Raw genomic sequence first — 55,546 nt, forward strand, 5'->3', positions numbered from 1 at the left:
GCCGGCTTCCCAAGACTCTCAGCGGCCGTCGTCGTGGCCGGGACGTTGCCTGGGCGTTGGCGTGTGTTGCCGGCGCCGGGACGGCAATCCGACGGCAACCGCCGCACGTGGGGGCCGGGATTCCGAGTCGTCCAGGGCAAATCCAGTTCATGGGTTAGCGGAAAACGCTCCGGAGAGTCCATTGATGGAACGTCTGTGCAACAGACCGGACTTTTGTTCCGTTCCCCTCTTGTTCGCGCGAACAAATCATGTACAGTTGGGTTATTGCCCTGTCGGAATGGCGGGGTGGCTCACGGATTGATCTGGCGGTTTGGACGGCGCGCGGGCGCATGCCATAAGGGGACGCACGGTGACTCAGGTCTCTCTCAAACTGGTCGAAGGCTCGTCGATGGACAAAACCAAGGCGCTGGACGCCGCGCTCACCCAGATCGAGCGGGCCTTCGGCAAGGGCTCGATCATGCGCCTCGGCAAGGGCACCGCCGCGCTGGAGGTCGAGACCGTCTCCACCGGTTCGCTCGGGCTCGACATTGCGCTCGGCATCGGCGGCCTGCCGCGCGGCCGCGTCGTTGAGATTTTCGGCCCCGAATCGTCGGGCAAGACCACGCTGGCGCTGCACACCATCGCCGAAGCCCAGAAGAAGGGCGGGGTGTGCGCCTTCATCGATGCCGAGCACGCGCTCGATCCGATCTATGCCCGGAAGCTCGGGGTCAATCTCGACGATCTGCTGATCTCCCAGCCCGATGCCGGCGAGCAGGCGCTGGAGATCGCCGACACGCTGGTGCGCTCGGGCGCCATCGACGTGCTGGTGGTCGATTCGGTGGCCGCCCTGGTGCCGCGCGCGGAGCTGGAAGGCGAGATGGGCGACAGCCAGCCGGGCATGCAGGCGCGGCTGATGAGCCAGGCGCTGCGCAAGCTCACCGCCTCGATCTCGCGGTCGAACTGCATGGTGATCTTCATCAACCAGATCCGCATGAAGATCGGCGTGATGTACGGCTCGCCCGAGACCACCACCGGCGGCAACGCGCTGAAGTTCTACGCCTCGATCCGCCTCGACATCCGCCGCATCGGCTCGATCAAGGAGCGCGACGAGGTGGTGGGCAACCAGACGCGGGTCAAGGTGGTCAAGAACAAGCTCGCCCCGCCGTTCAAGCAGGTCGAGTTCGACATCATGTATGGCGAGGGCATCTCCAAGGCCGGCGAGCTGATCGACCTCGGCGTCAAGGCCGGCGTGGTCGAGAAGTCGGGCTCCTGGTTCTCCTATGACAGCCAGCGCATCGGCCAGGGCCGCGAGAACGTCAAGGGCTTCCTCAAGACGCATCCGGACATTGCCGGGCGCATCGAGGCCGCCATCCGCCAGAATGCCGGCTTGATCGCCGAGCAGATCCTCGGTTCGCCCGAAAGCGGCGAGGACGGCGAGGACGCCGCCGAGGGGTGAAGACCGTAGGGCTGGGCAGTGCGCGCGGTCGGCGTTGTCCGGTCCTGCCGTTGTCCAGCGGCTGCAGGGCCTTGCAGATCCTGGTCTTTTTCTTCGGCGCGGCTCCGGGGCCGGCCTGCGGGGCGGTGCTGCGCGGGAGATCGGCGCGGGTCCGCGGTAACGGTCGGGCTTGGCGTTTCTGGACAGGGGCGGGGGGCGCCGCTAGATGTGCAGAGAAGCCAACGGCCGCCTGGGGCGCGCCGCGCCGGAGATGAGTTGCCAGATGAGCGGCGTCAACGAGATCAGGTCCACCTTTCTTGAGTTCTTCGCAAAGAACGGCCACGCCGTGGTGCCGTCCTCGCCGCTGGTGCCGCGCAACGACCCGACCTTGATGTTCACCAATGCCGGGATGGTGCAGTTCAAGAACGTCTTCACCGGCGTCGAGAAGCGGCCCTACCAGCGCGCGGTGACCGCCCAGAAGTGCGTGCGGGCCGGCGGCAAGCACAACGACCTCGACAATGTCGGCTACACCGCGCGGCATCACACCTTCTTCGAGATGCTGGGCAATTTCTCCTTCGGCGACTATTTCAAGGACCGGGCGATCGAGCTGGCGTGGAACCTGATCACCAAGGTCTACGAGGTTCCCGAGAAGCGCCTGCTGGTCACTGTCTATTCCGAGGACGACGAGGCGTTCGGCCTGTGGAAGAAGATCGCCGGCCTGCCCGACAGCCGCATCATCCGCATCCCGACCTCCGACAATTTCTGGGCGATGGGCGACACCGGCCCGTGCGGCCCGTGCTCGGAGATCTTCTACGACCATGGCGACCATATTCCGGGCGGCCCGCCCGGCTCGGCCGATCAGGACGGCGACCGGTTCATCGAGATCTGGAACCTCGTCTTCATGCAGTACGAGCAGCTTCCGGGCGAGCGCATCGCGCTGCCGAAGCCCTCGATCGACACCGGCATGGGGCTGGAGCGGATCTCGGCGGTGCTGCAGGGCACCCACGACAATTACGACATCGACCTGTTCCGCGCCCTGATTCGCGCCAGTGCCGAGGCGACCGGCGTCGAGCCGGACGGCGCCCACAAGGCGAGCCACCGCGTCATCGCCGACCATCTGCGCGCCTCGGCCTTCCTGGTCGCCGACGGCGTGCTGCCCTCCAATGAGGGCCGCGGCTACGTGCTGCGCCGCATCATGCGCCGTGCCATGCGCCACGCCCAGCTTCTCGGCGCCAGGGATCCGCTGATGTGGCGGCTGGTGCCGGTGCTGGTGCGCGAGATGGGGCAGGCCTATCCCGAGCTTCAGCGCGCCGAGGCGCTGATCACCGAGACGCTGAAGCTGGAGGAAACCCGCTTCCGCAAGACGCTGGTGCGCGGCCTCGCCATCCTCGACGAGGAGACTGCGCGCCTCGGACCGGGCGAGACGCTCAAGGGCGATGTCGCCTTCACGCTCTACGACACCTATGGCTTCCCGCTCGATCTGACCCAGGATGCGCTGAAGGCGCGCGGCATCGGCGTCGATACCGAGGGCTTCCAGGCGGCGATGGAGCGCCAGCGCGAGACCGCGCGCGCCGCGTGGGCCGGCTCGGGGGAGGCCGCGACCGAGACGGTGTGGTTCGCGGTGCGCGAAAAGGTGGGCGCCACCGAGTTCCTGGGCTACGAGACCGAGACCGCCGAGGGCGTGGTCAAGGCGCTGGTCAAGGACGGCCAGGAGGTCGCGGCGCTGGAGGCCGGCGAGAGCGGCTTCGTGGTGCTGAACCAGACGCCATTCTATGGCGAGTCGGGCGGGCAGGTCGGCGACACCGGCGTGATGAGCGCCGCCGAGGCGCGCGCCCGCGTCACCGACACCCAGAAGAAGCTCGGCGACCTGTTCGTGCATGCGGTCACCGTCGAGCACGGCCGGCTGAAGGCGGACCTGCCGGTGGAACTCGCGGTCGATCACGACCGCCGCGGCGCCATCCGCGCCAACCATTCGGCCACCCATCTGCTGCATGAGGCGCTACGTCAGGTGCTTGGCGACCATGTCGCCCAGAAGGGCTCGCTGGTGTCGCCCGACCGGCTGCGCTTCGACATCTCCCATCCCAAGCCGATCTCGGCGGAGGAGTTGGAGAAGGTCGAGGACATCGCCAACGACATCATCCTGCAGAACGCGCCGGTGGTGACGCGGCTGATGGCGGTGGACGAAGCCATCGAATCCGGCGCGCGGGCGCTGTTCGGCGAGAAGTACGGCGACGAGGTGCGGGTGGTGTCGATGGGGATCGCGCCGGGCAGCAATGCCGCGCCCTATTCGGTGGAGCTGTGCGGCGGCACCCATGTGGCGCGCACCGGCGACATCGGCCTCGTCACGCTGCTCGGCGACAGTGCGGTGGCGGCCGGGGTGCGGCGCATCGAGGCGATGACCGGGCGGTCGGCGCGCAAGCACACCAATATCCTGGCGGGCACCGCCAAGGCGGCGGCGGCCGAGCTGCGGGCGCCGCTTGACGAGCTGGTGCCGCGCATCTCCGGCCTGATGGACGAGCGCCGCCGGCTTGAGCGCGATCTCGCCGAGGCGAAGAAGCGGCTCGCGATGGGCGGCGGGGGCGGGGGCGCGGACGGCATCCAGACCGTCGGCTCGACCAAGCTGCTGGCGAAGACCGTGCATGGCATCGAGCTGCGCGACCTCAAAAGCCTCGCCGACGAGGGCAAGAAGCAGATCGGCTCGGGCGTCGTGGCGATTGTCGGCGTGGCGGAGGACGGCAAGGCCGGCCTCGTGGTCGGCGTCACGGCCGACCTGACCGGCCAGTTCAACGCCGTCGATCTGGTGAAGAAGGGTGCGGAAGCCTTGGGCGGCAAGGGCGGCGGCGGGCGGCCGGACATGGCCCAGGCCGGCGGTCCCGATGGGGCGAAATCGGACGCCGCGCTGAAGGCGATCGGCGAGGCGCTGGCCGCCGGCTGACGGCGCCGGTGCGGCGTCATACGGTTTCTGGCTGATCAGGTCGGACAACCGCTGGCCGGGAGCCGCGTTCTTTCCCTCTCCCCTTGTGGGAGAGGGTGCCGAGCGATCGAAGATCGCGAGGCGGGTGAGGGGTGAATCTTCCAGCGTTCGCCCGTATGCACCCCTCACCCGGCTCGACCTCGCTTCGCTCGATCTCGCCACCCTCTCCCGCAAGGGGAGAGGGAAGGAAGAAGCCGAACCAATCAACCGGAAACCGCATCACTCCGCCGGGCGGCCGGCGCGCAGCGGCGCCTTGAGCAGTTCGCGCTTGGCGCGGATGGCGGCGTGCACCTCGTCGCGCGAGCCGCCGAGCGTCTGCAGGGCGGCGCTGGCGAGGTCGAGGCTGGCCTCCAGCGCCTCGGGCACCACATCGGTGGCGCCGAGCCGGAACAGCCGCACCGCATGGGCGGCGTCGCGCGCCCGCGCCACCACCGGCACGTCGGCGCGCTCGGCCCTCACCGCGGCGACCACGTGCTCGGCGGCGACCGGATCGTCCATGGTGATCACCACCGCCGGGGCGTCGGTGAGCCCGCATTTGCGCAGGAACTCGCGCCGCGTGGCATCGCCATAGACCACCGGCTGGCCGGCCTTGCGGCCGCTGGCGACGATGTCGGCGTTGCGGTCGGTGGCAATGAAGGCGCGGCCTTCGCCTTCGAGAAGCTCGCTGACCAGCCGGCCGACGCGGCCGTAGCCGACGACGATGGTGCGGCCGACCGCGGCCGGCTCCGGCTCGCCGTGGCCGTCGGCCATGGCGGCGGCGCGGCGGGCCTGCCGGCCGGCCTGCCGGCCGAGCCGGGCGAGGAAGGGCGTCAGCATCATGGTGCCGGAGGCCACCAGCAGCATGAACTGCTCGATATTGGCGGGCAGCAGGCCGCCGCTGCCGGCCATCCCCAGCACCAGGAAGGCGAACTCGCCGCCGCCGGCGAGCAGCAGGCTCGCCTCCACCGCCACCGGCCAGGAGAGCCCGAACAGGCGCGCCAAGGCGGCGATCACCACCACTTTGAGGCTGGCCATGCCGAGCACCGACAGGGCGAGCAGCAATGGGTCATGCGCCACGCCGAGCGGATCGATCCGCATGCCGACCGAGATGAAGAACAGGCCGAGCAGCATGCCCTTGAACGGCTCGATATCGACCTCGACCTCGCGGCGGAACTCGGTCTCCGACAGCAGCAGGCCGGCGAGGAAGGCGCCCAGCGCCATCGACAGGCCGGCGAAATGGGTGATGAGCGAGGTGCCGACCACCACGAACAGAATCGCGGCCATGAACAGCTCGCGATTGTGGGTGCGCGCGACCAGCCGGAAGAACGGCCGCAGGATGGCGCGGCCGAAGCCGATGATGATGGTGACCGCCGCCGCCCCCTGCAGCAGCGCCAGCCCCAGCCCCAGCAGCACCGACTGGCCGGCGATGGCGGTCACCGCGCCGTCCGGCGCCGTCTTGCTGAACACCACGACCAGGAACAGGATCGGCACCACCGCCAGATCCTGGGCCAGCAGCACCGCGAAGATGACGCGGCCGGCGACCGAGGCCAGCCTGCGCTGCTCGGCCAGGAGTTGCAGCACGATGGCGGTGGACGAAAGGGCGAGGCAGGCGCCGATCACCAGCGAGGCATCGAACGGGTTGCCGAACGCCCAGGCGGTGACGCCGATCGCCGCCGTGGTCAGCGCCACCTGCAGCATGCCGAAGCCGAACACCATGCGCCGCATGGTCCACAATCGGTCGAACGACAGTTCGAGGCCGATGGTGAACAGCAGGAACACCACGCCGAGCTCGGCGAGCTGGTCGACGGTCTCGTGCGAGGTGATGGCGATGTAGCCCAGCCAGGGCACGCTTTCGGCGAGCCGCCCCAGGCTGTGGGGCCCGAGCACCAGGCCGGCAACGAGGAAGCCCAGCACAGGGGAGACCCGCATGCGGGCCATCAGTGGAATCACCACGCCCGCTGTGCCGAGAAACACCAGCGCTTCACGATAAAATCCGGTTTCCAGCGGGGAGGGCATCGCCACGCAAACTTCGCTTGTCAGGCAAACTTCGATTGTCGGATTGTCGGTCGGGTCCGTCGTCCTGCATGTCGGAAGCGGTTGCCCGACAGCAACGGAACCCTGCCGCTTCATCCCATAGCCGGATGAATCATTCCGCAACAGGTGTTTTCGAAACTCCCGGCCAGGAGTCTTGCGCCCGGGAGTCTTGCGCCCGGGAGTCTTGCGGCCGGCGCGATATCTGCCCGGTCCGCATCCGACGTTTCGCGCTCTATCGTCGCGGGACCCGGATGCGAAAGACATGCGACAGGCGGCGGCCCGCTGCGCGTGGCCGACAGGCGGCGGATGGGGTATAGCGGCGACCGCGGCGGGTTGGTTCGAGGGAGAACGAGAATGGCTCAGAGTAAATTGCGGCGGTGGATTCTGGGGGGTGTGCTGACGGTGCTCGCCGCCGGGGCGATCATCGTCGGCCCGGCGGCGCTGGAGATTGCCACCATGCCGAAGAACCTGCCGTCGATCGACCGGGCGCAACTGGAACAGGCGCTGGCCGCCAACGCCATCGATCTGATCGACATCCGCGAGCCGGACGAGTTCGCCGCGGGCCATGTTGCCGGCGCCCGCAATCTGCCGATGTCGAAGCTCGACCCCAAGTCCCTGGCGCAGCCGCACGACAAGCCGATCGTACTGATGTGCCGCTCCGGCCGGCGCACGGCGGCGACGCTGTCCGCGGCGCTGGAGGCCGGCGCCACCAATATCGTTCACTATCCCGGCGCCATGTTGGATTGGGCCGGCGCCGGCAAGCCGGTGGTGAAGGGGCCGTGAACCTCGCCGGATGCGTCATTTGACGTCGCAGCGGCCGCTGCCTCGCCCGGTTCCGGCGAGGCAGGAACACTGCCAGAGCATTTTCCGCAAAAGTGGATTCCGATTTTGCGAAAGAAAATGCGATAAACCAGGGGCTTAGAGCGTCCGATACGGTCGGATCGGATAACGCTCAAGGTGGCTGAAACGTCTGGAACGAGCCTTGGGATTGCCACCTGATGCCGCAGGTCGACTTGTATTTCATTAGATCGCAGGAAATGGATAAACTAAACTGAAGCAGCGCAAACAGCAAAGATATAAAACTCCCAAATATCATAATATTTCGTAAAAATTTACTTTGATATGGCTTTGAAATGTTTTGGAAAGTGGCGATTGTTGAATATTTTGATGAAATCAAATCGCTGATTGCGATAATTGCAAATGCAGACATTGCCGAAATAAGGCTGTCTACGACAAACTTGTAATCAGATTCTGGAGGGTGATACTTCATTATTCCTAGCATAAATGTTCCTTCTATATTGTATGATATATACAAAATGATATAGAGTGCCGCGGCAAAGCCGAATATGAATTTTGCTGATGACGGAATGTTCGTCGGCATTTCGACCCCCGACCGCGTCGCGGCGCATGTCAAGCATAGCTTCGCAATTTTAACGGGAGATTGCGCTTTGTCAGGTCGCCGCCCGAGGGCGAGGATGTGCCGGCGGTCTCGACGCGGCGGGCCGCGTGGTGCATGACGGCGCCGCATCCCGCGACAGCCCAACACGAAGGCCCAATGTCCGGCACCGACCAATCCCGCCCCTGGCTCGCCATTCCCGCCCCCGCCATCGTGCTGGTCGAGCCCCAGATGGGCGAGAACATCGGCACCACGGCGCGGGCGATGGCCAATTTCGGCCTGGCCGACCTGCGGCTCGTGAACCCGCGCGACGGCTGGCCCAATCCGCGCGCCAAGGCGGCGGCCTCGGGCGCCGACCCGATCCTGGAGAGCGCGCGGCTCTATCCCGATCTGCGCGCCGCCATCGCCGATCTCGGCTTCGTGGTGGCGGCGACCGCGCGCTGCCACACCCAGGCCAAGCCCGTTCTGGGGCCGGAGGCGGCGGCGAAAGCCATCACCGAGAAGATCGCGGGCGGCGCCAAGGCCGGCGTGGTGTTCGGCCGCGAGCGCAACGGCCTGGAGAGCGACGAGGTCGGTCTGGCCGATGCCATCGTCACCTATCCGGTCAACCCGGCGTTCGCCTCGCTCAACCTCGCCCAGGCCGTGCTGCTGATGGCCTATGAGGTCTCCAAGCTCGCGACCGGTTCCGCGCTGCCGTTCGACATGCCGCAATTGTCGGAGCCCGCGCCGCGGGAGCAGCTTCACGCCTTCTTCGACCGGCTGGAATATGAGCTGGAGCGCGTCGAGTTCTACCGCCCGCCGGAGAAGCGGCCGGTGATGAGCGTGAACCTGCGCAACATCTTCCTGCGCCTGTCGCCGACCCGGCAGGACGTGCAGACGCTGGCCGGGGTGATCGACGCGCTGGTGTCCGGCCGCAAGGGGCCGGCCGCGGGCGGCGTGCTCAATGCCGGGGAGACGGTGTCGCTCCGAAGCCTCGTCGCCGCCGAGGCGACGGTGGGCGTCACCGCGCCGGTGCGCGGGCTCGCCCGGCTCGTGCGCCGCAACCCGACCGAGGCCGAGCGGGTGGTGTGGGCGAGCCTCGTCACCGATCGCCGGCTCGCCGGCAGAGGCTACAAGCGGCGGGTGCCGATCGGCCCGCACATCGTCGACTTCGTGTCGTTCCCGGAAAAGACCGTGCTGGAGCTCGACGACGGCTCGGAAGAGCCGGCCGGCGCCGCCCGCCGCCGGGCGTGGCTCACCGAGCGCGGCTATCGCGTGGTGGTGCTGCCGGTGGCTGGGGCTTCGGCGGAGGGCGTAGCCGATAGGCTGGTCGAGCTGTTGGCGCCGATCGAATCCTCATCAAATCCTTAACCACCCCGCCGCCACAATCGGCGCCCAGAGGGTGGATCCATGCCGATCGAACTGTCGTCCGGCGAGGTGCGCAGTCTCGGGCGTGCGCCGTCGCCCCTTGCCCCCACCATCGCGCCGCTGCCGCCGGTCGCCATTTCGCTGCGCGACCCGCTGATTCTGGTGTTCGATTCGGGCCTCGGCGGCCTCACCGTGCTGGCCGAGGTGACGAAGGCGCGGCCCGATGCGCGCATCGTCTATGTCGCCGACGATGCCGGCTTTCCCTACGGTCCGATGGCGGAATCGGCGCTGATCGCCCGCGTCGCGCAGGTGCTGGGCCAGGCGATTCGGCTTCATGGGCCTGACGTGGTGGTGGTGGCCTGCAACACCGCCTCGACATTGGTGCTGCCGCATCTGCGCGCGGCCCACCCGGCGGTGCGATTCGTCGGCACCGTGCCGGCGATCAAGCCGGCCTGCGAGGGCTCCAAGAGCGGGCGGGTCAGCGTGCTGGCGACGCCCGGCACGGTGCGGCGCGACTATACCCGCGACCTGATCCGCCGGTTCGCCGGGTCCTGCCAGGTGACGCTGGTCGGCTCGGCGCTGCTCGCCGGTTTCGCCGAGGCGTTCCTGCGCGGCCATCCGATTGACGACGAGGCGATCGCCGCCGAGATCGCGCCCTGCTTCGTCGATGGGCCGGAGGGGGCGCGCACCGATACGGTGGTGCTGGCCTGCACCCATTATCCGCTGCTGGTCGAGGCGTTCCGCGATCTCGCGCCCTGGCCGGTGCGCTGGGTCGATCCGGCGCCGGCGATCGCCCGGCGGGTGGTGCAGCTCATCGGCCCGGCGACGGCGGGCGTGGTGGCGCCGCCGGGGCGGGTGGCGTTCACCGGCGGGCGGATGCGCGAGCCGGGCCTCGCCGGGGCGCTGCGCCGGTTCCGGCTGGAAGAGGCCTGAACATGAGACAAGCGTTTGACAGGGCCGCGGCCGGCCCCTAAAAGCGCCGCTTCCGGACCCCTTCCGCGGTTCCGGATATTCCGCGACCCGCGGCTTAAAGGGAAGCTGACACCCTTGGCCTGTCGGCCGGCAGCGTCGGAAGATGCTGCGGCAGAGGAGGGCGCGGTCCTGCAATCGAACCTTAGGACCTGCGACAGATGAGCAAGCGTCACGACGCCAAGTATAAAATCGACCGCCGGATGGGCGAGAACATCTGGGGCCGCCCCAAGAGCCCGGTCAACCGGCGCGAATACGGCCCCGGCCAGCACGGCCAGCGCCGCAAGGGCAAGGTCTCGGACTTCGGCGCCCAGCTCAAGGCCAAGCAGAAGCTGAAGGGCTATTACGGCTCGATCTCCGAGAAGCAGTTCCGCGGCATCTATCAGGAAGCCGCCCGCATGAAGGGCGACACCGGCGCCAATCTGATCGGCCTGCTGGAGCGCCGCCTCGATGCCGTGGTCTACCGCGCCAAGTTCGTGCCGACGGTGTGGGCCGCCCGCCAGTTCGTCAATCACGGCCACGTCAAGGTCAATGGCCGCCGCGTCACCATTCCGAGCTTCCGCGTGAAGGTCGGCGACCATATCGAGGTCAAGGACGCCTCCAAGCAGCTCGCCATCGTGCTGGAAGCGACCCAGCTCGCCGAGCGCGACGTGCCGGACTACGTCGAGGTCGACCACCACAAGATGACCGCCAAGCTCAACCGCGTGCCGGAACTCAACGAGGTTCCCTACGCCGTGGTGATGGAGCCCAATCTGGTGGTGGAATTCTATTCGCGCTGATCTTAAGATCGCGCCGAAAGTTCGTGGGCCGGTCCCGAATCAGGGACCGTTGGGGACCAGGAAGGCCGCTCCATCGAGCGGCCTTCCGCGTGTCTGGGGATGGGCGGTGCGACGTGGTGCTGTCGTCGCGGTGCCGTCGTCGCGGTGCCGTCGTCGCGGTGCTGTCATCCCGGACGGCGCAAAGCGCCGAGCCGGGATCGTTTTCAGGAAACACACATTTCGGAAAACGGTCCCGGGTCTCATGGCTTCGCCATTCGCCCGGGACGACAGCCGACTTTTCTCGTCATCCCGGCCGAGCGAAGCGAGAGCCGGGATCGTTCCCAGTCTCGGTAGGGCGGAATAGCGTAGCGTATTCCGCCACTTCAGCCGGGATGCAGGAACGGCGGAATACGCTACGCTATTCCGCCCTACAGCTGGATGCAGTTTCTCCTCAGGCTGGCTCGCGCATGGCGACGCCCTTGTCCTTCAGCAGCGCCTGCAGCTCGCCGGCCTGGAACATCTCGCGGACGATATCGCAGCCGCCGATGAACTCGCCCTTGATGTAGAGCTGCGGGATGGTCGGCCAGTTGGAATAGTCCTTGATGCCCTGGCGGACCTCGTCGGATTCCAGCACGTTGATGCCCTTGTAGGGCACGCCGAGATAGTCGAGAACCTGGACCACCTGCCCGGAGAAGCCGCACATCGGCATGTCGGGCGAGCCCTTCATGAACAGGACAACGTCATTGCCCTTCACCTCGGCGTCGATGGTGTCGTGGATGCTCATGGCGGCAATCCCTTTCTGCGCCTCGCGCGCGTCTCTCTCGGAACGGAAAGGTGGGAGGCCCGCTGCCGAAGGCAAGGGGCGGGCGCTCGGGTTGGGTGCTTGGGGCCGGGCGCTTGGGGCCGGGCGCTTGGGGCCGGCGGTCAGTGCACCGGCGCGGTGTCCGGCGTCGCGGTGTGCAGCGCCAGCGCGTGCAGCTCGCCGCCCAGGCTGCCCTTGAGCGCGGCATAGACGAGCTGGTGCTGCTGAACCCGGGATTTGCCGCGGAACGCCTCCGAAATCACCAGCGCCGAATAATGGTCGCCGTCACCGGCCAGATCCTTGATCATCACCACCGCGTCGGGCAGCGACGCCTTGATCAGCCGTTCGATTTCGTCAGCCTTCATCGCCATGCGGCGGGTCTCCTTCACAAATCCAAGGCTCACTCGCCGAAAATCCTCTTCGAGGCAGGATTTTCGGCGACCGGAATGCGGAACTCCGGCCGGCGACCGGATTCCGCATCACGCCGGCCCCGCCATGTAGGCCGGCAGCCAGGATTCGTGAGCCGTCTTCAGATCGCCAATCAATATTGGGCGCTCGCCCGGCAGGGTCAATCGATCGCCGCCCGTGGTGCCGAGTCGCAGCGCCGGCACGCCGGCCGCCGCTGCCCGGCTGGCGAACGCCGCAGCGTCGGCAGCGGTAACCGTGACGAGGTAACGGGCCTGATCCTCGCCGAACAGCGCGGCATGGGCAGGGCCGTCCGGCAGGGTGTCGATGGCGGCGCCGATGCCCGAGGCCATCGCCATCTCGGCCAGCGCGATGGCCAAGCCGCCGTCCGACAGGTCGTGCACCGCGCTCGCCATGCCCTCGGTGATCAGCGCCCGCACGAAATCGCCGTTGCGGCGTTCGGCGGCGAGGTCGACCGGCGGCGGCGCCCCGGCCTCGCGGCCGACGATGTCGCGCAGGTAGGCCGACTGGCCGAGCCAGCCCGCGGTCTCGCCGACCAGGAAGATCGCTTCGCCTTCGGCGCTGAAGGCGATGGTGGCGGTCCTGGCGTAATCGTCGATCACGCCGACGCCGCCGATGGTTGGCGTGGGCAGGATGCCGCGGCCGTTGGTCTCGTTGTAGAGGCTGACATTGCCCGACACGATCGGGAAATCGAGCGCGCGGCAGGCCTCGGCGATGCCCTTCAGGCAGAACACGAACTGGCCCATGATCTCGGGCCGCTCGGGATTGCCGAAATTGAGGTTGTCGGTGACCGCCAGCGGCTTGGCCCCGGTTGCGGTGAGGTTGCGCCACGCTTCCGCCACCGCCTGCTTGCCGCCCTCGAACGGGTCGGCCTCGCAATAGCGCGGGGTGACATCGGTGGTCATCGCCAACGCTTTCGTCTGGTCGGGCGCGATGCGCACCACGCCGGCATCGCCGCCGGGGCGCTGCACGGTGTTGCCGAGGATCATGTAGTCGTACTGCTCCCACACCCAGCGCTTGGAGCACAGATCGGGGGTGGCCAGCAGCTTGAGCAGCGCGTCGGCATTCGACATTGGTGCCGGGATGGCCGAGGCCTCCAGCACCGGCCACGGCGCCGGCTTGATCCACGGCCGGTCATAGACCGGCGCTTCGTCGCCGAGTTCCTTGATCGGCAGATCGGCCATCACCTTGCCGTGACGCTTGACCACGAAGCGCAGCGTGTCGGTGGTGTGGCCGACCACGGCGAAATCGAGCCCCCATTTGCGGAAGATCGCCTCGGCCTCTTCTTCCTTCTCGGGCTTGAGCACCATGAGCATGCGCTCCTGGCTTTCGGAGAGCATCATCTCGTAGGCGGTCATGCCGGTCTCGCGGCAGGGCACCTTGTCGAGGTCGAGCTCGACGCCGAGATTGCCCTTGGCGCCCATCTCGACCGCCGAGCAGGTGAGGCCGGCCGCGCCCATGTCCTGGATGGCGACGACGCAATCCTTGGCCATGATCTCCAGGCAGGCTTCGAGCAGCAGCTTCTCGGCAAACGGGTCGCCGACCTGCACGGTCGGGCGCTTCTCCTCCGAGCCCTCGCCGAACTCGGCGGAGGCCATGGTGGCGCCGCCCATGCCGTCGCGCCCGGTCTTGGAGCCGAGATAGACGATGGGCAGGCCGACGCCGGCCGCGGCGGCGTAGAAGATGCCGTCGGTCTTGGCGAGTCCCACCGCCATGGCGTTGATCAGGCAGTTGCCGTCATAGCGGGTGTGGAAGCCGACGCCGCCGGCAATGGTCGGCACGCCGAACGAATTGCCATAGCCGCCGATGCCGGCGACCGAGCCGGCGAGCACGGGCCGGGTCTTGGGGTGGTCGGGGTGGCCGTAGCGCAGGAAGTTGAGCGCCGCGATCGGCCGCGCGCCCATGGTGAACACGTCGCGCAGGATGCCGCCGACCCCGGTGGTCGCGCCCTGATAGGGCTCGATATAGGAGGGGTGGTTGTGGCTCTCCATCTTGAACACCACCGCGTCGCCATCGCCGATGTCGATGACGCCGGCGTTCTCGCCCGGGCCCTGGATCACCCAGGGCGCCTCGGTGGGCAGAGTGCGCAGATGGATGCGCGAGGACTTATACGAGCAGTGCTCGTTCCACATCGCCGAGAAGATGCCGAGCTCGGTGAAGGTCGGCTCGCGGCCGATCAGGTCGAGAATGCGCTGATATTCGTCGGGCTTCAGCCCGTGCTCGGCGATGAGTGCGGGGGTGATGGCGGGCTCGGGCGGCGTGGTGGCGTGTGTCATGCGATTGAAATGGCGCGATCGGGACCGACCAGGGTCCGTGCGGGAGGTCGAGGGGCTTCTAACCCGGTTTTGCGGATTGCGCACCCCGGCGATGGGGTGGGGCTATTCGGCGAGATCGAGCGCCGTGAGCGTCAGGGGCAAAGCAGGGGCCAGGAGTGGCGTCAGGGTCTCGTCGGCGGCATGGGCGACGATGTCGCGATAGCCGAGCGGCGCCGGGTCGCGGTGGATGTGGGTGACGAGGTGGATGGCGTCGATCACCCACAGCTCGCGCACGCCGAAGGCGGCGTAGATCGCCGGCTTGCGGCCGAGGTCGTAGCCGAGACTGGAATCGGCGATCTCTACCGCCAGCAGCGCAGTATCGCCGTTGAGCGTCTTCAGCCCGCGTGCGCGGTCGAAAACGACGATATCGGGTTCGAGATAGGTGTCGTGCGACAGGCGGAAGGTGGTTTCGGAGATCAGTCCGAGCGTGTTGTCGGGGAGCAGCCGCGTCCAATGGCGTACCAGCGCTTCTTTGACGACCTCGTGCCGAATGCCCTTGGGCGACATCATCACCAGCTCTCCGCCGATCAGCTCCAGCCGTTCGTCCTCATGGAGGAGGCCGACCTCCACCATGCGCTCGACCTCGGCAATGCTGAAGGCTCGGCGCGGCAGTCCGGTGGCGGCGGCGGTGACGGGGGCATGGCTGACAGGGGCGTTCATGGCGCAAGACTAGCCGAAACCGCCCCGGCGGTCACGGCGGCGGCCATCCGAGTCTCAAGCACATTTTAAATCAGGGATATCGATGGCCGGGACGAGGCCCGGCCACGACCGCGTGGCGCACGCTGGCGGTTTCGCTCACGCCGCGCTGGCCAGCGTGTCGACGAGGCCCGCGAACAGACCGCGGCCGTCGGTCGAGCCGAGGCGGGCGTCCACGTGGTTCTCGGGGTGTGGCATCATGCCCAGGACGTTGAAAGTCTTCGAGAACACCCCGGCGATCGAGTTGGTCGAGCCGTTGTGGTTGAAGGCCGGGCCGACCTCGCCCGATGCCGAGCAGTAGCGGAACGCCACCCGGCCCTCGCCCTCGATCCCGGCCAGGGTCTCGGCGTCGGCGACGTAGTTGCCTTCGCCATGGGCGCAGGGAATGGAGATCACTTGCCCCGGCGCATAGAGGCGGGTGAAGGCGGTATCGGCGCGTTCGACCTTGAGGTGGGCGATCTTGCAGGCGAAACGGCGGTCCTTGTTGCGCATCAGCACGCCCGGCAGCAGGCCTGCCTCGCACAGGATCTGGAAGCCGTTGCAGATGCCCAGCACCAGCCCGCCGCGGGCGGCGTGGGCGCGCACCGCGTCCATGATCGCGGCGCGGGCGGCGATGGCGCCGCAGCGCAGATAGTCGCCATAGGAGAAGCCGCCGGGCAGCACCACGAGGTCGGTGCCGGGGGGCAGCGCGGTCTCGGCGTGCCACACCAGCGCCGGCTTCTTGCCGGACACCAGCTCCAGCGCGAAGGCGACGTCGCGCTCGCGGTTCGAGCCGGGGAAGACGATGACGGCGGCGTTCATGAACAGTCTCCAAGCTGGCGGAGATCGAGGCAGCCTGCCGGGCCGATCAAGCCGCCCTCGCGACAGCGACGACCGGGCCTCGGCCGAACCAGCGCGCTCGCCGATCTGGCTGCATCAGATCTGACGCTCTAAGTCTTTGAGTTGTCGCATTCTCTTTCGCAAAACCGGTTCCCACTTTTGCGGAGAATGCTCTAGAGGATCTCGACGCGGTAGTTCTCGATCACCGTATTGGCGAGCAGCTTGTCGGCGGCGGCGGCCAGCAGCTTCTCGGTGTCGGCGCGGTCGGCGGTGGGCGCGATCTCGATGTCGAACACCTTGCCCTGGCGGACGCTGGCGACGCCCTCGATGCCGAGCGACTTCAGCGCGCCCTCGATCGCCTTGCCTTGCGGATCGAGAATTCCGGTCTTGAGCGTGACATACACGCGGGCCTTCATCGGCGGACTCCCTTTCGCACCGCGGCCGGTGCGGTCCTGAAACGATCGCGGGGACAAACGATCGCGAGAACAAACGATCGCGGGGGCGCTCGGCCCCCGCAGCATAGCCGTCATGCCGGCTGGCCGGCGTCGCGTCAGCCCTTGACGAGAATCGGGCCGGAGCCCTGGGGCCGCTCATTCTCGCCGAGAATGCCGAGCCGGCGGGCCACCTCGGTATAGGCCTCGATCAGGCCGCCCATGTCCTTGCGGAAGCGGTCCTTGTCCATCTTGTCGCCGCTCTTCATGTCCCACAGGCGGCAGCAGTCGGGCGAGATCTCGTCGGCGACGACGATCCGCATCATGTCGTTTTCCCACAGCCGGCCGCATTCCATCTTGAAGTCGACCAGACGGATGCCGACGCCGAGGAACAGGCCGGACAGGAAGTCGTTGACCCGGATGGCGAGGGCGATGATGTCGTCGATCTCCTGCGGGGTCGCCCAGCCGAACGCCGTCACATGCTCTTCCGACACCAGCGGATCGTTCAGTTGGTCGTTCTTGTAGTAGAACTCGATAATCGAGCGGGGAAGCTGGGTGCCTTCCTCGATGCCGAGACGGGTCGACAGCGAACCGGCCGCCACGTTGCGGACAACGACTTCAAGCGGAATGATCTCGACTTCGCGGATGAGCTGCTCGCGCATGTTCATCCGGCGGATGAAGTGCGTCGGCACGCCGATGTCGTTCAGCTTCTGGAAAATGAACTCGGAAATTCGGTTGTTCAGCACCCCCTTTCCGTCGATCACCTGATGTTTCTTGGCGTTGAAGGCCGTGGCATCGTCCTTGAAGTGTTGAATCAGGGTGCCGGGCTCGGGGCCCTCGTAGAGAACCTTGGCCTTGCCTTCATAAATGCGCCGACGACGGCTCATAGGGGTGTACCTGGGCTTAAGAAAATCCATTGTCTGCCGGGTCTCCGGTGGATCTGGTCCGGCCGCGCGTGAGCATCACGCGTCGCGAGTCGTGTCGCGGAGCAGGGCCCGCGACCGGCGGGACACTAGCCGATTGAGGCAGCGGACACAACGCGGGCCATCCGGGGGGCTTTCGCCCCTGCCGGAGGCGCCGCCGGCTGTTGATTTGGTGGGGGGGTCCCTATATTCACACAGGGTGAGGTGCGTGGGCGTTCTGCGCGCCAGAGTTTGGATGATGCCGGACATCGCAGCATTTCGCGGGCAGTGTTTCGCCGCTTTGGCCGTGGCCCGGGGAGTGCAATCCTTCAAGACACGAAACGGATGCGGGATGTTCCAGCGTGCCGCTAGGCAATAGCTTAAGACAATCCTGCCCAGGGACGAGAGCGCCACAATGACCATTTTCGACAAGCGCGAGGATCTGTTCGAAAAGCAGTTCGCCCAGAACGAGGAACTGCGTTTCAAGGCGACGGCGCGCCGGAATCGTCTGCTCGGGCTGTGGGCTGCCGAAAAGCTCGGCAAGACCGGCGAGGATGCCGACGTCTATGCCCGCGAGGTTGTGATGAGCGACTTCGAGGAGGCCGGCGACGAGGACGTGTTCCGCAAGGTGCGCAAGGATTTCGACGATGCCGGTGTGCAGCAGTCGGACCACCAGATCCGCCGCACCATGGAAGAGCTGCTGGCGCAGGCCATGCACGAGCTGAAGGTCGGCGGCTGAACGCCGCTCCGGTAGGGCGCCGCAATTCCGTCGGGCGTACCCGCTGACGATGTCGTCATCCCGGCCGAGGCGTGAGCCGAGAGCCGGGATCGTTCTCCGGAAGAGTCCTCTTCCTGCGCACGGTCCCGGCTCGGCGCTGCGCGCCGTCCGGGACGACGTGAAATGGAAGACGGTCCCAGGACGCGCCTTCGGCGCTTGTCCGAGACGACGCCGGCTCTGCCTTCGCTTTCATGCGGTTTCCGGTTGATCCCTTCGGGATACCGGAAACGGTCTCGCCGAAAACCCCAGGTTTTCAAGAGAGTCTCGATAACGGGATGTTCGGGCGATCGGAATACGGCTCGAAGGCTTGATCAGCCGGAAACCGTATCACGCCCGCCCGAACACCCGCCGGAAGATCGTGTCGACGTGCTTCAGGTGGAAGCCGAGGTCGAACAGCTCGGCGATCTCCGCCTCCGACAGGAATGCGCGAACCTCGGCATCGGCCAAGAGCAGCGTCTGGAAGTCGCCTTCGCCGCGCCACACCGGCATGGCGTTGCGCTGCACCAGCCGGTAGGCGTCCTCGCGGCTCGCGCCCTTCTGGGTCAGCTTGAGCAGGATGCGCTGGGAGTGGACGAGGCCGCCGAGCCTGTCCAAATTCTTCTGCATGTTGGCGGGATAGACCACGAGCTTGTCGATGACGCCAGCCAGCCGCGCCAGCGCGAAATCGAGCGTCACCGTGGCGTCCGGGCCGATCATCCGCTCGACCGACGAGTGCGAGATGTCGCGCTCGTGCCACAGCGCCACGTTTTCCAGTGCCGGCGTCACATAGGCCCGCACCATGCGGGCGAGGCCGGTGAGGTTCTCGGTCAGCACCGGGTTGCGCTTGTGCGGCATGGCAGAGGAGCCCTTCTGCCCTTCGGAGAAGAACTCCTCGGCTTCCAGCACCTCGGTGCGCTGCAGATGCCGCACCTCGATGGCGAGGTTCTCGACCTGCGAGGCGACGACGCCGAGCGTGGCGAAGAACATCGCGTGGCGGTCGCGCGGGATCACTTGGGTCGACACCGGCTCGGGGCTCAGGCCCATCCTCTCGGCGACGTGGGCTTCAACGCTCGGGTCGATCTGGGCGAACGTGCCGACCGCGCCGGAGATGGCGCAGGTGGCGACCTCCGTGCGCGCCGCCACCAGCCGGGCGCGGGCGCGTTGGAAGGCGGCGGCATGGCCGGCGAGCTTGACGCCGAAGGTGGTGGGCTCGGCGTGGATGCCGTGCGAGCGGCCGATGGTGGGGGTGAGCCTGTGCTCGAAGGCGCGCTTCTCCAGCGCCGCCAGCACCGCATCGACATCGGCGATCAGGATGTCGGCGGCGCGGGTGAGCTGGACATTGAGGCAGGTGTCGAGCACGTCCGACGAGGTCATGCCCTGGTGGACGAAGCGCGCCTCCGGCCCGACGATCTCGGCGAGGTGGGTGAGAAAGGCGATGACGTCGTGCTTGGTCGTGCGCTCGATCTTGTCGATGCGCGCCACGTCGAACACCGCGCCCTGGCCCTTCTCCCACACCTTCGCCGCGGCCTCGGCGGGAATGACGCCGAGCTTCGCCTGCGCGTCGGCGGCGTGGGCCTCGATCTCGAACCAGATGCGAAAACGGGTCTGGGGCTCCCAGATGGAGGCCATCTGCGGACGGGAATAGCGCGGGATCATGGTCGCTCGAAAGGTTGGAGGGTTGGGCGGCGCTGTAGCAGATCGGCCTTTCGGAGGCCAGCCGGCCCGCGGCCGGGCGCGGACGGACGGGCCGCGTCTTTCGCAGAACCGGTATCCACTTTTCCGGAAAATGCTTTAGAGACTTGCGCCTGTATGCCCCCGCGCCCACCTCAGGCCAAGCTTGGGTTCAAGTGATTCAGGCGGCCCTTCACTTGACTCGACAACAGCCCGCTTCAGGAGAGCAGAGAATGTCCGACATCAACCCCATGGCCGAGTCCGAGCCGATCGAGCCGACGGATGCCAGCGGCATGCTGGCCAAGAACTGGTGGGCCATCCTCATTCGCGGCATCGCCGCGCTGGCGTTCGGCCTGTGCGCCTTCGTGCTGCCGGGGGCGACGCTGGTCTCGCTGATGGTGTTCTTTGCCGCCTATGCCGCTGTCGACGGCGTGTTCAGCATCGTCGCGGCGGTGCGCGCGGCGCGGCTGGGCGAGCAGTGGGCGACGCTGGTCTTCGACGGGCTGATCAGCCTCACGGCCGCTGCCATCCTGGTGATCTGGCCGGACATCTCGATCCAGGCGCTGATCGTGCTGCTGGCGACCTGGGCGATCATGACCGGCCTTCTCGAAATTGGCGCGGCGTTCCGCCTCAAGACCGAGCATGGCCGGGTGTGGCTCGGGCTGGCCGGCGTCGCCTCGGTGCTGTTCGGCGTGGCGCTGATCGTGGCGCCGTTCGTCGGCGCGCTGGTGGTGACGTGGTGGCTCGGCGTCTATGCCGCGGTGTTCGGCCTCACCATGGTGTCGCTGGCGATCACGCTGAAGGGCCGCCTGTCGCACCAGCCGGCGGCGTGATGCGGGATGCGAACGCCGGCCCCCCGCGGGGCCGGCGCTTCATCGCGTGATACGGTTTCCGGCTGATCAAGCCTTCGAGCCGTATTCCGATCGCCGAAAATCCCGTTATCAAAAAAGGGGGTTTCGGCGAGACCGTTTCCGGTATCCCGAAGGGATCAACCGGAAACCGTATGATCGCGGCAAGCTCGGTCGGAAGCCGTATCATGCTACGTTGGGGCCGCGGCGCTGCCGGGCGGCGAGCCATGCGGTCGCCGGCTCCGCCAGCGCCGGCTTGGCGATCAGGTAGCCCTGGCCGTGGTCGCAGCCCATCCGCCGCAGCCGGGCGAGCTGACCCTCGGTCTCGATGCCTTCCGCCACCACCTTGAGATCGAGACTGTGGGCGAGGCGCACGATGGTGCGGGCGATCACCGCGTCCTCCGGATCGGTCTCCATGTCGCGGACGAAGGACTGATCGATCTTGAGCACGTCCACGGGGAAGCGCTTGAGGTGGGCGAGCGAGGAATAGCCGGTGCCGAAATCGTCGAGGGCGATGCGTACGCCGAGATGATGCAGCGCCTCCAGGTTCGCCTCGATCTTGCTGTCCTGCGAGATCACCACGTTTTCGGTGATCTCGATCTCGAGGTGGCGCGGCAGCAGCCGGTTCTCCGCCAGGGCGGCGACCACCCGGGCGGGCACCGAGGAGTCGCGCAGTTCGGTGGCCGACAGGTTGATCGCCACATGGCCGGGGTCGAAGCCCTGATCGAGCCATGCCCGCATCTGGCGGGCGGCGACCTTGATGGTGAAGGCGCACAATTCGCCGTCGAGCCCGGCGGAGGTGGCGACGTCGAGGAAGTCGCCGGGGCCGAGCACGCCGCGCACGGGGTGCTGCCAGCGCACCAGCGCCTCGAACCCGGCCAGCCGGCGCCGGCCGGAGAGGTCGATGATCGGCTGGTAGGCGAGGCGGAACTGCTGATCCTCGATCGCCTTGCGCAGTTCGGCGATCAGTTCCATGCGGGCCACCGTCTCGGCCATCATCGCCGCATTGAAGAACGACACGGTACGCCGGCCGCTCGACTTGGAGCGGTAGAGCGCGACATCGGCATTCTTCAGAAGCTGCGCCGGCTCCATCCCGTCGCGGGGAAACATGGTGACGCCGATCGAGGCGCTGGTGTGGATCATGTGGCCGGCGTGGCGCACCGGCTGACGGCAGGATTCGAGCAGGCGCGAGGCCTTGACCGCGGCGTCGTCGGCGCAGCCGATGTCGCTCAGCACCACCGCGAACTCGTCGCCGCCGAGCCGCGCCACCAGATCGTGCCGCCGCACGCCGTGCTGGAGGCGGCGGGCGATTTCCTGCAGCAGCGCGTCGCCCGCGTCGTGGCCGATGGCGTCGTTGACGTCCTTGAAATGGTCGAGATCGATGAACAGCAGCGCCCCGATCGCTTCGCGCGCGTCGCTGCTTGCGAGCCGCCGCCCGAGCTCCTCATTGAAGGCGCGGCGGTTGAGCAGGCCGGTCAGCGTGTCGCGGAATGCGAGGTCGCGGATCTGCGCCTCGGCCGCCTTGCGCTCGCTGATGTCCTGCACCAGCGCCATCCATAGCCGCTGAGCGCGGTCGACCGAGACTGCGCTGATCGAGACCGGCACGCGGCCGCCGGCCTTGGTCAGGCACTCGGTCTCGTAGAGCCGGCTGCGCCCGGTCGCGCGCATCTCGGCCAGCACCTCGGCATCGCGGCCGGTCTGGTCGTCCGGCCGCAGCGAGGACCAGCGGATGCCGGCGGCGACGTCGGCGCGCGAATAGCCGATGATGCGCAGGAACTCGTCATTGGCCTCGACCATGCGGTCGCCCTCGCAGGTGACCACGCCCATGACGCCGGAGGTGTAGAGCAGCGACAGGCGCGCATTCATGTCGCGCAGCGCCGATTCGACCTCGATGCGCGCGGTGACGTCCTGTCCGGTGCCGCGATAGCCGCGGAACGTGCCGTCGGCGTCGAACACCGGCTTGCCGCTGACCGACATGTAGACGAGGCAGCCATCGGCGGCGCGGGTCGAGAAGCGGAAGCCGCGGAACGGCCGGCGCGCCTCGAGATCGGCGAGGTGGGCGCGCCATTTCGGATCGTTCGGATCGCCGCCCGACCGCTCCATGCGGGTGCGGCCGAGCGCCGGCGGCAGGCCCCAGCGTTCCGTGCCGCTGCTGGTCTCGAACACGAAACGGTGCTGCTCGTCGGTCTCCCACAGCCAGTCGGTCGCGGTGTCGAGAAAATCCTGCAGGCGCTGCTCGCTCAGCGCGCGCGCCGTTTCGGCCTCGGCGCGGCGGGCGAGTTCGCAGCCGAGCCGCTTCACCGTCCGCCGCAGCTCCAGCTCGTCGGCCACCAGCGCGGCCAGCTCGCGCAGGCTCGCCAGCTGCTCGTTGGTGAGCGGCCCGCGGTCTGCGCGCGTGTCCAGCGCACACAGCACGCCGATATTGAAGCCGTCATGGGTGCGGATCGGCACGCCGGCATAGAAGCGCACGCCCGCCTCGCCGCACACCAGCGGATTGGTGGAGAAGCGCTGATCCGCCTGGGCGTCGGCGACCACCAGCGGCCGGTCCTCGATGATGGTGTGGGCGCAGAAGGAGATGTCGCGCGGGAATTCCTGCTGGGCGATGCCGATGCGGGCCTTCAGCCAGTGACGGTCGGCGTCGGTGAAGCCGATCGCCGCCGCGGTGGTGTCGACCAGCCGCGTCACCAGCCGCACGAGACGGTCGAACGACTCCTCGGGCGGCGTATCCAGCACGTCGTAGCGGCGCAGCGCGTCGAGACGCTGGGTTTCATCGGCAGGGAGGCGGACGGAGTGCATGGTTCACCGCTGGTATGGAGAACCACAATCGAATCTGCCGATTGACGAGAGGTTATGGCTGTGCCGGTTTCGGCTCGCAGCCGCGGGATGTACCGGGGGAGGTTCCGGTTACTGCTAAAATTTGATAAATCGCTGATGACGGAAACGCTTGTGACGCCGGCTCCGGCTTGGCATCCGCCCTTCTCGAAGCATCCGCCGGTGGTGAATCGGCCGGACACCCAGGTTCCAGTGTTGTCGCAGTCTCCTTGGCAGAACCGGCATCCGCTCTTGCGAAGACTGCTCCGGCGGACGGGGCGGGCGCAGCCGTCATTCCACCGTTCCGACCGGCCGCGCCTCGGGGTGGTCCGCGTCGTCGCGATCCTGTTGGCCGTGCTGCTGGCGGGGCTGGGCTCGTGGCGGGCGGCGGCGGTGCCGGGCGATGAGGCGGAACTGCTGGTGCTGGGCTTCTCCGCCGACGGCCGCTACTTCGCCTATGCCCAGTCGGGCCGCGAGCCGGATACGTGGTTTCCTTATGCGTCGGTGCATGCCATCGACGTCACCAGCGACAAGTGGCTGCCCGACAGCCCGATCTCCATCGTGCTGCGCGACCGCGAGAAGACGCCGCGCGATGCCCGCCGCGAGATCGGCGAGAGCGCCGAGAAGCGCTGGGGCAAGCTCGGGCTCGACACGCCGGGCGTGACGCTGCTCGAGCGCCAGCCGGGCGAGCCGATCGACCGCGGCGACGAGGTGATGGTGACGATCCCGGCGATCGGTCCGGCGAAGGTGCGGCTGACGCCCAAGCTGCTGCCGGCCGAGGGCTGCGAGGGCTTTGCCGGCGAGTCGGTGGGGCTGGTGGTCGACCTGCTCAAGCTCGACGGCAGCCGCATCCGCCGCCTGCAGGAGGACAGCCGGATCCCCTCCGGCCGCGGCTGCCCGATCGGCTACGCCATCGCCGAGGTGGTGGTGCTCGACCGCAAGACCAAGCCGCCGGTGCTGGCGGTGGTGTTTGCGGTGTTCAAGGTCGGCCTCACCGGCATCGACCGGCGCTACCTCGCCGCCACCGCCGATCTGGCGGTGAAGTGAGGGCGAGACCGCCGATCCGCGAACCGGATCACTCGAACGGCCCGGCGTGGATCAGGTTCTCCGAGTGGAGCGCGGCCTCGTCGATCATCCCCACCGTCGCCTGGGCGATGCGCGCGAGCGTGGCTTCGAGCGCGCGGTGGTGGGCGCGGGCGCGCTGCTCGGCCGCGGCCACGTCGAGCGCGGCAAAGCGCACGCAATCGCCGGGGCCGAGCCGGCCGGCGGCGCCGATGTCGGCGGAGATCACGGTGGCGATCTTGGGGTAGCCGCCGGTGGTCTGGCGGTCGGCGAGCAGCACGATCGGCTGGCCGGAGCCCGGCACCTGGATGGCGCCGGGCGCGATGCCGTCCGACACGATGTCGAAGCCGCCGGCATGGGTTAGCCGTTCGCCCTCCAGGCGGATGCCCATGCGGTCGGCCTCGTGGGTGACGGTGTAGGCGGCTGACAGGAACGTTTCGATCGCCTCTTGGGTGAACATGTCGGCCTGCGGGCCGAGCACCACGTGCAGCGTGTCCGGCCGCTTCGGCAGGGTGCCGGCGGGCAAAGCGCGCTCCGGCTCGTCCGGCGCGCGCAGGGCGCCGAGCGGCACCCGGTCGCCCGCCCGCAGCGCCCGGCCCTCCAGCCCGCCGAACGGCCCGCGCAGGAAGGTCGAGCGGCTGCCGAGCACTGCGGGCACGTCGATGCCGCCACGCACCGCCAGATAGGCGGTCGAGCTTCCGCGCAAGGCCGCAACCTCGATGACGTCGCCCGCCACAACCCGCACGCTGCGGCCGGGCGGCACGGTGCGCGGGGCGGGGCCGCCGATCGTGAGCGGCGTGTCGCCGCCGACCAGCGCGACGATGGCGCTCTCGGCCTCCACTTCGAGTGCCGGCCCAGCCAGCCGGATCTCGAGGGCCGCGGCACCCGGCGGGTTGCCGGCCAGGGCATTGGCGAGTGTGTAGGATTCGGGGTCGAGTGCGCCCGAAGCCGGCACGCCGAACCGCTGCAGGCCGAAGCGGCCGCGGTCCTGCACCGTGGTGGCAAGGCCCGGACGGTGGACGAGGAGGGCGCTCACGGCAGCGGCTCCGGGTCGAGCCGGAAGCGCTCCGCCGCCACCGCCGCCGCGATGTCCTGCCACTCCGCTTGCGGGATGGGGCGGAAGCGCACCCTGTCGCCGGGCGCCAGCAGGGCCGGCGGATCGGCGGCGAGGTCGAACAGCTTGACGGGCGTGTTGCCGATCAGGTGCCAGCCGCCGGGGCTCTCGACCGGATAGATCGCGGTCATGGCCATGGCGATGCCCACCGAGCCGGCCGGCAGGCGGGTGCGGGGCGTCGTGCGGCGCGGCAGCCGCAATGCGGTGTCGACATCGCCGAGATAGGGGTAGCCGGGCAGGAAGCCGAGCATATAGACATGGTAGGTGGTGCCGGCGTGGCGGTGCACCACCTCGTCCGGGCCGAGCCCGGTCGCTTCCGCGATCGCCGCGAGGTCCGGCGCCAGATCCGGTGCGTAGCAGACCGGGATGGTCCACAGCCGGCCGGGCGCGGCCGCCGCAGCGCTATCGGTGGCGAGCGGCGCGATGGCGGCGATCAACTCGGCCTGACTGGTGAGCAGCGGATCGTAGAGCACCATCAACGAGCGGAAGGTGGGCAACAGCTCGCGCACGCCGGGAATGGCGCAGGCGGCGATGCGGTCGGCGAGGCGGGTGACCCGCGCGCTCACCGCGGCGTCGATGGTGTCGCCGAATTCGACGACCAGGGCGCTGTCGCCGGACGGCAGGAAGCGCATGACTGCTCCAATGGGTGCGGCTTCGCGGGTTCCATGTTGGTTGTAAACCTTAACAAATTAATCATAGGCAGAGTTTGCGAATGAAAACGATGTATTTGAATCAATTTTACGGATTATTTTGGTTCCAGCCGGACGGGGTGCTTGCCGGAAGGAAGGTGCTTGGTGGCCGAACGCATAAACCTTAACGCCGACATCGGCGAGGGCTTTGGACTTTACGCTATCGGCAATGACGAGGCGATCATGGAGATCGTCAAAAGCGTCAATGTCGCCTGCGGCATGCATGCCGGCGACCCGACAGTGATGCACGAGGCCGTGCTGAAAGCCAAGGAACGCGGCGTCTCGGTCGGCGCCCATCCCGGCTTCAACGATCTGTGGGGGTTCGGGCGGCGCCGCATCGACATGTCGACCACCGATCTCGAATACCTCGTCGCCTACCAGATCGGGGCGCTGGCCGGCATCGCCGCCTATGGCGGGCTCAAAGTGACGCATGTCAAGCCGCACGGCGCGCTCCACAACATGGCCGCGGTGAATGACGATTATGCGCTGGCCATCGGCCGGGGCATCAAGGCGGTGGACCGTGACCTCGTCTATCTGGCACTGGCCGGCTCGGCGATGGAGCGGGCGGCGGTGGAGCTCGGCCTGCCGCTGGCGCGCGAGGCGTTCATCGACCGCGCCTATGGCGATGACGGCAACCTGCTGTCGCGCAAGGTGGCCGGCGCGGTCATCACCGATCCCAGGGTCGCTGCCGAGCGGTGCGTGCAGATGGTTGCAACGGGGGAGATCGTGTCGGCGAGCGGCCGGCGTCTGCCGACGAAGTTCGATTCGCTCGGGGTGCATGGCGACGAGCCGACCGCGCTGGCGGTGGCTCGCGCCTGCCGCGATGCGCTGGATGCGGCCGGCATCGCGGTCGTCACCCTACCCGAGATGCTGCGGTGAAGGGGACAGCCATGCCGCAGGCGATTGGTCTTCCGCCGCCGGTGCGCGTTGAGGATTCAGGGTCATGATCAAACCGATCGTCATCATTCCGCTCAGGTCGGCTGCCGGCACGCTGGGGCGGCTCGCGGACGCGTTCGATCCGCGCCAGCGCCGCGGCCTGCAGCGGGCGATGGCGCAGGACGTGGTGGCCGCCGTGCGCACGCTGCGGCCGGTGCCCGACGTGGCGCTGGTGGCCGAAGACCCGCTGTCGGCGCGGCGGCTCGCCGGCCGCCGCGGCTTGGTGGTGGAGGCCGCGCCCGGCGCCGGACTCAATCTTCACCTCGCCTGCGCCGTCGCCATCCTCGGCGCCCACCGGCCGGATACCGCGGCGCTGGTGCTGGCGGCCGACATTCCGATGGTGCAGCCGCGCGAGATCGTCCGCCTGCTGCGGGCCACCGCCGAGCATGATCTGGTGGTGGTGCCGGACCGCCACGGCCGCGGCACGAACGCGTTGGCGTTCCGGCTGGCGCGGCCGCCGGCCTTCGCCTTCGGTCCCGACAGCTGCCTTGCGCATATCGACAATGCCAACCGGGCCGGTCTGACAGTGCGGGTGCTGGAGCTCGGCTCGTTCGCGCTCGATGTCGATGGCCCGGAAGACCTCGATCTGCTGCGGGGAAGTCCCGGCGCGCCGCGCACCCACGCCTTTCTCACCGGCGCCGGGCCGGACGACGAGGACGCCAATCAGGCGGCCGAGTAGCGGGCAGGCTCTTGAATTGTCGTATTCTTTTTCGCAAACCGGTTCCCATTCCTGCGGAGAATGCTCTATCCGCCGAAGCGGTCGCGCCAAGCCGGCAGCGCGCCGGGCAAAGGGAGGGCGCTCGCGGCATGCACCGCCCTGGCGCAGGCCCGCGCCAGCGTGATCGCCGCCGCAGCACCCAGCCGCGCCAAATCATAGATCGGGTCGGCCATCGGCCGGCGGCCGGTGGCGGCGGCGAACACCGTGTCGCCGTCGAGCGGGGTGTGGACGGGGTGGAGCGCGCGCGCCAGCCCGTCCTGTGCCATTACCGCAAGCTGACGCGCCTCGGGCTTGGTCAGCACGGCGTCGGTGGCGACCACGGCGATGGTGGTGTTGGCGCCGGGATCGGCACCCTTCATCTTCAGCTTGGCGGCATCGGCGGGCCATGTGGACGGCAGGCCGCGGCCGCCGAACTCGCGGTCCTGCTCGAATGCCGCCGCCCAGAAATGGCCGCCCAGGCCGATGGTGGCGCTGCCCACCGCATTGACCGCGACCAGCGCGCCGACGATGTGGCCGCTGTCGGCAATCGTGCTGGCCGAGCCGAGCCCGCCCTTGAGATCGGCGGTGGTGGCGCCGTAGCCGGCGCCGGCGGTGCCGAGCGCGAAGTCCGGGCCGGCGGCGGCAGCCGCGGCGTAGCCCAGTTCGCGATAGGGCGGAAAGCGGCCCCACGCCTTGTTGCCGCCATTGAGGAGATCGAACAGCACGGCGGCGGTGACGATCGGCACCCGCACATCGCCGATGGCGAAGCCGCGGCCGCGCTCGGCCAGCAGCGCCTGGACGCCGGCGGCGGCATCGAGCCCGAACGCCGAGCCGCCCGACAGCACGATGGCATCAATGGCGCCGACCGTCTTCTCGGGCGACAGCAGGTCGGTCTCGCGGGTTCCCGGCGCGCCGCCGCGCACGTCGACCGAGGCGGTGGCCGGCGTGTCGAACAGGATGGCAGTGACGCCGGAGGCGACGACGGGGTCTTCGGCCTGCCCGACCGCGAGGCCGGGAACGTCGGTGATCAGATTGCGCATAGGGGAAGTGGAGCCTGTCGCAGCGGTGCCGTCAATTGCGCGCCGGGGTGAGGCGCAGGATTGCGCCGTCATTCTCGTCGGTCAGCAGCAGGATGGCGCCATCGGGGGCGACGCGCACGTCGCGGACGCGGAAGCCGATGGGGATGCGCTCTTCGCCGGCGACCTTGTCGCCGTCGAGCGTGAGGCGCATCAGGCTCTGGCCCGCCAGCGCGCCGACCAGGAGATTGCCGTTCCAGGCGGGAAAGGCGTCGCCGGCATAGAACGCCATGCCCGAGGGCGCGATCGACGGCGTCCAATGATGGATGGCGTCGGCGAATTGCGGGTGGCTCGGCGGCAGCGGGATCGGCCTGCCGTCATAATGGGTGCCCCAGCTCACCTTCGGCCAGCCATAGTTCTTGCCGGCCTCGACGATGTTGATCTCGTCGCCGCCGCGCGGCCCCATCTCGGCGACCCACAGCCTGCCGGTTTGCGGATGCAGCGCCGCGCCCTGGATGTTGCGGTGGCCGAGCGAGAAGATCTCGGGCCGCATCTCCTTGCGGCCGGCGAACGGGTTGTCGCTCGGCACCGTGCCGTCCGGGCCGAGGCGCACGATCTTGCCGAGGTCGCTGCGCGGATCCTGTGCCGGCTGGAACTTGAAGCGCTCGCCGAGCGTGAGGAACAGCGTGCCGTCCGGCCGGAAGACGATGCGCGCGCCGAAATGGTTCGGCCCCGGCACCTTCGGCTCCTGGCGGAAGATCACCTTGAGGTCGGTGAGCGCATCATTGCTCTCGGCCAGCCGGGCGCGAGCGAGCGCGGTTCCGGCGCCATCGCGGCCGGCTTCGGCGAAGGCCAGATAGACCAGCCGGCTGGTGGCGAAATCGGGTGCCAGCGCGATGTCGAGCAGGCCGCCCTGGCCCTCGGCGAACACATTCGGCACGCCGCTCAGCGGCGGCGACAGCCGGCCGTCCGGCGACACCAGCCGCAGCCGGCCCGGGCGCTCGGTGACGAGGAGATTGCCGTCCGGCAATTGGGCGAGGCCCCAGGGATGCTCCAGGCCGGAGGCGACGGTTTCGACCTGGAGGACGCTGTCGGCGGTGCGCAGCGTGTGCACCTGCGCCCAAGCGGGCACGGTCGCCGCGGCGCCCACCTGCAGGGCGGCGAACAGGAGGCGGGTGACGTAAGGGATGGCGCGCATCATCCCCTCTCCAGTTTGCAGTCTCAGATTGCGGCGGCCGCAGGGTCAATGACTGCGGCCGGTCGCGGTTCCATGCCGGCGGATGTCATAAAGGCGGATGTCATGAAGGTGGATGTCCGGGCGGCGGTGCGTCGCTGGATCGGCCGCCGGGTGGGCGGCCGGCGCATCGGGGCGATGCACCGGCCGCAGCGCCGTGTGGACCACGGACGGACGCGCCCGACCGGACGATCGGCGAGGGCGAGCTTCGCGCTCGCCTTCTGTCCGGCGGTGACGGTGAAGCCTACCGCCCTTGGCCTTAAGCCGAGGTGAGAGTGACTGTGAAAAATAGTGCGTATAAACGCATATGATGCCAGTCGGTCATGACCGCCATCGCGTTCAATTTTCTTCAAATTTTCGAATCTCGGCATCGTCGATTCCGGCTGCTCGGCGGCAAGTCCGGCGAGAATGGCATATGGCTTGCTTCTGGCGTCGTCCACTTTGCCGGCACGACAGCCCCGCGCGATCTCACCTCGATTCTGATGGCGGCTGGTGTAAGAAACGCCCGCGCCTGCGCGCGTTTCCCCATCAGAAGGGCGAGCCATGACCGACGTCACCTTTCCGGCTGCGTTCGTCGCCGGACTGATCAGCTTTCTGTCGCCCTGCGTGCTGCCCTTGGTGCCGCCCTATCTGGTCTATCTCGCCGGCACCACGCTCGATCGGCTGCAGACCGAGGCCGAGCCCGCGGTGGCGCGGCGGGCGCTGGCGGCGGCGGCGCTGTTCGTGCTCGGCTTCTCCAGCGTGTTCGTGGCGCTGGGTGCCGGCGCCTCGGTGATCGGCCAGATGCTGCGCACCTATTCGACCGAACTGTCCACCATTGCCGGCATCGCCATCATCATCATGGGCCTGCATTTCCTCGGCCTGTTCCGCATCCCGCTGCTGATGCGCGAGGTGCGAACCGAGGTGCGCCGGCCCGTCTCGCTCGCCGGTGCCTATGGCATGGGGCTGGCCTTCGCCTTCGGCTGGACGCCGTGCATCGGCCCGGTGCTGGCCACCATCCTGGCGGTGGCGGCAGCGGATTCGACGCTGGGCAAGGGGGCGGGGCTGCTCGCGGTCTATTCGGCCGGGCTTGGCATGCCGTTCCTGGCCGCGGCGCTGTTCGTGGGGCCGTTCCTGCGCGTCGCCGGCCGGCTGAAGCGCCACCTCGGCCTGATCGAGAAGACGATGGGCGCGCTGCTGGTCGTCACCGGCTTTGCCTTCCTGTTCGGCTGGGTGGCGGACGCCGCCTATCTCATCCTCGAGGCGTTCCCGGCGCTGGGCAAGCTCGGCTGAGGCTCGGGGGATGTGAAAACGCCCGCCCCGGAGGGGGCGGGCGTCGTGAGCATGAGATGGTTTCCGGTTGATCCCTTCGGGATGCGGGAAACGGAGCGTGTCGGCTCACATCTCGTTGTAGCTGCCGTCCTTGTTCCAGATGTAGAACACGTAGTCGATGACGGTGATGTCGCCCTTGGCGTCGAAGCCGAGCTTGCCCAGCACCGTGTCCCACTGGCCGGCGCGGATGGTGTCGGCGACGGTCTTGGGGTCGGTGGTACCGGCCTTCTCGACCGCCTGCGCCCAGATCTGGATCGCGGCGTAGGTGTAGAGGGTGTAGCCCTCCGGATCGATGCCCTTGGCCTTGAACTTCTCAAGCACCTCGGCGGCGGCGGGCTTCTTGCGGGCGTCGGGGCCGAAGGTCATCAGCGAGCCGGTGCCGGCCGGGCCGGTGATCTGCCAGAACTCCTTGGTGACCATGGCGTCGCCGGAGATGAGCTGAGTCTTCATGCCCTGCTCGCGCAACTGGCGCAGGATCAGGCCGGACTCGGTATGATAGCCGCCGATATAGACGACATCGATGCGCGCGGCCTTCATCTTAGATACCAGGGCCGAGAAGTCCTTCTCACCCTTGGTGTAAGCTTCGTACATCGTCTCCTTGACGCCGGCCTTGTTGAGCGCGGCCTTGGTGGCGTCGGCAAGTCCCTTGCCGTAGGTCGACTTGTCGTGGAGGATGGCGACCTTCTTGCCCTTGAAATTCTTCGCGATGTAGTCGGCGGCGACGGAGCCCTGCTGGTCGTCGCGGCCGCAGACGCGGAAGGTGTTCCACATCCCGCGCTCGGTGAACTGCGGGTTGGTCGAGGCCGGGGTGATCTGCAACACGCCATTCTCGGCATAGGCGTCGGAGGCCGGGATCGACGACGACGAGCAGAAATGCCCGGCGACGAGCACCACGCCTTCGCCGGCCAGCTTCTCGGCCACCGCGCGGGCCTGCTTGGGATCGCAGGCGTCGTCCCCGACCAGGAGGCGGATCTGCTTGCCCAGCACGCCGCCGGCGGCGTTGAGATCGGCCACCGCCAGTTCGGCGCCGTTCCTCATCTGCAGGCCGAACGTGGCCTCGCCGCCGGTCATCGGCCCCGCGACCGCGATGGCGATGTCCTCCTGGGCGGCGGCCGCGCCGCCGAACGCCAGGCTGGCGCTGAGTGCCAGACCCGCCAAGGTGAGCTTTTTCATACGGTTCTCCCAGTATCAGTTGGCGTGGGGGTTGAGCCGTGGAGCTTGAAGCAAGTTTTCGGAGCCGGCCCATCCCGCGCGCAAGCAAGGACGGATCAGCCGGTTCGCAATTGGCAGCTTAGAGCATTCTCCGCAAAAGTGGGAACCGGTTTTGCGAAAGAGAATGCGATAATTCAAAGAGTTAGAGCGCCCGTCCGGCTGGGGCCGGCGGGCGCCTCCCACTGCCTGCGGCTGCGCGCGCATCATGAGGTGGCCGAGGTCTCGCCGTCCGCAGCGGTCGACCAGCCGAGCGGGCCGCGGCGCACATAGAGCCAAGCATATTGCGTGGCCATCTGGCGCGCCCGCGTCGTCCGGTAGCCGAGGCTGGCGATGGCGGCGAGGATGACGAAATCCACCGCGTAATAGGGCAGCGACAGCAGCGTGCCGTGGAACAGCGCGTAATGGATGAAGCGCACCGCGGCGGCCAGGATCAGCATGTAGGCGAGGAGCTGCACATAGGGCCGCCAAGTTTCGGCCACCGCCTGTCCCGACAGCCACGCCGCGCCGCCGCCGAGCAGCACGGTGACGATGATGAAGTCGCCCGTGGACACCTCGATCACCAGCGCGGGATCGACCACGAGCAGCGCCACCACCGCGGCAAGCGCCAGGAGCGGACCGAGCGACTGCGCCGCGAAGAACGAGCCGCCGGACAAGGGATTGTTGGAGGCGTGGTCCATGGCCTAATTCACCGCCGTGTCTCTGTCGCGTCCGTCGGGTTTCTGCAACCGGACCGACGCATCCCGAAATCTCTAGAGCATTTTCCGCACAAGTGGATACCGGTTGTGCGAAAGAAAATGCGACAAACCAGAAACTTAGAGCGTCCGATCTGATGCAGTCAGATCGGATCACGCTCTGGTTCTCGCGGTCCTGTTCGCAGGACCGCGTCCTGCTCCTGCGCCCGCCGTCCTACCGCCGTCCGCCTTCGAGATAGGCGGCCTTGACCTCGGGCCGCTCCAGAAGCTCGCGTCCCGAGCCGGCCATGGTGATGGTGCCGTTGACCATGACGTAGCCGCGATGGGCGAGACGGAGCGCGTGATAGGCGTTCTGCTCGACCAGGAACACGGTGAGCCCTTCGCTGCGGTTGAGCTCGTCGATCACCTCGAAGATCTGCCGCACGATCAGCGGCGCGAGGCCGAGCGAGGGCTCGTCGAGCAGGAGGAGGCGCGGCCGGCTCATCAGCGCGCGCGCGATCGCCAGCATCTGCTGCTCGCCGCCCGACAGCGTTCCGCCGCGCTGGTGCAGCCGCTCCTTGAGGCGCGGAAACAGCGCGAACATGCGCTCCAGGTCTTCGTCGAAATGGGCGTAGCCGTCCACGGCCGCGCCCATCTGCAGGTTCTCGAACACCGTCATGCGCGGGAAGATGCGGCGGCCTTCCGGCGACTGGGCGATGCGCAGCGCGGCAATGTCGTGGGTCGCCATCCTGGTGATGTCGAGGCCGCCGAAGCGGATGGCGCCCGCGCGCGCCCGCGGCTGGCCGAAGATCGTCATCATCAGCGTCGACTTGCCGGCGCCGTTGGCGCCGATCAGCGTGACGATCTCGCCCGCATTGACGTCGAGGTCGACGCCCTTGAGCGCCTGGATCTTGCCGTAGAAGGTCTCGACGCCGCGCACCGCCAGCAGCGGCTCGCGCGGGGCCAGTGCCGCGGCGGCGAGGGAGGCGGGGGCGGTGGTGACGTCAGTCAAGGCCGACCTCCTCCTCGATCTTTTCCACCTCGGCCTCGTCCTCGACGCCGAGATAGGCGGCGATCACCCTGGGGTCGTTCTTCACCTCCGCCGGGCTGCCGTCGGCGATCTTGACGCCATAGTCGAGCACCACGACGTGATCGGAAATCTCCATCACCACGCTCATGTCGTGTTCGATCAAGAGGATCGAGGTGCCGGTCTCCTGGCGGATCGACAGCAGGAGCGCGTTCAGCGCCGCGCTCTCGCGCGGATTGAGGCCGGCGGCCGGCTCGTCGAGGCAGAGCAGCACCGGGTCCGAGCACATGGCGCGGGCGATCTCGAGGCGACGCTGGTCGCCATAGGGCAGGTCGCCGGCCGGGTCGTCGGCGCGCGCCAAGAGATTGATCTTTTCCAGCCAGTGCACGGCGCGCGCGACCGCGGCCTTCTCCGCCTTGCGGAAGCCGGGCAGGCCGATCAGCCCGCCGACGGTGAAATTGGAGGCGTGCATCAGCCCGTTGTGCTGGGCGACCAGCAGGTTCTCCAGCACGGTCATGCCCTGGAACAGGCGGATGTTCTGGAAGGTGCGGGCGACGCGGGCGTGGCGGGCGACCAGATGGTCGGGCAGGCGCTCCAGCAGGAACACCGCGCCGTCGGCGAAGCGGGCGTAGCCGCGGTCGTGCGCGGTCACCGGGCCGAGATGGGCCTTGAGCGTCGCGGCGTCGCCATGGACCAGAGCGATGCGGCCCTCGGTCGGCCGGTAGAAGCCGGTGACGCAGTTGAACACGGTGGTCTTGCCGGCGCCATTGGGGCCGATGATGGCGGTGATGTCGCCGCGCCCGGCCTGGAACGACAGGTCGTTGACGGCGATCAGGCCGCCGAAGCGCATCGTCAGATGCTCGACCGCGAGGATCGGCTCGTTCTCCCACCGTCTCATCCGTGGCCCTCCTGGATGAGGTCGCTGGAGATGGTCTTCTTCTCCTTGAGCGCGATCGAGGGCCGGCGCGTGGCGATGAGGCCGCGCGGCCGCCAGATCATGATGAGCACCATCACGAGGCCGAAGATCAGCATGCGGTACTGGGTGGGATCGAAGTTCGGCCCGAACACGTTCTTGAGGAATTCGAGATTGCGCAGCATCTCGACGCCGCCGACCATGGCGATGGCCGAGATCACCACGCCGAGCAGGCTGCCGGCGCCGCCGAGCACGACGATCGCCAGGATCATCGCCGATTCCATGAAGTTGAAGGATTCGGGCGAGATGAAGCCCTGGCGCGTGGCGAAGAACGAGCCGGCGAAACCGCCGAACATGGCGCCCAGCGCAAAGGCGGTGAGCTTGGTGTTGGTGGTGTTGATGCCGAGCGAGCGGCAGGCGATCTCATCCTCGCGCAAGGCTTCCCACGCCCGGCCGATCGGCAGGCGGCGCAGCCGCGTCGAGACGAAGGCGGTGATCAGCGCCAGCATCAGGATGACGTAATAGAGGAAGATGATGCGGTGCGTGGGATCGAAGGGCAGGCCGAAGGTGGCGGCGAAGCCGTCCTTGCCCGGCGTGAAGGGCAGGCCGAAGAAGGTCGGGCGCGGGATCGAGGCGATGCCGTTCGGCCCGCCGGAGAAGCTCTGCCAGTTCAAGAGCACGATGCGGATGATCTCGCCGAACGCCAGCGTGACGATGGCGAGATAGTCGCCGCGCAGGCGCAGCACCGGGAAGCCAAGGATGATGCCCCAGAACGCCGCGAGCAGGCCGGCGATCGGCAGGCAGATCCAGAACGCCCACGGCCCCAGCGCCGGCAGCGTCGCCGGGATCACCTGGGTGGAGATGATGGCGAAGGAATAGGCCCCCACCGCATAGAAGGCGACATAGCCGAGGTCCAGAAGCCCGGCGAGGCCGACCACGATGTTCAGCCCCCAGCCCAGCATGATGTAGGTGAGGATGAGGATGCCGAGGTCGAGCTCGTAGCGGCCGGTGACGGGCAGGAAGGGTAGCACCAGCGCCAGGGCGAGCAGCGCCGGGCCGGCCAGCCGGAACAGCGCGCTGCCCGCCGGCTTCAGCCGCTCCAGCACCGCCGGCGGCTTGGCCGTGCGCGGACGCCGGCCGGCCCACAGCGTGAGCAGCAAGCGGGCGACGAACACCAGGGCGACCATCACCGCCACGAGGTCGAAGCGGGTGGCGAGGATCAGCTGGTAGTTGGGACCCTGGTCGGTGCGGAAGCCGACCAGCGGCAGTGTGACGCCGAGCGCGATCAGGGCGGCGATCGCGGCATCCTTGAAGGCGGCGGCGACATCGGCGCGGGCGGTCGCGGGGGCGGTCGCAGCGTCGGTCTTCATGTCACACCTTCTCGACCTCTGGCTTGCCGAGAATGCCCTGCGGCAGGAAGATCAGCACGATGGCGAGGATGGAGAAGGCCGCGACGTCCTTGTACTCGACCGAGAAATAGGCCGACCACATGGTCTCGATCAGGCCGATCAAGAGCCCGCCCAGCACCGCGCCGGGCAGCGAGCCGATGCCGCCCAGCACTGCCGCCGTGAAGGCCTTGACGCCGGGCACGAACCCGTCGGCGAAATTCACCACGCCGTAGTACATCAGGTACATGGTGCCGGCGACGGCGGCGAGCGCAGCGCCCATCACGAAGGTCAGCGAGATAGTACGGTCGACATTGACGCCGAGCAGGGCGGCCATCTTGCGGTCCTGCTCGCAGGCGCGCTGGGCGCGGCCGAGCGGCGTCTTCTGGACCACGTACCAGAAGCAGGCGAGCAGCACCGAGGTGACGACGATGATGATGATCTGCTTGTAGGAGATCGTCACCTGATAGGCACCATCCTGCATCAGCACGATCACGTCCGACAGCATCGGCGGCACCGGCTTGTTGCGCGGGCCCTGCGTCACCTGCACGAAGTTCATCAGGAAGATCGACATGCCGATCGCCGAGATCAGCGGCGCGAGACGGAAGGAGCCGCGCAGCGGCCGGTAGGCGAGGCGCTCGATGGTCCACCCCACCATGGAGGTGAACAGCATCGAGACGATCAGGGCGATGAACAGCGCCAGCACAACGAGGCCGACACCGAGCCAACTGGTCAGGATCAGGAAGGCGATCAGCGCGATGAAGGCCGACACCATGAACACGTCGCCGTGGGCGAAGTTCACCATGCCGATGATGCCGAACACCATAGTGTAGCCAATGGCGATCAGGCCGTAGATCGAGCCCAATGTCAGGCCATTGATCAATTGCTGAACGAACACTTCCATGCGCGACATGCTCCTGCACGCACCATGCCAAGCGGCTCGTGCGATCAGTTGGTCGCGACGGCCCGGCGCGTCGCGTAATAGACCACATTACCGTCATATCGTGGCGTTCGGTCCGTCGCAACGTGACGAAATCGGTCTTTGTCCCCAGGCACCGAAACGTGACAGCGCGTCCGGGCTCGAAACCCGGCCCGAATGGCGGCCGAGGCGGCCGGGCGAGGGCGGGCTTGACCACATCTGCGGCACTGTCCTGTCGCAGGCTCTTGCGCGAATGCCTATTTCCAGGGCATGGAGGCGCCCGTGACACAGACACTCGATATCTCCGAACGTTCCACCCTGGTCCCCGCACAGACGTTCCGGGACGGCATGAGCCGTGTCGGCGCGGCGGTCCACATCATCACCACCGGCGGCCTCGCCGGGCGGGCCGGCTTCACCGCCACCGCGGTCTCCTCGGTCTCGGACGAGCCGCCGACCGTGCTGGTCTGCCTCAACCGCAACGGCCGCAGCGCCGCTGTGCTGGCCGAGAACGGCGTGTTCTGCATCAACACGCTCGCTGTCGAGCATCAGGCGCTGGCCGACGTGTTCGCCGGGCGCGGCGGCATCGGCGGCGAGGAGCGTTTCCTGCACGGCGCCTGGGAGGAACGCGTCACCGGCGCGCCGGTGCTCAGCGAGGCGCTGGTGGCGTTCGACTGCCGGGTGGTCGACCTTCGGCCCGTCGCGACCCACCAGATCCTGATCGGGCAGGTGGAGGCGGTGCATCTCGGTCCGGCGCGGCCGGCGCTGATCTACGCCAACCGCGCCTATCACGGGCTGTGATCCGGGCTCCGGCCCATCAGGCCGGATGTCGTGCCGGCTGCTCCTGACGACTCACTGGCCGCGGGTGACCGCCGGAATCACCCATGAGCCGTCGAGAATCGAGGGGTCGTTCTCGTCCGGCCAGTACAGCCGCAGCATGAGGTGGAACTTGCCCTTCGGGGCGGGCAGCCAGTTGGCTTCCTTCTCGGGGCCCGGGTTCTCGTGCTGGACGTAGATGATCAGCGAGCCGTCCGGCTGGTATTTCGGGTTGGTGCGCACGCTCATCGAATAGCGGTTGATCGGGTTGGCGACGAAGAACATGTTCTCGTCGTACATCGTGAGCGACCAGAAGCCCTTGACGGGCGGGAGCTGACCGGCAGGGAAGTGGAGCGTGTACTTGTGCGCTCCGTCATAGGCCTTGCCGTGCTTGTCCTTCAGCGATGTCGGGTACACCGCATCCTGCGGCCGGTTCGCCCCCAGGCCGATGGCGGTGATCAGCGCCCGCTGCAGGTAGTCGGTGCCGTAGACGCCGGTCTTGGTGGTGTAGCCCCAGCCATTGATGTCCTGCACATCGCCGTCGCTGAACTTGAAGTGCAGCATGATCCGGTCGAACGACAGCCCCGGCAGGCGCTTGTACCAGCGCTCGTCGATCGCCTTCGGGTTGAAGCTCTCGCCCGGCACGAGGTTGATCTGCTTGAAGCGCTCCAGCGCCGGCGCATCCTTCAGCGCGGGAGGGTTGCGCTTCATCAGGTCGGCCAGCAGCGTGAAGAACTCGACCGCGCTCATTGCGTTCACCTGGTCGCGCACCGGGGTCTTCATGTCGATCGACGGGTCGACCTTGCCGGGCGGCGGCGTGTAGTTCTTGCCGTGGGCGCTGAGCGGATAGAGCTTGAACTGGTCCTGCAGCGCGTGGACCTCGGCATAGTCCTCCGGCGTTCCGGTGCAGTAGATGCGGCCGAGCATCCACACCATGCTGGTGGGAGACTTGAGCTGCACCATGCCCTCCGGCACCTTGCCCGACCAGTTCGGGCCGGAGATCAGGTAGGTCTGGGCCTTGGTGCCGGTGGTGCGCGAGCCCGGCACCTGGAACACCTCGGTCCAGGCGCTCAGGAACGGCAGCAGGAAGTAGCGGCCCTTCATGTCGGGGACGCTGACCACCCAGGGCTCGTCGCCGACATCGAAGAAGGCGGTGGTGTAGAGCGTGTCGGCGTTCGGGGCGGTGATGTCGCGGAACGAGGCGTTCGGGTAGCTGCGCAGCTTGATGAGCGTACCCATCGGCCCGCGCGTGCCCTCGGGCTTGACGACATTGGTGATCACCCGCCGGGTCATCTCCATGGTCACCAGCGGATAGCCGAAGACGTAGGCGTCGGAGGCGATCTTGAAGTCCTCGACATCCTCGATCATGTCACGCAGAGGGCCGTCCCACCCGAAGGCACTCTCCGCCAGCGCAGCGGTGGCCAGCGCAGCACCACCCAGCGTCACATTCCGGCGCGAAATGCTCATTGGTTGCTCCTTGAACGCGACCGCGCGTTGAAGGGCTGTGGCGGGTCGCGTGGAATAGTCTAGGTGCGGTCTCCGTTCCGGCGAGAGGTCACATGTGAAGAAATCAACCTTTCGGCGCACGACGGCGGCCCGTTGCCGCAGGTTGCGGCATCAGGATGCCAGCGGACCTTGGGTCATACGGTTTCCAGCCTACAGGGCTGGATTTCGCATCCCGTGATCCGCAACGACGGTATCCGCTCAGGCGGAAGATGCGCGAGGCCGTGCAGCGGCGCTAAGCTGTTGGCTTGTCGCTTTTTCTTTCGCAAATCCGCTATCCACTTTTGCGGAAAATGCTCTATTTGCGGCCCCACACCACGTTCTTGCCCCACAGCGCCTCGACCGCGACCTGGATGAAGCCGCGGACCCTGCGCGACTTGAAGGCGGAGTTGGGCGTGTGGATCTTCGACCACAGCTCGCGGAACGGCGCGGCCTTGTACTTCGTGCGCAGTCCGGAATACCAGTCCTGGTCGTACTTCGTCCAGAAATCCTCCTGGCTGTAGAAGGTCTGGGCGTAGAGCATCTTCCGGCTCGGAAGATTGAGGATCAGCTTTTCCAGGTTGATCGTGTCGTTCACCGCATTTCCGGTGGCTGGCTGACCGTATATTCCGACGTTCAGCAGCATCTCTTCGCCGTCCCGGTAATGGGACGACAGCTTCTGCGGGGTGGTGACCGATTTGATCGGACACATCCACACCGGATAGATCTTCGGGCCGCTGGCATTGTAGTTGACGATGCGCGCCGCGTCGTTCCAATCCATGTAGAAGTCCTGGACGACATATTCGTGCTGCACGTTCATGGCGTGCAGGCCGTCATAGAGCTTCCGCGTGCGCGAGATCGGGGCGAGGAAGAAGCGGGTCACCGGGTTGCTTTTGACGCCGAACAGCGGGAACAGGTGCTCGCCCATCCAGAACGCGCCCTTGTCGTAGCGGAAGAGGTAGTCGACCAGCGGCACGGTGATCGATTTGCCGCCCTCGGCGGCCGTCTGGTGCATGTAGCGGTGATACCAGGGGTCGATGTTGCGGCCGAACCGGCGGATCGGATGCTCGGCCTTGTCGGTCAGCCGGCCGGTGATGACCGCCCCCAGGGTCTCGCTGAACAGCAGGCCCTCGATGAAATCGACCGCATTCTCTTTCGTGTGGGTTTGAATCGCCTCGGTGACGGCCGCCGCCGAGCCGTAGGGCCGGATGTCGAGCGCGACATATTTGGTAGCCGGCTCCAGCTTGAGGCGGATGCGCGTCACCAGCGACAGCGAGCCGTGCGAGGTGGCGATGCCGTGGAACAGGTCGGCGTACTCATTGTCCGGGGTGGCGACGATCCGCGTGCCGTCGCCGAGCAGCATCTCGTATTCGAGCACGGTGTCGTTGAGCTGGCCGTACTTGAAGGATGAGCTTTCCAGCGCGCCGCCCTGCACCGCGCCACCGGCGGTGATGCCGGGAAACTCGGGCACCACGAGCGGCATGAGGTTCGCCTGCAGCGTGGCGGCGATCAGCGCGTCCATCGGCACGCCGGGCTCAATGTCGATGTAGCGCGCCGCGCTGTCGAGGCCGACGATCTCGTTGAGGTCGGTCAGGTCGATCTCGGCGGCATTGCCGCCGGCCACGCGCTGGCGCGTGCTGTTGGTGGAGCTTCTCTTGAAGCGGACGGCTCGGCTCTCCTTGAAGATGTCCGCAAGCTGGGCCTGGAGCTTCAAGACCTTGGCTTCATGAGTCTGGCTCATCTGAGCGCACCTGTTCCTGCCAGAATGACGCAATGTCCGTCTTATACGTCTTCCGGTTGATCCCTTCGGGATACCGGAAACGGTCTTGCCGAAAACCCCAGGTCCTCAAGGGAGTCTCGATAATGGGATTTTCGGCGATCGGACGACCGTTTTCCGGCTTGATCAGCCGGAAACCGTATTGCCCGCTCGGGGCGCGGCCTGCCGGCCGGCCACGGTCCCACCCCGCGGGCGGTGCCGCGGCGGGAAGGCGGTCCGCAGGCGATCGAGGCAGGGGACTCGATCTCGGCCGGAGACGGCCGGGGAGGCCGGGTGCACGCGGATGCACCCGGCCGCCGCCGCTTTGGCTGCGGACTGTCGGGCGATTACACGTTCGCGGCAAGATGTGCCACCTCTCTCCGCAGCGGGTGGACCCACGGTCGCGTGAATCAGAACCGGCGCCACACCGACGCGAGGCCATAGGCGCTGGTGTCGGCGTCGCCCTCCACGTCATGGGCGACGCCGGCCGCGAGCCGCGTCTCGAAGGGGCCGACCGAAAGACCGCTCACGGCCAAGCCGAAGCGGAACTCGGAGCCCGCCGCATCGCCGACGGCGGCGGTCTCCGGCCCGAGGCAGATGCCGGCGATGCGGCCGCAGGCGGCGGCGCGCAGCGCCCAGGACGCGCGCGCGCTGCCGTAGCTGGCCGACGCCATCACCTGAACCAGCGGCGACGGGGCAGCCCACAGCTCGCCGGCGATCGCCACGCCCCAGTGCGTGCCGCGGTCCGATGACGGGACGGCGGGGTGGTCCGGCTCGCGGGCATCGACCTCGCCGCCGATGAACAACGCGGTGCGCCGGCTCGGCGTGATCCAGCCATAGCCGGCGGCGAGCGTGGCGGTCTGCTTGCGGACGGTGATGTCGGCTGCGCTGTCATCCGGATGGCTGGTCAGATAGCCGCCGGCCGAGCCGGCAGCCCGCACGCGCAGGCCGGAATGGTCGATTCCGTCCGGCGCGTAGTCGGCGCCGATCCAGCCATTGGCGACGCGGCCGGTGGCCTCGGCGCCCGAGAAGATCAGCCAGGACGGGAGAGGGGAGGGCGACGGCGGCGCGTCCTCGGCCGCGACGGCGTCCACCGCCGCGACCATGCAGCACAGCACCGCCGCCCGCGTTGCCGACAGCCCGGACATCCCCGCTCCCAAGGTTAACTCAACCTTAACGGGCCAGAAGTTGCGAGTCACCGCGGGTCGGGGGCGTCTACCCAATTGATTCGATCCGGACTATTCCCAATGAAATATGACTGACTGGTCAGTCATTGTTTTGGCATGACCACGCCGAAACCAGCCGGGACAGGCCGCACCCGGCGCCAAAGGGCGCCGGACGGTGCCGAGCGCACCGAGAAGGGCGCGGCGCGGCGCGCCGCCATTCTCGATGCCGCGCTCGACGAATTTGCCGCGCGCGGCTTCGCCTCGGCCCGGCTCGACGACGTGGCCCGCCGGGCCGGCGTCGCCAAGGGCACCATCTATCTCTACTTCAAGGACAAGCAGGCGCTGTTCGAGGAGCTGGTGCGCACCAATCTGGTGCCGCACATCGCCGCTATCGAGGCGATGCCGGCGGAGGGGCCGCTGCGCGCCCGCGTCGAGGCGTTCGCCGAGCACTTCGTGCGCGAGGTGCTGATGACGCGGCGTGCCGACGTCATCCGGCTGGTGCTCGCCGAGGGGCCGCGCTTTCCGGCGCTTGCCGAATTCCATTACCGCGAGGTGGTGCAGCGGGCGCTGACGGCGCTGCAGCGGCTGATCCAGATCGGGGTGGAGCGCGGCGAGATCCGGCACGAGGCGCTGGCGCGGTTTCCGCAGCTTGTCATGGCGCCGATCATGATGGGGCTGATCTGGACCGGGCTGTTCAACCGCTTCGCGCCGCTCGATGTCGCCGCGATGATGCGCGCCCATCTCGACATGCTGTTCGCGCCGGGGAGGGAGCCATGAGGCGTCCGATTGCGTTCGCGGTTTCCATCCTGGCGGCGCTGGCGCTGGCGGCGTGCGACAAGCCGGCGACGTTCTATCAGGGCTGGGTCGAGGCCGACATCATCTATGTCGGGCCGGACGAAGCGGGGCGCGTCGAGACGCTGTCGGTGAAGGAGGGCGACACGGTGGCGCGCGGCGCCGATCTCTTCACCCTCGATGCCGATCTGCAGAAGGCCGACCTCGGCATCGCCGAGGCGGCGCTGGCCAATGCCAAGCGCGCCTTCGAGCGCGCCGACGACCTGCTCAGGACCAAAACCGGCTCGCAGAAGAATTTCGACGACGCCCAGGCGCAACTGCGCGACACGACCGCGCGGCTCGATGCGGCGCAGACCCGCCTCGTTCGCCGCAAGGTGTCCAGTCCGGTCGATGGCACGGTGCAGCAGCTCTACTTCCGCGTCGGCGAGCTGGTCGCCGCCGGCCGGCCGGTGGTGGCGATCCTGCCGCCCGGCAATCTCAAGGTTCGCTTCTTCCTGCCGCAGACCGAAATTGCCCGCATCGCGCTCGGCGACAAGGTTCAGGTCGCCTGCGACGGCTGCGTGGCGGGGATTTCCGCCAAGGTCAGCTTCATCTCGCGCAGCGTCGAGTTCACCCCGCCGGTGATCTACAGCCTGGAGGAGCGCGCCAAGCTGGTGTTCATGGTCGAGGCGGTGCCGGACCAGCCGGACAAGCTGCGGGTCGGCCAGCCCATTCAGGTGAGGACCGCGGCGATGGCCGGGCGGGAGACGCGGCGATGACCGCGCCGGCCATCGCCATCGAGGTCGAGGGCCTGACCAAGTCGTTCGACGGCCGGCAGGTGGTGCGGAACCTGTCGATGACGGTGAAGCGCGGCACCATCTACGGCTTTCTCGGCCCCAATGGCTCGGGCAAGACCACCACCATCCGCATGCTGTGCGGGCTGCTCACGCCGGATTCCGGCCGCGGCACCTGCCTCGGCTACGACATCCGCACCGAGGCCGACAAGATCAAGCTGCACGTCGGCTACATGACGCAGCGCTTCAGCCTCTACCAGGATCTCTCGGTGCGGGAGAATCTGGAGTTCATCGCCCGGCTCTACGGCATTCCCAATGCGCGTACCGCCGCCGAGCGGATGATCGCGCGGCTCGGGCTTGAGGGTCGCGGCGAGCAGATTGCCGGCTCGCTGTCGGGCGGCTGGAAGCAGCGCCTCGCGCTCGGCGCCTGCACGCTGCCCAAGCCGCAGCTTCTGTTGCTCGACGAGCCGACGGCCGGCGTCGACCCCAAGGCGCGGCGCGAGTTCTGGGCGCAGATCCACACGCTGGCGGCGGAAGGGCTCACCGTGCTGGTCTCGACCCACTACATGGACGAGGCCGAGCGCTGCCACGAGATCGCGTACATCGCCTATGGCGACCTGCTCGCGCACGGCACGGTGGACGAGGTGATCGCCGGCTCGGGCCTCGTCACCTTCACCGTCAGCAGCCGCGGCGACAATGGCGGCTTGGCGCAGCTCGGCCACGCGCTGGAGGCCGCGCCCGGCGTCGACATGGTGGCGCCGTTCGGCACCAGCCTGCACGTCTGCGGCCGCGACCGGGCGGCGCTGGAGGCGGCGATCGCGTCCTATCGCAGCGATGCGTCGCTGGTGTTCGAGCCGGCGGAGCCGACGCTGGAGGACGTGTTCATCGACCTGATGACGCGGGCGAAGGACAATTTCCAATGAGCGCGGCCGACACCATGCCCCGTCGCCGCGGCGGCTTTTTCCGCCGGGTGTTCGCGATGGTGGTGAAGGAGTTCCTGCAGCTCCGGCGCGACCGCGTCACGCTCGCCACCATGGTGTCGATCCCGCTGCTGCAGCTCGTCCTGTTCGGCTACGCCATCAACACCACACCGCGCTTTCTGCCCACCGCCGTGCTGATGCAGGAGTCGAGCGATGTCGGGCGCTCGATCGTCGCGGCGCTGCAGGCCACGCGCTATTTCAAGGTCACGCGCATCCTGCACACCGAGGAAGAGTTCGACCGGGCGCTGGCCACCGGCGAGGTGCTGTTCGCCGTCGAGATTCCGGCGGGCTTCGAGCGCGCTTTGCGGCGCGGCGAGATGCCGGCGCTGCTGATCGCCGCCGACGCCACCGATCCGGTCGCCACCGGCTCGGCGCTGGGCGCGCTCGACAAGCTGGTCACCACCGCGCTGATGCACGCCCGCGCGATCCCCGACGCCACGAACCCCGCCTTCGAGATCCGCCAGCACCGCCGCTACAATCCGGCCGGCGTCACCCAGCTCAACATCGTGCCGGGGCTGCTCGGCACCATCCTGACGATGACCATGCTGATCTTCACCGCGCTGTCGGTGACGCGGGAGACCGAGCGCGGCACGATGGAAAGCCTGCTGGCGCTGCCGATCTCGCCGCTGGAGATCATGCTGGGCAAGATCCTGCCCTACATCCTGATCGGCGCCTTCCAGGCCTGCCTCATCCTCACCGCGGGCGTGCTGCTGTTCGACGTGCCGGTGTTCGGCAGCCTGCGGCTGCTGGCGGTGCTGACGACGCTGTTCATCGCCACCAATCTCGCCATCGGCTACACCTTCTCGACCATCGCCCAGAACCAGCTTCAGGCGGTGCAGATGACGATGATGTTCTTCCTGCCCAACATCCTGATGAGCGGGTTCATGTTCCCGTTCTCGGGCATGCCGCGCTGGGCGCAGTGGATCGGCGAATGCCTGCCGCTCACCCATTTCGTGCGCATCGTGCGGGCGGTGATCCTGAAGGGCGCGACGTTCACCGACCTCAGGATGGAAGCCGCGGCGCTGGCCGGCCTGATGCTGGTGGCCATGATGATCGCAGTGACCCGCTTCCGCCGCACGCTGGATTGAACCAACGGCCGCGAAAGCTGGCCGTTGGTTCCGTATGATGCGGATTCCGGGAGATCGCGGTGCGACCTCCCAGCGATGACCGATAATCGTCTCAGTGCATCTCGTGGCCGTGGGCCGGCTGCTGCGGCATCACCCCGCCGGCCAGCGTCGGGTCGGTCATGCCGGCGATCATCGCGATATGGGCGACGATCAGGAACAGGCCGACAAAGGCGGCGTGCAGGCCCATGCGGGCGTGGTCGTCCTTCAATCCCCGGCCGATCAGGCCGAGATCGAGCGCGGCGATGCCGGCAAGCGGCACGACGCCGGCGAGATAGGCGACCACCGCGACGACGTCGATCGGCCCGCGCCAGCCGCCATCGCTGGTGAGCGGCACCACGACATTGGGCACGAGATAGGCGAACACGCCGATGAAATAGAGCCCGACGACGATGCTCGCCGTGCGGTTCAGCGTGCGCACAGCACCGTGATAGCGGCGGGTGTAGAGGAGATAGAGCTCGGTCACGGCGACCGTCTCGGCCAGGATCACCGGCACGGCCATGAAGATAAGGAGGTTCCACGGCTGGTTGACGGCCAGCAGCTCCATGTAATGGGTCATATTCATCGGTTGATCATCCGATCCAAGGCAGGGATGGGCGGGCGCGGGTGGCGCCGGCGATTGCGTTGGGAAAGGTCGGAGGATCAGCCGCGCGGCGGCGGGGTTGGCGGGCGCGCGGCGAGGGCGCCGGGGTCGCGTTCGCTGCCGGCATCGATGCGGGCCACCAGCCGCTCGGCCGGGATGGCCGCCGGCTCGTCGGGCAGCTTGATGCCGCACAGGCCGCAACCGCCGAGCCCGAAGCAGGGCGCGGTGTGCTCGGTTGGCGATTGCCCGGCCGGCGATTGATCGGGCAGCGATTGATCGGGCGTTGATTGATCGGGGAGTACGGGCGGGCTCGGCGTGGGGTGGGGTGCCGCGTGCGCCGCAGCGCCCGCCGCGTGGCAATCCGCAACACCGGCCGGCGCCGCCGCGACGACAACGACGGCGAGCAGCAACCCGGCGAACAGCACAGCCATGAGCTTCAGCACGCCGCGACCCTAGCACACGGTTTCGGCGAGATCACCTCGGCATGCCGGGAGACTGAAGGCCGCAATCATCGGCGCGCGCCGACCGCCTGCCATTTGACATCGGGCTTTGCTATGACTGCCCCGAACCTGGGGGATGACGACCGATGACCTATTGCTGCGGACTTCTGGTGCGCGACGGCCTGGTGATGATTGCCGACACCCGCACCAATGCCGGCCTCGACAATGTGTCGACCTTCCGCAAGCTGCACGTGTTCGAGCGGCCGGGCGAGCGGGTGATGGGATTGGCCTCGGCCGGCAACCTGTCGATCTCGCAGGCGGTGGTCAGCCTGCTGGCGGAAGGCATCGAGAATTTCGACACCGGCGAGCGCGAGACGCTGCTCAGCGCGCCGACCATGTTCCAGGGGGCGCAGCGCATCGGCAAGGCGATCCGCATGGTGCACGCGCTCTATGCCGCGGGCCTTGAGGAATCGAAGCTGTCGTTCGACGTGTCGTTCCTGTTCGGTGGCCAGATCGCCGATGGCAAGCTGGAACTCTACATGATCTATGCCGCCGGCAACTCGATCATGTGCACCCGCGACACGCCCTATCTGCAGATCGGCGAGCACAAGTACGGCAAGCCGATTCTCGACCGCTCCTGCACCTTCGAGACCGATCTCTATGACGGGCTCAAGATCGGGCTGATCTCGATGGATTCGACCATGCGCTCGAACCTCGGGGTGGGCATGCCGCTCGACGTGCTGGTGGTGCGCCGCGATTCGCTGCACGCCGAGCTGAACTACCGGATCGAGCCCGGCGAGCCCTATTTCCACGATCTGCGCGAGCGCTGGTCGGCCGCGCTGCGCGCCGCCCACAATGCCATTCCGCGGCCGCCCTACCGCATGCAGAAATGACCGCGAGTGCTGGGGATCGGGGCGCCGTACGGTTTCCGGCCGATCAGGCCGGGAAACCGCATTCCGATCAGAAGGCGATCGCCTCGAAGCCCATCACCAGACCGGCGAGCATGCTGGCCACCGCGATGACCGCCACCGTGCCCAGGGCGTAGCCCACCGCGACCACCCGGCCGTCGTGCTCAAGGAGGCCGAGCGACAGCACCGCGATGGCGATGCCCGGCGGAATGTTGCCGATGATCGGCACCGGCAGCATCATCGCCACCGCCAGCACGGCGATCACCGCGCCGAACACCTGCCGGCCGGTGCCGGAGGTGAGAATCTGCAGGCGCGGCGAGGCCAGCCGCTCCACCCGCACGATCCAGGGCAGCGCCTTCTCCAGCACCTTGGCGAAGCTGCCGCGGGCAAATCCTCGGGTGCGGATGGCGGCCGGCAGCCAGGGCTCCTCGCGGCCGAAGGCGAGCTGCAGCGCCAGGATCAGCACGGCGCAGCCGGTGATCACCGAGATGCCGGGCACCATCGGAAAGCAGTTGGGAATGGCAAGCACCAGGAACAGCGCGCCGAACGCCTTGTGCTCCAGGCGGTGGAAAATCTCGCCGAACGTGACTTGGCCATCGGGATCCCCGACCGCCAGTTCGGACAAGAGATCAGACGTGCGGCGACCGGCGGCGGACATACTCAACTTCCCTGTGCCCGCCATTAGGTGTCTTAGGCCGCGGGCGAAATCAAGGCTCGGTCGCAGCCCTCCGTGTCATCCCGCTGCCGGATCTGATCCGGATACCTCCTTGGTGTGTTGCCGGCTGGTCGCTCATGCGGTCTCCGGGAGGCCGGGGGGCGCTCCCGGAAACCCTGTCAGTGCAGCCGGAACAGGCCGTCGACCATCTTGAATTCGGCCGGCCCGATCAGCCGGCAATGCGCGACGGTGACCGAGTGCAGCGGCCCTTCGAGTTGGCGCTGCCAGAACTCCAGAAACCGGGTCAGCGTCGGAAACTCGGGATAGAGGTCGTATTCCTGCCAGACATAGGACTGCAGGAACCGGGGATAGTCGGGCAGACGATAGAGGATTTGGGCCGTGGTCAGACCGTAACCGGCGACCTGCTTGCGGAAATCGTCGCTCACACCAGGGCTCATCATGTCGTCATGCTCCTTCAGGACGGCGGGGAAGGATTGTCGGAACAGCAGCGGCCAGGGACAAGTCACAATTCGTTTTCCAACGCCGGATCAAGGCGTTGGCAGCATTGATGGCGAATTGCTGACAATGTTCAGCGCGTTGTGGCTGCGCGCGGCGCGATGGCGGCCAGGCGGTGCGCCGCCTGGCCACCGACCGGCAGCTCGCCGGTGAGGCCGAGCGCAACGACTTGGCGTTCCTTGACGGCGACGGCCGGGCCTTCCCCGGCGGCGGCGAACAGCGCAAGCAGCCCGGTACTCGACAGGGCCAGCAAGGACAGGCAGCGAACCAGCATATCGACCTCCACGATGTCGACGGCGCGTCCGCAGGACCGTGCGGACGGCCGCACAATTCACCATGCAAGCGATGGTCCAGCCGCTGCCGGTACCAATCCGTTAACGATGACGCTTCCGTGACCCGCTGGCGAAAATGCCGCACTCGCGGGGCCTGCCGGGGCGGGGCCGGTCTCGTCCGTGGGGGCGAATGACTGGAGGAAAGGGCAGGGCGCCAAGCGGCGCCGCAGCCGCAACGCTGGTTGCTTAAAAATCAGGCAGAATGCGAAATTGCTCGAAATTGCGGCGGGTAGCCGGTGCCGGCCGCCCGCCGGATGTTGAGGCGCGGGCTGGATTCACTGCGCGGTCCAGCCGCCGTCCATGCTGAGCGAGGTGCCGCGCAGGTTGGAGGCGGCGTCCGAGCACAGGAACAGCACCAGCTCGCCGAGCTGCTCGGGCGTGACGAACTGCTTGGAGGGCTGCTTCTCGCTCAACAGCTCGCGGCTCGCCTCCTCATTGCTGATGCCCTTGCGGGCGGCGATGGCGTCGATCTGCTTCTGCACCAGCGGCGTGAGCACCCAGCCGGGGCAGATGGCGTTGGCGGTGATACCGGTCTCGGCCGTCTCCAGCCCCACCACCTTGGTCAGGCCGAGGATGCCGTGCTTGGCGGCGACGTAGGCGGACTTGTTGATCGAGGCGACGAGGCCGTGCGCCGAGGCGATGTTGATGATGCGCCCCCAATTGCGCGCCTTCATGCCCGGCAAGGCGTACTTGATGGCGTAGAATGCCGCCGACAGGTTGATGGAGAGCACCTGCTCCCACTTCTCCTCCGGGAAGTCCTCCACCGGCGACACGAACTGGATGCCGGCATTGTTGACCAGAATGTCGAGCCGGCCGAACTGGGCGATCGTTGCCTCGATCAGCCCCCTGGTCTCGGCGGGCTTCGACAGGTCGGCGCCATTGTAGGCGGCGCGCACCTTGTGGGTTTCGGCGATGCCCGCCCGCAGCTTCTCGATCTCGGCCGGCTCGCCGAAGCCGTTCAGCATCACGTCGGCGCCCTTGGCGGCGAGCGCCTGCGCAATCCCCAGCCCGATGCCGCTGGTCGAGCCGGTGACCACCGCCACTTTGCCCTTCAACATGTTCGTCTCCCCGTTTCCCGTTCCTCGCGGACCGTACGGTCCCGCTGAACCGTTCCGGTGCAGCTTACACGATGGCGGCGGGATGGAAGACGCCGGCTGCGTGTCTGCCGCAACGTGATGCTGGACCGGCCAGCGACATGTTGGCACTCCCCCGCAGCGAGTGCCAATTTTTTGCCGGGCCCCTCTTGCGGGGGGCTCGGGTGTCGCCTATCTGGCGGCTCGGACGGCGGCCCGCCTGAAGAGGGGGTGCCGGTCTCTGCGTGATTTATTCAGCAAACTCAATGTTTCAGGAGGAATGACATGAAGTTCCGGCCGCTCCATGATCGCGTCGTGGTCAAGCGCATCGACGCTGAGCATAAGACAGCCGGGGGGATCATCATTCCCGATACGGCCAAGGAAAAGCCCCAGCAGGGCGAAGTTCTGGCGGTCGGCCCGGGCGGGCGCGACGAAGCCGGCAAGCTGGTCGCGCTCGACGTCAAGGTCGGCGACCGGGTGCTGTTCGGCAAGTGGTCGGGCACCGAGGTCAAGATCGACGGCACCGAGGTGCTGATCATGAAAGAGTCCGACATCATGGGCGTGATCGACGGCGCCGAGGCCTCCAAGAAGGCTGCCTGAAATTGCAGGCTGCTTGAAACGGCAGGCTGCTTGAGACGGCAGGCTGCTTGAGACGGCAGGCTGCCTGAACAGCGAAAGCTGCCTGAGAGACTTCGCCTGATACGGCGCAGATGAGACGGCCGGGCCGGGCTCGGCCTCCACTTCGGACCCGATTGGAACGACGGCGGACCGCTCCGCCCGCCCGCGCACTGCGGGCGCGACAACCCAAGGACTGATCCATGGCTGCGAAAGACGTCAAGTTCTCCACCGACGCCCGCGAGAAGATGCTGCGCGGTGTCGACACCCTCGCCAATGCGGTGAAGGTCACGCTCGGCCCCAAGGGCCGCAACGTCGTGCTCGAAAAGTCGTTCGGCGCGCCGCGCATCACCAAGGACGGCGTCACCGTCGCCAAGGAGATCGAGCTCGAGGACAAGTTCGAGAACATGGGCGCGCAGATGGTGCGCGAGGTGGCCTCGAAGTCGTCCGACCTTGCCGGTGACGGCACCACCACCGCCACCGTTCTCGCCCAGGCCATCGTGAAGGAAGGCGCCAAGTCGGTCGCCGCCGGCATGAACCCGATGGACCTGAAGCGCGGCATCGACCTTGCCGTCGAGGCGGTGGTCGCCGACCTGCAGAAGAACTCCAAGAAGGTCACCTCCAACGACGAGATCGCCCAGGTCGGCACCATCTCGGCCAATGGCGACGCCGAGATCGGCCGCTTCCTCGCCGACGCGATGAAGAAGGTCGGCAATGAGGGCGTGATCACGGTCGAGGAGGCCAAGAGCCTCGCCACCGAGCTCGACGTGGTCGAGGGCATGCAGTTCGACCGCGGCTACATCTCGCCCTACTTCGTCACCAATGCCGAGAAGATGCGCGTCGAGATGGAGGATCCCTACATCCTCATCTACGAGAAGAAGCTCTCCGGCCTCAACGAGATGCTGCCGCTGCTCGAAGCCGTGGTGCAGACCTCCAAGCCGCTCGTCATCGTCGCTGAGGACGTCGAGGGCGAGGCGCTGGCCACGCTCGTCGTCAACAAGTTGCGCGGCGGCCTCAAGGTCGCGGCCGTCAAGGCGCCGGGCTTCGGCGATCGCCGCAAGGCCATGCTGCAGGATATCGCCATCCTCACCGGCGGCACTGCCATCAGCGAGGATCTCGGCCTGAAGCTCGAGAACGTCACGCTCGCCCATCTCGGCCGCGCCAAGAAGGTGGTGATCGAGAAGGAGAACACCACCATCGTCGACGGCAATGGCGCGAAGGCCGACATCGAGGCCCGCGTCGCCCAGATCAAGGCCCAGATCGAGGAGACCACCTCGGACTACGATCGCGAGAAGCTGCAGGAGCGTCTGGCCAAGCTCGCCGGCGGCGTTGCGGTGCTGCGCGTCGGCGGCGCCACCGAGATCGAGGTGAAGGAGAAGAAGGACCGCGTGGACGATGCCCTGCACGCCACCCGCGCGGCGGTCGAGGAAGGCATCCTGCCGGGCGGCGGCGTGGCGCTGCTGCGCGCGGTGAAGGCGCTCGAGTCGCTCAAGCCGGCCAATGACGACCAGAAGACCGGCATCGAGATCGTCCGCCGCGCCATCCAGGCGCCGGCCCGCCAGATCGTCACCAATGCCGGCGATGACGGCTCGGTGGTGGTCGGCAAGATCCTCGAGAAGTCCGACTACGCCTTCGGCTACGACGCCCAGACCGGCACCTATGGCGACATGTTCAAGGCCGGCATCATCGACCCGACCAAGGTCGTGCGCGCCGCGCTGCAGAACGCCGCTTCGGTCTCGGGCCTGCTGATCACCACCGAGGCGATGGTGGCCGAGCTGCCGAAGAAGGCCGTGGCCCCGGCGATGCCGGGCGGAGGCATGGGTGGAATGGACTACTGATCGCGCCAGCGATCAGACGGACCGGTACTTCGAACGGGATACGCGGGGCGGCTTCGGCCGCCCCGTTGCGTTTGGTGCCCCGTGGGATTGAAGCTTGCCGATGCGTAGCTTGATGCTGTTCCCAGGGGACCGGCTCGGCTCTCTTCTTCCCTCTCCCCTTGCGGGAGAGGGTGCCGAGCGATCGAACGATCGCGAGGCGGGTGAGGGGTGTCTCTTCAGGCGTGCGAACGTACGTACCCCTCACCCGGCTCGACCTCGCTGACGCTCGGTCTCGCCACCCTCTCCCGCAAGCGCGCGCGCCCGGGCGCGCGCAAGCGCGGCCCGGGTGGGAGAGGGAAGAAAGCGGCGATCAATCGGGAAACCTGCGAGCCGATCCCGCGAGAAGCCAGTCAGCTCTGGCTCTGCCGCTGCATCTGGCTCTGGGCCGACATCGGCGACTGGCCGACATGGACCTCGACGGTGAGGCTTTCGCCCGCGCCGCCGCGGCGACTGCCGCGCACCGGGGCGGCGCCGAGATAGTCGAGCCCCATGGCGACGCGGACGTGGGCGTCGGTGATGCAGATGCCGTTGGTGGCGTCGAAGCCGATCCAGCCGAGATCGGGCACGAACGCCTCGGCCCAGGCGTGGCTGGCCTCCGCCTCATCTCCGTCGCTGCCGCTGAAATAGTAGCCGCCGATATAGCGCGTCGGGATGCCGAGCCGGCGGGCGGTGGCAATGAAGATGTGGGTGATGTCCTGGCAGACGCCACGCTTCAGCGCGAAGGCCTCGGCGGCGGTGGTCGCCGCGTGGGTGGGGTCGCGGTCATAGACCATGTCGTCGTTCAGCCGGGTGAGCAGCGCGTGCAGCCGGCTGAGGGGGGCGGGCTCGCTGCTGCCGGCGATGTCGAGCGCGAACGCCTCGATGGCCGGGTCGGCGCGGGTGAGGTCGGTTTCGCGCAGGAACAGCGACACCGGCAGCCGCTCCACCGTGCCGCGCACCACGCCGTTGGTGTCCTCGGTCTCGACTTCGCCGGCGACCAGCACGTTGAGCTGGTCGATATGGCCATGCACCGAGAAGGTGTCGGTCAGATTGCCGAAGGCGTCCTCGTGGCGCTCCAGCCGGCAGTCGGCCGAAACCTCGACGCGCCAGTCCACGACATATTGGCCGTTATGGTTGCGCGGTGCCAGACGCAGGATCTGAATCAGCCCATTGACCGGCTGCTCGTAGCGGTAGCGGGTTTCGTGGCTGATGCAGATTCGCATGTCGGCGCGCCGGATGGATCAGCAGACTATCACACGAGATACTGTTCGGTCACTTCGCTGCCGAGCCGATGATTGTCGGCGAGGAAGCCGGTGATGAACTCGTGCAGGCCGGTGCCGAAGATGGTCTCCATGCGGGCGTTCTGCAGCCGGGCGCGCATGGCGCGGGCGTGGCGCTGGGCCGAGCCCTGGCGGCCATACTGCTGGGCCAGCATGTCGAGATAGCGGGTGATGTTCTCGTAGCAGCTCGCCAGCGAGCGCGGCATCTGCTCGTTGAGGATGAGGAAGTCGGCGACCAGCCAGGGCTTGACGCTCTGATTGTAGACCCAGTGGAACGAAGTGACGGCGGAGACCGCGCGCAGCACGCTGGTCCACTGGTAGTAGTCGAGCGCGCCGCCGACATGCGACTGGTCGGGCAGCAGCAGGTGGTATTTCACGTCGAGGATGCGCGCGGTGTTGTCGGCGCGCTCGATATAGTGGCCGAGCCGCTCGAACCAGTAGGAGTCGCGGCGCAGCATGGTGCGCGAGGCCGAGCCGTCGAACAGCAGCGAGGCTTCCTTGACCTTGTTGAGGAAGCGGGTGACCTCGTCGCGGTCGAGCTTGCGACGGTTGAGCTTCTTCAGCTCCAGCCACACGTCGTTGACCGCCTCCCACATCTCGATGGTCAGCGCGGTGCGCACCGCGCGCGCATTGGCGCGGGCGGTCTCCAGACAGCTCACGATCGAGGACGGGTTCTCCGGCGAGAAGGCGAGGAACTCGGTGACGGTGCGCTCGGTGGCCTCGCGATAGTGCTTGTGGAAGGAATCGGCGCAGCCGGTGGTGGCGAGCGCCGATTCCCACTCGTTGGAGGAGCCGCCATAGGAGGTGGGCAGCGAGGCCATGCGCTGGGCGACCTCGATGGTGCGGGCGACGAACTCGGCTCGCTCG

53 protein-coding genes (1 of these 53 cut by a window edge) are annotated in these 55,546 nt (G+C 67.7%); 20 read left to right on the forward strand and 33 right to left on the reverse strand.

All coding sequences use genetic code 11. The features are described from left to right. Positions 1-388: 388 nt before the first annotated feature. Together recA and alaS are read left to right on the forward strand one after the other, a co-directional pair. Entirely contained in the window at positions 389-1,435 is a 1,047-nt protein-coding gene (recA, locus tag BLTE_RS02780) for a recombinase RecA (protein WP_126397411.1), read from the forward strand. Positions 1,436-1,697: 262 nt separating this feature from the next. Beyond that, the gene (alaS, locus tag BLTE_RS02785) at positions 1,698-4,349 is read left to right on the forward strand and encodes an alanine--tRNA ligase (RefSeq protein ID WP_126397413.1); all 2,652 of its coding nucleotides are present in this window, start codon (positions 1,698-1,700) and stop codon (positions 4,347-4,349) included. 258 nt (positions 4,350-4,607) lie between these two features. Here alaS and BLTE_RS02790 read toward each other — a convergent pair whose 3' ends face one another. Then, positions 4,608-6,383, reverse strand: a complete 1,776-nt coding sequence (locus tag BLTE_RS02790) for a cation:proton antiporter domain-containing protein (protein WP_126402014.1) — start codon at positions 6,381-6,383, stop codon at positions 4,608-4,610. 372 nt (positions 6,384-6,755) lie between these two features. Between BLTE_RS02790 and BLTE_RS02795 the strand changes: the two genes are divergently transcribed. Beyond that, complete coding sequence (locus BLTE_RS02795) at positions 6,756-7,184, forward strand: rhodanese-like domain-containing protein (protein ID WP_160140492.1); 429 nt, start codon at positions 6,756-6,758, stop codon at positions 7,182-7,184. 169 nt (positions 7,185-7,353) lie between these two features. Here BLTE_RS02795 and BLTE_RS02800 read toward each other — a convergent pair whose 3' ends face one another. Then, positions 7,354-7,782, reverse strand: a complete 429-nt coding sequence (locus tag BLTE_RS02800; protein WP_126397417.1) for a hypothetical protein — start codon at positions 7,780-7,782, stop codon at positions 7,354-7,356. A gap of 174 nt (positions 7,783-7,956) precedes the next feature. Between BLTE_RS02800 and BLTE_RS02805 the strand changes: the two genes are divergently transcribed. From BLTE_RS02805 to rpsD, 3 genes are all read left to right on the forward strand, one after another. Beyond that, the gene (locus BLTE_RS02805; RefSeq protein ID WP_126397419.1) at positions 7,957-9,147 is read left to right on the forward strand and encodes a TrmJ/YjtD family RNA methyltransferase; all 1,191 of its coding nucleotides are present in this window, start codon (positions 7,957-7,959) and stop codon (positions 9,145-9,147) included. Positions 9,148-9,186: 39 nt separating this feature from the next. After that, entirely contained in the window at positions 9,187-10,077 is an 891-nt protein-coding gene (gene murI / locus BLTE_RS02810; protein ID WP_126397421.1) for a glutamate racemase, read from the forward strand. Positions 10,078-10,274: 197 nt separating this feature from the next. Then, positions 10,275-10,892, forward strand: coding sequence for a 30S ribosomal protein S4 (gene rpsD, locus BLTE_RS02815; protein ID WP_126397423.1), 618 nt, complete (start codon positions 10,275-10,277; stop codon positions 10,890-10,892). Positions 10,893-11,322: 430 nt separating this feature from the next. Here rpsD and grxD read toward each other — a convergent pair whose 3' ends face one another. The 7 genes from grxD to purC form a co-directional block, all read right to left on the reverse strand. After that, positions 11,323-11,655: a Grx4 family monothiol glutaredoxin gene (grxD, locus tag BLTE_RS02820; protein ID WP_126397425.1), complete on the reverse strand. Its 333-nt coding sequence runs from the start codon at positions 11,653-11,655 to the stop codon at positions 11,323-11,325. 140 nt (positions 11,656-11,795) lie between these two features. Further along, positions 11,796-12,044, reverse strand: coding sequence for a BolA family protein (locus tag BLTE_RS02825; RefSeq protein ID WP_126402015.1), 249 nt, complete (start codon positions 12,042-12,044; stop codon positions 11,796-11,798). A 108-nt stretch (positions 12,045-12,152) separates the two neighbouring features. Continuing rightward, the gene (gene purL, locus BLTE_RS02830) at positions 12,153-14,375 is read right to left on the reverse strand and encodes a phosphoribosylformylglycinamidine synthase subunit PurL (RefSeq protein ID WP_126397427.1); all 2,223 of its coding nucleotides are present in this window, start codon (positions 14,373-14,375) and stop codon (positions 12,153-12,155) included. Positions 14,376-14,477: 102 nt separating this feature from the next. After that, on the reverse strand, positions 14,478-15,074 hold the full coding sequence (locus BLTE_RS02835; protein ID WP_126397429.1) for a Uma2 family endonuclease: 597 nt from the start codon (positions 15,072-15,074) through the stop codon (positions 14,478-14,480). 135 nt (positions 15,075-15,209) lie between these two features. Further along, complete coding sequence (gene purQ / locus BLTE_RS02840) at positions 15,210-15,911, reverse strand: phosphoribosylformylglycinamidine synthase subunit PurQ (RefSeq protein ID WP_126397431.1); 702 nt, start codon at positions 15,909-15,911, stop codon at positions 15,210-15,212. Between the two features lie 191 nt (positions 15,912-16,102). Further along, positions 16,103-16,345 carry a phosphoribosylformylglycinamidine synthase subunit PurS gene (gene purS / locus BLTE_RS02845; RefSeq protein WP_126397433.1) on the reverse strand — a complete coding sequence of 81 codons (243 nt, stop codon included), beginning with the start codon at positions 16,343-16,345 and terminating at the stop codon, positions 16,103-16,105. A 134-nt stretch (positions 16,346-16,479) separates the two neighbouring features. Beyond that, positions 16,480-17,277, reverse strand: coding sequence for a phosphoribosylaminoimidazolesuccinocarboxamide synthase (purC, locus tag BLTE_RS02850; RefSeq protein ID WP_126397435.1), 798 nt, complete (start codon positions 17,275-17,277; stop codon positions 16,480-16,482). A 400-nt stretch (positions 17,278-17,677) separates the two neighbouring features. On the opposite strand from purC, the gene BLTE_RS02855 reads away from it, so the two are divergent. After that, complete coding sequence (locus BLTE_RS02855) at positions 17,678-18,001, forward strand: DUF1476 domain-containing protein (protein WP_126397437.1); 324 nt, start codon at positions 17,678-17,680, stop codon at positions 17,999-18,001. Positions 18,002-18,367: 366 nt separating this feature from the next. On the opposite strand, the gene purB is transcribed toward BLTE_RS02855, so the two are convergent. Then, positions 18,368-19,675, reverse strand: a complete 1,308-nt coding sequence (gene purB / locus BLTE_RS02860) for an adenylosuccinate lyase (protein ID WP_126397439.1) — start codon at positions 19,673-19,675, stop codon at positions 18,368-18,370. Positions 19,676-19,923: 248 nt separating this feature from the next. Between purB and BLTE_RS02865 the strand changes: the two genes are divergently transcribed. Next, positions 19,924-20,523: an HdeD family acid-resistance protein gene (locus BLTE_RS02865; protein WP_126397441.1), complete on the forward strand. Its 600-nt coding sequence runs from the start codon at positions 19,924-19,926 to the stop codon at positions 20,521-20,523. A 201-nt stretch (positions 20,524-20,724) separates the two neighbouring features. Here BLTE_RS02865 and BLTE_RS02870 read toward each other — a convergent pair whose 3' ends face one another. Next, positions 20,725-23,334 carry a sensor domain-containing phosphodiesterase gene (locus BLTE_RS02870; RefSeq protein ID WP_126397443.1) on the reverse strand — a complete coding sequence of 870 codons (2,610 nt, stop codon included), beginning with the start codon at positions 23,332-23,334 and terminating at the stop codon, positions 20,725-20,727. Between the two features lie 339 nt (positions 23,335-23,673). Between BLTE_RS02870 and BLTE_RS02875 the strand changes: the two genes are divergently transcribed. Continuing rightward, positions 23,674-24,396, forward strand: coding sequence for a DUF2259 domain-containing protein (locus BLTE_RS02875; protein WP_160140493.1), 723 nt, complete (start codon positions 23,674-23,676; stop codon positions 24,394-24,396). A 28-nt stretch (positions 24,397-24,424) separates the two neighbouring features. On the opposite strand, the gene BLTE_RS02880 is transcribed toward BLTE_RS02875, so the two are convergent. Both BLTE_RS02880 and pxpB read right to left on the reverse strand, forming a co-directional pair. After that, positions 24,425-25,447 (reverse strand): 5-oxoprolinase subunit C family protein, encoded by a 1,023-nt coding sequence (locus BLTE_RS02880; RefSeq protein WP_126397447.1) that lies wholly within the window; start codon positions 25,445-25,447, stop codon positions 24,425-24,427. Continuing rightward, positions 25,444-26,157: a 5-oxoprolinase subunit PxpB gene (gene pxpB, locus BLTE_RS02885; RefSeq protein ID WP_126397449.1), complete on the reverse strand. Its 714-nt coding sequence runs from the start codon at positions 26,155-26,157 to the stop codon at positions 25,444-25,446. The genes BLTE_RS02880 and pxpB overlap by 4 nt, the downstream gene beginning before the upstream one ends. 162 nt (positions 26,158-26,319) lie before the next feature. Here pxpB and BLTE_RS02890 point away from each other — a divergent pair, with 162 nt between their 5' ends. Both BLTE_RS02890 and cofC read left to right on the forward strand, forming a co-directional pair. Further along, the gene (locus BLTE_RS02890) at positions 26,320-27,093 is read left to right on the forward strand and encodes a LamB/YcsF family protein (protein ID WP_126397451.1); all 774 of its coding nucleotides are present in this window, start codon (positions 26,320-26,322) and stop codon (positions 27,091-27,093) included. 64 nt (positions 27,094-27,157) lie between these two features. Further along, positions 27,158-27,829: a 2-phospho-L-lactate guanylyltransferase gene (gene cofC, locus BLTE_RS02895; protein WP_126397453.1), complete on the forward strand. Its 672-nt coding sequence runs from the start codon at positions 27,158-27,160 to the stop codon at positions 27,827-27,829. A gap of 65 nt (positions 27,830-27,894) precedes the next feature. Here the strand turns inward: cofC and BLTE_RS02900 are convergent, their stop codons facing one another. Genes BLTE_RS02900 through BLTE_RS02910 form a run of 3 tightly spaced genes read right to left on the reverse strand, consistent with a single transcriptional unit; the run spans position 27,895 to position 30,642 of the window. Continuing rightward, positions 27,895-28,887 (reverse strand): P1 family peptidase, encoded by a 993-nt coding sequence (locus BLTE_RS02900; protein WP_126397455.1) that lies wholly within the window; start codon positions 28,885-28,887, stop codon positions 27,895-27,897. Between the two features lie 31 nt (positions 28,888-28,918). Next, positions 28,919-30,064 (reverse strand): PQQ-dependent sugar dehydrogenase, encoded by a 1,146-nt coding sequence (locus tag BLTE_RS02905; RefSeq protein ID WP_126397457.1) that lies wholly within the window; start codon positions 30,062-30,064, stop codon positions 28,919-28,921. 20 nt (positions 30,065-30,084) lie between these two features. Next, the gene (locus tag BLTE_RS02910) at positions 30,085-30,642 is read right to left on the reverse strand and encodes a hypothetical protein (protein WP_126397459.1); all 558 of its coding nucleotides are present in this window, start codon (positions 30,640-30,642) and stop codon (positions 30,085-30,087) included. Here BLTE_RS02910 and BLTE_RS02915 point away from each other — a divergent pair. Next, positions 30,641-31,369 carry a cytochrome c biogenesis CcdA family protein gene (locus BLTE_RS02915; protein ID WP_126397461.1) on the forward strand — a complete coding sequence of 243 codons (729 nt, stop codon included), beginning with the start codon at positions 30,641-30,643 and terminating at the stop codon, positions 31,367-31,369. The genes BLTE_RS02910 and BLTE_RS02915 overlap by 2 nt on opposite strands. Before the next feature lie 105 nt (positions 31,370-31,474). Here the strand turns inward: BLTE_RS02915 and BLTE_RS02920 are convergent, their stop codons facing one another. The 6 genes from BLTE_RS02920 to BLTE_RS02945 all read right to left on the reverse strand — a co-directional run bounded on the left by BLTE_RS02920 (position 31,475) and on the right by BLTE_RS02945 (position 37,520). Beyond that, positions 31,475-32,581, reverse strand: a complete 1,107-nt coding sequence (locus tag BLTE_RS02920) for a branched-chain amino acid ABC transporter substrate-binding protein (RefSeq protein ID WP_126397463.1) — start codon at positions 32,579-32,581, stop codon at positions 31,475-31,477. 242 nt (positions 32,582-32,823) lie between these two features. Beyond that, a complete protein-coding gene (locus BLTE_RS02925) occupies positions 32,824-33,297 on the reverse strand; it encodes a DUF6867 family protein (protein ID WP_244600087.1) in 474 nt (157 codons plus the stop codon). A 229-nt stretch (positions 33,298-33,526) separates the two neighbouring features. Further along, positions 33,527-34,303 (reverse strand): ABC transporter ATP-binding protein, encoded by a 777-nt coding sequence (locus tag BLTE_RS02930; protein ID WP_126397465.1) that lies wholly within the window; start codon positions 34,301-34,303, stop codon positions 33,527-33,529. Next, complete coding sequence (locus BLTE_RS02935; protein WP_126397467.1) at positions 34,296-35,216, reverse strand: ABC transporter ATP-binding protein; 921 nt, start codon at positions 35,214-35,216, stop codon at positions 34,296-34,298. Before BLTE_RS02935 ends, BLTE_RS02930 begins: the two co-directional genes overlap by 8 nt. Then, on the reverse strand, positions 35,213-36,601 hold the full coding sequence (livM, locus tag BLTE_RS02940) for a high-affinity branched-chain amino acid ABC transporter permease LivM (RefSeq protein ID WP_126397469.1): 1,389 nt from the start codon (positions 36,599-36,601) through the stop codon (positions 35,213-35,215). The genes BLTE_RS02935 and livM overlap by 4 nt, the downstream gene beginning before the upstream one ends. A 1-nt stretch (position 36,602) precedes the next feature. Then, positions 36,603-37,520, reverse strand: a complete 918-nt coding sequence (locus BLTE_RS02945; protein ID WP_126397471.1) for a branched-chain amino acid ABC transporter permease — start codon at positions 37,518-37,520, stop codon at positions 36,603-36,605. A gap of 297 nt (positions 37,521-37,817) precedes the next feature. On the opposite strand from BLTE_RS02945, the gene BLTE_RS02950 reads away from it, so the two are divergent. Beyond that, positions 37,818-38,333: a flavin reductase gene (locus BLTE_RS02950; protein WP_244600088.1), complete on the forward strand. Its 516-nt coding sequence runs from the start codon at positions 37,818-37,820 to the stop codon at positions 38,331-38,333. Between the two features lie 51 nt (positions 38,334-38,384). On the opposite strand, the gene BLTE_RS02955 is transcribed toward BLTE_RS02950, so the two are convergent. From BLTE_RS02955 to bcsS, 3 genes are all read right to left on the reverse strand, one after another. Beyond that, entirely contained in the window at positions 38,385-39,815 is a 1,431-nt protein-coding gene (locus BLTE_RS02955) for a DUF1254 domain-containing protein (RefSeq protein WP_126397475.1), read from the reverse strand. A 334-nt stretch (positions 39,816-40,149) separates the two neighbouring features. After that, positions 40,150-41,571, reverse strand: a complete 1,422-nt coding sequence (locus tag BLTE_RS02960) for an FAD-binding oxidoreductase (RefSeq protein ID WP_126397477.1) — start codon at positions 41,569-41,571, stop codon at positions 40,150-40,152. A gap of 425 nt (positions 41,572-41,996) precedes the next feature. After that, positions 41,997-42,734, reverse strand: coding sequence for a cellulose biosynthesis protein BcsS (bcsS, locus tag BLTE_RS02965; protein WP_126397479.1), 738 nt, complete (start codon positions 42,732-42,734; stop codon positions 41,997-41,999). Positions 42,735-42,869: 135 nt separating this feature from the next. On the opposite strand from bcsS, the gene BLTE_RS02970 reads away from it, so the two are divergent. From BLTE_RS02970 to BLTE_RS02985, 4 genes are read left to right on the forward strand one after another with little or no spacing between them, the layout of a single operon-like run. Continuing rightward, positions 42,870-43,529, forward strand: a complete 660-nt coding sequence (locus BLTE_RS02970) for a TetR/AcrR family transcriptional regulator (protein ID WP_126397481.1) — start codon at positions 42,870-42,872, stop codon at positions 43,527-43,529. Next, positions 43,526-44,302 (forward strand): HlyD family secretion protein, encoded by a 777-nt coding sequence (locus tag BLTE_RS02975; protein WP_126397483.1) that lies wholly within the window; start codon positions 43,526-43,528, stop codon positions 44,300-44,302. The genes BLTE_RS02970 and BLTE_RS02975 overlap by 4 nt, the downstream gene beginning before the upstream one ends. Continuing rightward, a complete protein-coding gene (locus tag BLTE_RS02980; RefSeq protein WP_126397485.1) occupies positions 44,299-45,240 on the forward strand; it encodes an ABC transporter ATP-binding protein in 942 nt (313 codons plus the stop codon). The genes BLTE_RS02975 and BLTE_RS02980 overlap by 4 nt, the downstream gene beginning before the upstream one ends. Further along, the gene (locus tag BLTE_RS02985; protein ID WP_126397487.1) at positions 45,237-46,385 is read left to right on the forward strand and encodes an ABC transporter permease; all 1,149 of its coding nucleotides are present in this window, start codon (positions 45,237-45,239) and stop codon (positions 46,383-46,385) included. The genes BLTE_RS02980 and BLTE_RS02985 overlap by 4 nt, the downstream gene beginning before the upstream one ends. A 91-nt stretch (positions 46,386-46,476) precedes the next feature. On the opposite strand, the gene BLTE_RS02990 is transcribed toward BLTE_RS02985, so the two are convergent. Then, on the reverse strand, positions 46,477-46,986 hold the full coding sequence (locus tag BLTE_RS02990) for a DUF6803 family protein (RefSeq protein ID WP_126397489.1): 510 nt from the start codon (positions 46,984-46,986) through the stop codon (positions 46,477-46,479). Positions 46,987-47,063: 77 nt separating this feature from the next. After that, positions 47,064-47,447, reverse strand: coding sequence for a hypothetical protein (locus tag BLTE_RS02995; protein WP_126397491.1), 384 nt, complete (start codon positions 47,445-47,447; stop codon positions 47,064-47,066). A 143-nt stretch (positions 47,448-47,590) separates the two neighbouring features. Here BLTE_RS02995 and BLTE_RS03000 point away from each other — a divergent pair, with 143 nt between their 5' ends. Continuing rightward, positions 47,591-48,337 (forward strand): proteasome-type protease, encoded by a 747-nt coding sequence (locus BLTE_RS03000; protein ID WP_126397493.1) that lies wholly within the window; start codon positions 47,591-47,593, stop codon positions 48,335-48,337. Positions 48,338-48,404: 67 nt separating this feature from the next. Here the strand turns inward: BLTE_RS03000 and BLTE_RS03005 are convergent, their stop codons facing one another. The 4 genes from BLTE_RS03005 to BLTE_RS03020 form a co-directional block, all read right to left on the reverse strand. Next, positions 48,405-49,010: an exopolysaccharide biosynthesis protein gene (locus BLTE_RS03005; protein WP_160140494.1), complete on the reverse strand. Its 606-nt coding sequence runs from the start codon at positions 49,008-49,010 to the stop codon at positions 48,405-48,407. A 176-nt stretch (positions 49,011-49,186) separates the two neighbouring features. Continuing rightward, entirely contained in the window at positions 49,187-49,468 is a 282-nt protein-coding gene (locus tag BLTE_RS03010) for an usg protein (protein ID WP_126397497.1), read from the reverse strand. A 128-nt stretch (positions 49,469-49,596) separates the two neighbouring features. Beyond that, a complete protein-coding gene (locus BLTE_RS03015) occupies positions 49,597-49,797 on the reverse strand; it encodes a hypothetical protein (protein WP_126397499.1) in 201 nt (66 codons plus the stop codon). Positions 49,798-50,130: 333 nt separating this feature from the next. Continuing rightward, positions 50,131-50,913 carry a 3-hydroxybutyrate dehydrogenase gene (locus BLTE_RS03020; protein ID WP_126397501.1) on the reverse strand — a complete coding sequence of 261 codons (783 nt, stop codon included), beginning with the start codon at positions 50,911-50,913 and terminating at the stop codon, positions 50,131-50,133. A 300-nt stretch (positions 50,914-51,213) separates the two neighbouring features. Here BLTE_RS03020 and groES point away from each other — a divergent pair, with 300 nt between their 5' ends. Together groES and groL are read left to right on the forward strand one after the other, a co-directional pair. Continuing rightward, positions 51,214-51,528, forward strand: a complete 315-nt coding sequence (gene groES, locus BLTE_RS03025; RefSeq protein WP_126397503.1) for a co-chaperone GroES — start codon at positions 51,214-51,216, stop codon at positions 51,526-51,528. Positions 51,529-51,746: 218 nt separating this feature from the next. Further along, positions 51,747-53,381 (forward strand): chaperonin GroEL, encoded by a 1,635-nt coding sequence (groL, locus tag BLTE_RS03030; protein WP_126397504.1) that lies wholly within the window; start codon positions 51,747-51,749, stop codon positions 53,379-53,381. 389 nt (positions 53,382-53,770) lie between these two features. On the opposite strand, the gene BLTE_RS03035 is transcribed toward groL, so the two are convergent. Continuing rightward, positions 53,771-54,622 carry a transglutaminase family protein gene (locus BLTE_RS03035; protein ID WP_126397506.1) on the reverse strand — a complete coding sequence of 284 codons (852 nt, stop codon included), beginning with the start codon at positions 54,620-54,622 and terminating at the stop codon, positions 53,771-53,773. 29 nt (positions 54,623-54,651) lie between these two features. Further along, positions 54,652-55,546, reverse strand: the 3' portion of a protein-coding gene (locus BLTE_RS03040) for an alpha-E domain-containing protein (protein WP_126397509.1). 47 nt of this gene lie beyond the right edge of the window; only the last 895 of its 942 coding nucleotides appear in the window; its start codon lies beyond the right edge, outside the window; the stop codon is at positions 54,652-54,654.

Source organism: Blastochloris tepida (assembly GCF_003966715.1).
GTDB lineage: Bacteria > Pseudomonadota > Alphaproteobacteria > Rhizobiales > Xanthobacteraceae > Blastochloris > Blastochloris tepida.

What these genes read in the sequence shown, in the direction of transcription:
- BLTE_RS03000 (WP_126397493.1), top strand. Translation starts at nt 47,591, where the DNA reads ATGACCTATTGCTGCGGACTTCTGGTGCGCGACGGCCTGGTGATGATT.
- purS (WP_126397433.1), bottom strand. Translation starts at nt 16,345, where the DNA reads ATGAAGGCCCGCGTGTATGTCACGCTCAAGACCGGAATTCTCGATCCG.
- BLTE_RS02920 (WP_126397463.1), bottom strand. Translation starts at nt 32,581, where the DNA reads ATGAAAAAGCTCACCTTGGCGGGTCTGGCACTCAGCGCCAGCCTGGCG.
- cofC (WP_126397453.1), top strand. Translation starts at nt 27,158, where the DNA reads ATGATCAAACCGATCGTCATCATTCCGCTCAGGTCGGCTGCCGGCACG.
- BLTE_RS03020 (WP_126397501.1), bottom strand. Translation starts at nt 50,913, where the DNA reads ATGTTGAAGGGCAAAGTGGCGGTGGTCACCGGCTCGACCAGCGGCATC.
- BLTE_RS03035 (WP_126397506.1), bottom strand. Translation starts at nt 54,622, where the DNA reads ATGCGAATCTGCATCAGCCACGAAACCCGCTACCGCTACGAGCAGCCG.
- BLTE_RS02865 (WP_126397441.1), top strand. Translation starts at nt 19,924, where the DNA reads ATGTCCGACATCAACCCCATGGCCGAGTCCGAGCCGATCGAGCCGACG.
- BLTE_RS02955 (WP_126397475.1), bottom strand. Translation starts at nt 39,815, where the DNA reads ATGAGCATTTCGCGCCGGAATGTGACGCTGGGTGGTGCTGCGCTGGCC.
- livM (WP_126397469.1), bottom strand. Translation starts at nt 36,601, where the DNA reads ATGAAGACCGACGCTGCGACCGCCCCCGCGACCGCCCGCGCCGATGTC.
- BLTE_RS02870 (WP_126397443.1), bottom strand. Translation starts at nt 23,334, where the DNA reads ATGCACTCCGTCCGCCTCCCTGCCGATGAAACCCAGCGTCTCGACGCG.
- BLTE_RS02905 (WP_126397457.1), bottom strand. Translation starts at nt 30,064, where the DNA reads ATGATGCGCGCCATCCCTTACGTCACCCGCCTCCTGTTCGCCGCCCTG.
- groL (WP_126397504.1), top strand. Translation starts at nt 51,747, where the DNA reads ATGGCTGCGAAAGACGTCAAGTTCTCCACCGACGCCCGCGAGAAGATG.
- BLTE_RS02805 (WP_126397419.1), top strand. Translation starts at nt 7,957, where the DNA reads ATGTCCGGCACCGACCAATCCCGCCCCTGGCTCGCCATTCCCGCCCCC.
- BLTE_RS03005 (WP_160140494.1), bottom strand. Translation starts at nt 49,010, where the DNA reads ATGTCCGCCGCCGGTCGCCGCACGTCTGATCTCTTGTCCGAACTGGCG.
- purQ (WP_126397431.1), bottom strand. Translation starts at nt 15,911, where the DNA reads ATGAACGCCGCCGTCATCGTCTTCCCCGGCTCGAACCGCGAGCGCGAC.
- BLTE_RS02855 (WP_126397437.1), top strand. Translation starts at nt 17,678, where the DNA reads ATGACCATTTTCGACAAGCGCGAGGATCTGTTCGAAAAGCAGTTCGCC.
- BLTE_RS02900 (WP_126397455.1), bottom strand. Translation starts at nt 28,887, where the DNA reads ATGCGCAATCTGATCACCGACGTTCCCGGCCTCGCGGTCGGGCAGGCC.
- bcsS (WP_126397479.1), bottom strand. Translation starts at nt 42,734, where the DNA reads ATGTCCGGGCTGTCGGCAACGCGGGCGGCGGTGCTGTGCTGCATGGTC.
- BLTE_RS02975 (WP_126397483.1), top strand. Translation starts at nt 43,526, where the DNA reads ATGAGGCGTCCGATTGCGTTCGCGGTTTCCATCCTGGCGGCGCTGGCG.
- BLTE_RS03015 (WP_126397499.1), bottom strand. Translation starts at nt 49,797, where the DNA reads ATGCTGGTTCGCTGCCTGTCCTTGCTGGCCCTGTCGAGTACCGGGCTG.
- BLTE_RS02970 (WP_126397481.1), top strand. Translation starts at nt 42,870, where the DNA reads ATGACCACGCCGAAACCAGCCGGGACAGGCCGCACCCGGCGCCAAAGG.
- BLTE_RS02935 (WP_126397467.1), bottom strand. Translation starts at nt 35,216, where the DNA reads ATGAGACGGTGGGAGAACGAGCCGATCCTCGCGGTCGAGCATCTGACG.
- BLTE_RS03010 (WP_126397497.1), bottom strand. Translation starts at nt 49,468, where the DNA reads ATGATGAGCCCTGGTGTGAGCGACGATTTCCGCAAGCAGGTCGCCGGT.
- BLTE_RS02915 (WP_126397461.1), top strand. Translation starts at nt 30,641, where the DNA reads ATGACCGACGTCACCTTTCCGGCTGCGTTCGTCGCCGGACTGATCAGC.
- recA (WP_126397411.1), top strand. Translation starts at nt 389, where the DNA reads ATGGACAAAACCAAGGCGCTGGACGCCGCGCTCACCCAGATCGAGCGG.
- BLTE_RS02835 (WP_126397429.1), bottom strand. Translation starts at nt 15,074, where the DNA reads ATGAACGCCCCTGTCAGCCATGCCCCCGTCACCGCCGCCGCCACCGGA.
- purB (WP_126397439.1), bottom strand. Translation starts at nt 19,675, where the DNA reads ATGATCCCGCGCTATTCCCGTCCGCAGATGGCCTCCATCTGGGAGCCC.
- BLTE_RS02910 (WP_126397459.1), bottom strand. Translation starts at nt 30,642, where the DNA reads ATGGCTCGCCCTTCTGATGGGGAAACGCGCGCAGGCGCGGGCGTTTCT.
- rpsD (WP_126397423.1), top strand. Translation starts at nt 10,275, where the DNA reads ATGAGCAAGCGTCACGACGCCAAGTATAAAATCGACCGCCGGATGGGC.
- alaS (WP_126397413.1), top strand. Translation starts at nt 1,698, where the DNA reads ATGAGCGGCGTCAACGAGATCAGGTCCACCTTTCTTGAGTTCTTCGCA.
- BLTE_RS02825 (WP_126402015.1), bottom strand. Translation starts at nt 12,044, where the DNA reads ATGGCGATGAAGGCTGACGAAATCGAACGGCTGATCAAGGCGTCGCTG.
- purL (WP_126397427.1), bottom strand. Translation starts at nt 14,375, where the DNA reads ATGACACACGCCACCACGCCGCCCGAGCCCGCCATCACCCCCGCACTC.
- BLTE_RS02990 (WP_126397489.1), bottom strand. Translation starts at nt 46,986, where the DNA reads ATGAATATGACCCATTACATGGAGCTGCTGGCCGTCAACCAGCCGTGG.
- BLTE_RS02985 (WP_126397487.1), top strand. Translation starts at nt 45,237, where the DNA reads ATGAGCGCGGCCGACACCATGCCCCGTCGCCGCGGCGGCTTTTTCCGC.
- murI (WP_126397421.1), top strand. Translation starts at nt 9,187, where the DNA reads ATGCCGATCGAACTGTCGTCCGGCGAGGTGCGCAGTCTCGGGCGTGCG.
- BLTE_RS02790 (WP_126402014.1), bottom strand. Translation starts at nt 6,383, where the DNA reads ATGCCCTCCCCGCTGGAAACCGGATTTTATCGTGAAGCGCTGGTGTTT.
- BLTE_RS02945 (WP_126397471.1), bottom strand. Translation starts at nt 37,520, where the DNA reads ATGGAAGTGTTCGTTCAGCAATTGATCAATGGCCTGACATTGGGCTCG.
- grxD (WP_126397425.1), bottom strand. Translation starts at nt 11,655, where the DNA reads ATGAGCATCCACGACACCATCGACGCCGAGGTGAAGGGCAATGACGTT.
- BLTE_RS02980 (WP_126397485.1), top strand. Translation starts at nt 44,299, where the DNA reads ATGACCGCGCCGGCCATCGCCATCGAGGTCGAGGGCCTGACCAAGTCG.
- BLTE_RS02800 (WP_126397417.1), bottom strand. Translation starts at nt 7,782, where the DNA reads ATGCCGACGAACATTCCGTCATCAGCAAAATTCATATTCGGCTTTGCC.
- groES (WP_126397503.1), top strand. Translation starts at nt 51,214, where the DNA reads ATGAAGTTCCGGCCGCTCCATGATCGCGTCGTGGTCAAGCGCATCGAC.
- pxpB (WP_126397449.1), bottom strand. Translation starts at nt 26,157, where the DNA reads ATGCGCTTCCTGCCGTCCGGCGACAGCGCCCTGGTCGTCGAATTCGGC.
- purC (WP_126397435.1), bottom strand. Translation starts at nt 17,277, where the DNA reads ATGGATTTTCTTAAGCCCAGGTACACCCCTATGAGCCGTCGTCGGCGC.
- BLTE_RS02795 (WP_160140492.1), top strand. Translation starts at nt 6,756, where the DNA reads ATGGCTCAGAGTAAATTGCGGCGGTGGATTCTGGGGGGTGTGCTGACG.
- BLTE_RS02925 (WP_244600087.1), bottom strand. Translation starts at nt 33,297, where the DNA reads ATGGACCACGCCTCCAACAATCCCTTGTCCGGCGGCTCGTTCTTCGCG.
- BLTE_RS02960 (WP_126397477.1), bottom strand. Translation starts at nt 41,571, where the DNA reads ATGAGCCAGACTCATGAAGCCAAGGTCTTGAAGCTCCAGGCCCAGCTT.